At 63.4% G+C, this 47,211-nt stretch carries 42 protein-coding genes, 1 pseudogene and 1 riboswitch; of the genes and pseudogenes, 19 read left to right on the plus strand and 24 right to left on the minus strand.

The window, feature by feature from the left end:
* Positions 1-184: 184 nt before the first annotated feature.
* Entirely contained in the window at positions 185-685 is a 501-nt protein-coding gene (locus ACX80E_RS12745) for a ferritin (protein ID WP_459302361.1), read from the minus strand.
* 186 nt (positions 686-871) lie between these two features.
* On the opposite strand from ACX80E_RS12745, the gene ACX80E_RS12750 reads away from it, so the two are divergent.
* The 7 genes from ACX80E_RS12750 to ACX80E_RS12780 all read left to right on the plus strand — a co-directional run bounded on the left by ACX80E_RS12750 (position 872) and on the right by ACX80E_RS12780 (position 10,110).
* On the plus strand, positions 872-3,091 hold the full coding sequence (locus ACX80E_RS12750) for an NADP-dependent isocitrate dehydrogenase (protein WP_459302362.1): 2,220 nt from the start codon (positions 872-874) through the stop codon (positions 3,089-3,091).
* Between the two features lie 104 nt (positions 3,092-3,195).
* On the plus strand, positions 3,196-4,698 hold the full coding sequence (locus tag ACX80E_RS12755; protein ID WP_459302363.1) for an MFS transporter: 1,503 nt from the start codon (positions 3,196-3,198) through the stop codon (positions 4,696-4,698).
* Positions 4,699-4,912: 214 nt separating this feature from the next.
* Positions 4,913-6,148 carry a branched-chain amino acid ABC transporter substrate-binding protein gene (locus ACX80E_RS12760; RefSeq protein WP_459302364.1) on the plus strand — a complete coding sequence of 412 codons (1,236 nt, stop codon included), beginning with the start codon at positions 4,913-4,915 and terminating at the stop codon, positions 6,146-6,148.
* A gap of 135 nt (positions 6,149-6,283) precedes the next feature.
* Positions 6,284-7,291, plus strand: a complete 1,008-nt coding sequence (locus tag ACX80E_RS12765) for a branched-chain amino acid ABC transporter permease (protein ID WP_459302365.1) — start codon at positions 6,284-6,286, stop codon at positions 7,289-7,291.
* A complete protein-coding gene (locus ACX80E_RS12770) occupies positions 7,288-8,493 on the plus strand; it encodes a branched-chain amino acid ABC transporter permease (protein ID WP_459302366.1) in 1,206 nt (401 codons plus the stop codon). The genes ACX80E_RS12765 and ACX80E_RS12770 overlap by 4 nt, the downstream gene beginning before the upstream one ends.
* A 77-nt stretch (positions 8,494-8,570) precedes the next feature.
* Positions 8,571-9,410, plus strand: coding sequence for an ABC transporter ATP-binding protein (locus tag ACX80E_RS12775; RefSeq protein WP_459302400.1), 840 nt, complete (start codon positions 8,571-8,573; stop codon positions 9,408-9,410).
* Entirely contained in the window at positions 9,397-10,110 is a 714-nt protein-coding gene (locus tag ACX80E_RS12780; protein WP_459302367.1) for an ABC transporter ATP-binding protein, read from the plus strand. The genes ACX80E_RS12775 and ACX80E_RS12780 overlap by 14 nt, the downstream gene beginning before the upstream one ends.
* Before the next feature lie 95 nt (positions 10,111-10,205).
* Here ACX80E_RS12780 and ACX80E_RS12785 read toward each other — a convergent pair whose 3' ends face one another.
* The 6 genes from ACX80E_RS12785 to ACX80E_RS12810 form a co-directional block, all read right to left on the minus strand.
* Positions 10,206-11,291, minus strand: a complete 1,086-nt coding sequence (locus ACX80E_RS12785; RefSeq protein ID WP_459302368.1) for a Gfo/Idh/MocA family protein — start codon at positions 11,289-11,291, stop codon at positions 10,206-10,208.
* Between the two features lie 120 nt (positions 11,292-11,411).
* The gene (locus ACX80E_RS12790) at positions 11,412-12,509 is read right to left on the minus strand and encodes a substrate-binding domain-containing protein (protein WP_459302369.1); all 1,098 of its coding nucleotides are present in this window, start codon (positions 12,507-12,509) and stop codon (positions 11,412-11,414) included.
* 56 nt (positions 12,510-12,565) lie between these two features.
* Positions 12,566-13,834, minus strand: coding sequence for a multiple monosaccharide ABC transporter permease (gene mmsB / locus ACX80E_RS12795; protein WP_459302370.1), 1,269 nt, complete (start codon positions 13,832-13,834; stop codon positions 12,566-12,568).
* A 26-nt stretch (positions 13,835-13,860) separates the two neighbouring features.
* On the minus strand, positions 13,861-15,375 hold the full coding sequence (mmsA, locus tag ACX80E_RS12800; protein WP_459302401.1) for a multiple monosaccharide ABC transporter ATP-binding protein: 1,515 nt from the start codon (positions 15,373-15,375) through the stop codon (positions 13,861-13,863).
* A 220-nt stretch (positions 15,376-15,595) separates the two neighbouring features.
* Positions 15,596-16,801 (minus strand): ROK family transcriptional regulator, encoded by a 1,206-nt coding sequence (locus ACX80E_RS12805; protein ID WP_459302371.1) that lies wholly within the window; start codon positions 16,799-16,801, stop codon positions 15,596-15,598.
* A 137-nt stretch (positions 16,802-16,938) separates the two neighbouring features.
* Positions 16,939-17,457: a gamma carbonic anhydrase family protein gene (locus ACX80E_RS12810; RefSeq protein ID WP_459302372.1), complete on the minus strand. Its 519-nt coding sequence runs from the start codon at positions 17,455-17,457 to the stop codon at positions 16,939-16,941.
* Between the two features lie 210 nt (positions 17,458-17,667).
* Between ACX80E_RS12810 and ACX80E_RS12815 the strand changes: the two genes are divergently transcribed.
* Positions 17,668-18,465, plus strand: coding sequence for a nitrilase-related carbon-nitrogen hydrolase (locus ACX80E_RS12815; protein ID WP_459302373.1), 798 nt, complete (start codon positions 17,668-17,670; stop codon positions 18,463-18,465).
* Positions 18,466-18,552: 87 nt separating this feature from the next.
* Here the strand turns inward: ACX80E_RS12815 and ACX80E_RS12820 are convergent, their stop codons facing one another.
* Together ACX80E_RS12820 and ACX80E_RS12825 are read right to left on the minus strand one after the other, a co-directional pair.
* Complete coding sequence (locus tag ACX80E_RS12820; protein ID WP_459302374.1) at positions 18,553-20,160, minus strand: PucR family transcriptional regulator; 1,608 nt, start codon at positions 20,158-20,160, stop codon at positions 18,553-18,555.
* Positions 20,150-20,551, minus strand: a complete 402-nt coding sequence (locus ACX80E_RS12825; protein ID WP_459302375.1) for an alanine racemase — start codon at positions 20,549-20,551, stop codon at positions 20,150-20,152. Before ACX80E_RS12825 ends, ACX80E_RS12820 begins: the two co-directional genes overlap by 11 nt.
* 240 nt (positions 20,552-20,791) lie before the next feature.
* Here ACX80E_RS12825 and ACX80E_RS12830 point away from each other — a divergent pair, with 240 nt between their 5' ends.
* Both ACX80E_RS12830 and ACX80E_RS12835 read left to right on the plus strand, forming a co-directional pair.
* Positions 20,792-22,240, plus strand: a complete 1,449-nt coding sequence (locus ACX80E_RS12830) for an amino acid permease (protein ID WP_459302402.1) — start codon at positions 20,792-20,794, stop codon at positions 22,238-22,240.
* Positions 22,241-22,242: 2 nt separating this feature from the next.
* The gene (locus ACX80E_RS12835; RefSeq protein ID WP_459302377.1) at positions 22,243-23,892 is read left to right on the plus strand and encodes a flavin monoamine oxidase family protein; all 1,650 of its coding nucleotides are present in this window, start codon (positions 22,243-22,245) and stop codon (positions 23,890-23,892) included.
* Positions 23,893-24,141: 249 nt separating this feature from the next.
* On the opposite strand, the gene ACX80E_RS12840 is transcribed toward ACX80E_RS12835, so the two are convergent.
* The 5 genes and pseudogenes from ACX80E_RS12840 to purU form a co-directional block, all read right to left on the minus strand.
* Positions 24,142-24,822: a GntR family transcriptional regulator gene (locus ACX80E_RS12840; protein WP_459302378.1), complete on the minus strand. Its 681-nt coding sequence runs from the start codon at positions 24,820-24,822 to the stop codon at positions 24,142-24,144.
* 202 nt (positions 24,823-25,024) lie between these two features.
* A pseudogene (locus ACX80E_RS12845) lies at positions 25,025-25,195 on the minus strand (biotin carboxylase N-terminal domain-containing protein); the annotation flags it as partial.
* Positions 25,195-26,889, minus strand: a complete 1,695-nt coding sequence (locus ACX80E_RS12850; protein WP_459302380.1) for a carboxyltransferase domain-containing protein — start codon at positions 26,887-26,889, stop codon at positions 25,195-25,197. The gene ACX80E_RS12850 and the pseudogene ACX80E_RS12845, both read right to left, overlap by 1 nt.
* Positions 26,886-27,644: a LamB/YcsF family protein gene (locus tag ACX80E_RS12855; RefSeq protein WP_459302381.1), complete on the minus strand. Its 759-nt coding sequence runs from the start codon at positions 27,642-27,644 to the stop codon at positions 26,886-26,888. The genes ACX80E_RS12850 and ACX80E_RS12855 overlap by 4 nt, the downstream gene beginning before the upstream one ends.
* A 146-nt stretch (positions 27,645-27,790) precedes the next feature.
* Positions 27,791-28,651 (minus strand): formyltetrahydrofolate deformylase, encoded by an 861-nt coding sequence (gene purU, locus ACX80E_RS12860; protein WP_459302403.1) that lies wholly within the window; start codon positions 28,649-28,651, stop codon positions 27,791-27,793.
* A gap of 49 nt (positions 28,652-28,700) precedes the next feature.
* Positions 28,701-28,789: riboswitch (ZMP/ZTP riboswitch) on the plus strand.
* Positions 28,790-28,908: 119 nt separating this feature from the next.
* On the opposite strand from purU, the gene glyA reads away from it, so the two are divergent.
* Both glyA and ACX80E_RS12870 read left to right on the plus strand, forming a co-directional pair.
* On the plus strand, positions 28,909-30,195 hold the full coding sequence (gene glyA, locus ACX80E_RS12865) for a serine hydroxymethyltransferase (protein ID WP_459302382.1): 1,287 nt from the start codon (positions 28,909-28,911) through the stop codon (positions 30,193-30,195).
* Positions 30,189-31,073, plus strand: coding sequence for a bifunctional methylenetetrahydrofolate dehydrogenase/methenyltetrahydrofolate cyclohydrolase (locus ACX80E_RS12870; RefSeq protein WP_459302383.1), 885 nt, complete (start codon positions 30,189-30,191; stop codon positions 31,071-31,073). Before glyA ends, ACX80E_RS12870 begins: the two co-directional genes overlap by 7 nt.
* 94 nt (positions 31,074-31,167) lie before the next feature.
* On the opposite strand, the gene ACX80E_RS12875 is transcribed toward ACX80E_RS12870, so the two are convergent.
* From ACX80E_RS12875 to ACX80E_RS12895, 5 genes are all read right to left on the minus strand, one after another.
* Positions 31,168-31,479, minus strand: coding sequence for a protealysin inhibitor emfourin (locus ACX80E_RS12875; protein ID WP_459302384.1), 312 nt, complete (start codon positions 31,477-31,479; stop codon positions 31,168-31,170).
* Positions 31,476-32,555, minus strand: a complete 1,080-nt coding sequence (locus ACX80E_RS12880) for a M4 family metallopeptidase (protein WP_459302385.1) — start codon at positions 32,553-32,555, stop codon at positions 31,476-31,478. Before ACX80E_RS12880 ends, ACX80E_RS12875 begins: the two co-directional genes overlap by 4 nt.
* 56 nt (positions 32,556-32,611) lie before the next feature.
* Positions 32,612-33,112 carry a LysM peptidoglycan-binding domain-containing protein gene (locus ACX80E_RS12885; protein WP_459302386.1) on the minus strand — a complete coding sequence of 167 codons (501 nt, stop codon included), beginning with the start codon at positions 33,110-33,112 and terminating at the stop codon, positions 32,612-32,614.
* 76 nt (positions 33,113-33,188) lie between these two features.
* Positions 33,189-33,857 (minus strand): response regulator, encoded by a 669-nt coding sequence (locus tag ACX80E_RS12890; protein ID WP_459302387.1) that lies wholly within the window; start codon positions 33,855-33,857, stop codon positions 33,189-33,191.
* A 121-nt stretch (positions 33,858-33,978) separates the two neighbouring features.
* Positions 33,979-35,190, minus strand: a complete 1,212-nt coding sequence (locus tag ACX80E_RS12895; RefSeq protein ID WP_459302388.1) for a sensor histidine kinase — start codon at positions 35,188-35,190, stop codon at positions 33,979-33,981.
* Between the two features lie 126 nt (positions 35,191-35,316).
* On the opposite strand from ACX80E_RS12895, the gene ACX80E_RS12900 reads away from it, so the two are divergent.
* The 6 genes from ACX80E_RS12900 (at position 35,317) to ACX80E_RS12925 (ending at position 40,434) form a co-directional block, all read left to right on the plus strand.
* Complete coding sequence (locus ACX80E_RS12900) at positions 35,317-36,105, plus strand: GAP family protein (RefSeq protein ID WP_459302389.1); 789 nt, start codon at positions 35,317-35,319, stop codon at positions 36,103-36,105.
* A gap of 84 nt (positions 36,106-36,189) precedes the next feature.
* A complete protein-coding gene (locus ACX80E_RS12905; RefSeq protein WP_459302390.1) occupies positions 36,190-36,795 on the plus strand; it encodes a hypothetical protein in 606 nt (201 codons plus the stop codon).
* A 116-nt stretch (positions 36,796-36,911) separates the two neighbouring features.
* Entirely contained in the window at positions 36,912-37,763 is an 852-nt protein-coding gene (locus ACX80E_RS12910) for an exodeoxyribonuclease III (protein ID WP_459302391.1), read from the plus strand.
* Positions 37,764-37,779: 16 nt separating this feature from the next.
* Positions 37,780-38,808 (plus strand): tryptophan--tRNA ligase, encoded by a 1,029-nt coding sequence (trpS, locus tag ACX80E_RS12915; protein ID WP_459302392.1) that lies wholly within the window; start codon positions 37,780-37,782, stop codon positions 38,806-38,808.
* Positions 38,809-38,810: 2 nt separating this feature from the next.
* The gene (locus tag ACX80E_RS12920; RefSeq protein WP_459302393.1) at positions 38,811-39,368 is read left to right on the plus strand and encodes a 2'-5' RNA ligase family protein; all 558 of its coding nucleotides are present in this window, start codon (positions 38,811-38,813) and stop codon (positions 39,366-39,368) included.
* Complete coding sequence (locus tag ACX80E_RS12925) at positions 39,346-40,434, plus strand: YihY/virulence factor BrkB family protein (RefSeq protein ID WP_459302394.1); 1,089 nt, start codon at positions 39,346-39,348, stop codon at positions 40,432-40,434. Before ACX80E_RS12920 ends, ACX80E_RS12925 begins: the two co-directional genes overlap by 23 nt.
* A 220-nt stretch (positions 40,435-40,654) precedes the next feature.
* Here the strand turns inward: ACX80E_RS12925 and ACX80E_RS12930 are convergent, their stop codons facing one another.
* The 5 genes from ACX80E_RS12930 to sdhC all read right to left on the minus strand — a co-directional run bounded on the left by ACX80E_RS12930 (position 40,655) and on the right by sdhC (position 45,552).
* A complete protein-coding gene (locus ACX80E_RS12930; protein ID WP_459302395.1) occupies positions 40,655-41,752 on the minus strand; it encodes a type IV toxin-antitoxin system AbiEi family antitoxin domain-containing protein in 1,098 nt (365 codons plus the stop codon).
* A gap of 246 nt (positions 41,753-41,998) precedes the next feature.
* Entirely contained in the window at positions 41,999-42,781 is a 783-nt protein-coding gene (locus ACX80E_RS12935; protein WP_459302405.1) for a succinate dehydrogenase iron-sulfur subunit, read from the minus strand.
* An 8-nt stretch (positions 42,782-42,789) separates the two neighbouring features.
* Complete coding sequence (sdhA, locus tag ACX80E_RS12940; RefSeq protein WP_459302396.1) at positions 42,790-44,589, minus strand: succinate dehydrogenase flavoprotein subunit; 1,800 nt, start codon at positions 44,587-44,589, stop codon at positions 42,790-42,792.
* Between the two features lie 102 nt (positions 44,590-44,691).
* A complete protein-coding gene (locus ACX80E_RS12945; RefSeq protein ID WP_459302397.1) occupies positions 44,692-45,159 on the minus strand; it encodes a succinate dehydrogenase hydrophobic membrane anchor subunit in 468 nt (155 codons plus the stop codon).
* Positions 45,160-45,552: a succinate dehydrogenase, cytochrome b556 subunit gene (gene sdhC / locus ACX80E_RS12950; RefSeq protein WP_459302398.1), complete on the minus strand. Its 393-nt coding sequence runs from the start codon at positions 45,550-45,552 to the stop codon at positions 45,160-45,162.
* Positions 45,553-45,866: 314 nt separating this feature from the next.
* On the opposite strand from sdhC, the gene ACX80E_RS12955 reads away from it, so the two are divergent.
* Entirely contained in the window at positions 45,867-47,012 is a 1,146-nt protein-coding gene (locus tag ACX80E_RS12955) for a mannose-1-phosphate guanylyltransferase (protein WP_459302399.1), read from the plus strand.
* Positions 47,013-47,211 lie beyond the last annotated feature (199 nt).

Raw genomic sequence — 47,211 nt, forward strand, 5'->3', positions numbered from 1 at the left:
GTCTCCCTTCCTAAAACACCAAGACGCGGGGCCCTCACTTCCAAAAGAGAACCCACCACCCCGCCGTCGTACTTACTCAAAAACGCTATCGCAGCAATGGCTGGATTTCTCGGAACGCTATCTCAAGTGGTGCGATAGCGTTCCGAAAAAACTGACCATTGCTGCGATAGCGTCTGTGTGGGGGTTAGGCCGTTGCGTTGCGGGCACCCAACTCGGCATCCAGGCGGAGCAGGCCGTTGCCGTCGGCGCCGATGAGGCGGACTCGGCCAATGATCTCGCCCACCGAGGCTTCTTCCTCCAACTGCTCCTCGATGAACCAGTTCAGCATCGGGATCGAATCAATGTCGCCTTCCTGCTGGGCCAGGCGGTACAGGTTGCGAATGGATTCGGACACCTTCTCCTCGTGAGCCAGTGACGCCTCAAAAGCCTCAAGCACCGAGTTGATGGTGACGTTCGGGGCCGTGAGTGTGCCAATCTTGGGCGCTGCGTTCCTGTCGGTCATGTGGTCGGTGAACTTCTGGGCGTGAACCAGTTCCTCTGCCGACTGAGCCAGGAACCAGCCGGAAATTCCGGGGAGGTCCTGGACATCCATTTCGATGGCCAATTGGCGGTAGACCACTGAAGCTTGAATCTCCAGCGTAATTTGAGCGTTGATGGCGTCTGCGAGTTTTCCTTTAAGTTCCATACCCCCACGCTAGGACTATTTCGAATCTGGCGCGCAGTAATTGAGGCTTACCTCATGTGCACACAGAGTCACCACATGGACTCGATGGGGAGCAAACGGGCGCACTCGGGTAGGTTAGAAGGGATAGAAATCGAAAGCATTTGCGCAGATAACCGCTGAATATTTTTGTAGGAGACGCCTCAACCCATGGCAAAAATCATCTATACCCTCACCGACGAAGCGCCCATGTTGGCCACGTACTCACTCCTGCCCATTGTTGAGGCCTTCGCCTCGACGGCAGGTGTTGACATTGAAACTCGCGACATCTCATTGTCCGGCCGTATCATCTCTGTTTTCGGCGATTACCTCGCAGCAGACCAGCGCGGCGCTGACGCCCTTGCCGAATTGGGTGCACTGGCCAAGAGCCCGGACGCCAACATCATCAAGTTGCCCAACATCAGCGCCTCCATCCCGCAGCTCAAGGCTGCAGTGGCCGAACTTCAGGGCCAGGGCTTCGCACTGCCGGACTACCCGGACGATCCCTCCACGGATGAGGAAAAGGACGTTCGCGCCCGCTACGACAAGATCAAGGGCAGCGCCGTGAACCCGGTACTGCGTGAAGGTAACTCCGACCGCCGTGCGCCCCTGTCGGTCAAGAACTACGCCCGGGCCAACCCGCACAGCATGGGTGCTTGGTCCGCTGACTCCAAGACCAACGTGGCCACCATGAGCGACGGCGACTTCCGTCACAACGAGAAGTCGGTGGTCATCGCAGCCGATGACAAGATCAAGATTCAGTTCGTCGCCGCCGACGGTACCGTCACGCTCCTCAAGGACGCCTTCCCGGTCCTGGCCGATGAGGTTGTTGACGGCACGGTGATGCGTGCGGCAGCACTCGATGAGTTCCTGGCAGCCCAGGTCGCCCGCGCCAAGGATGAGGGCGTGTTGCTCTCGGCCCACCTCAAGGCCACCATGATGAAGGTCTCCGACCCCATCATCTTCGGTCACGTGGTCAAGGTGTACTTCCCGGAATTGTTCGCCAACTACGGCGAAGCGCTGGCGGCTGCCGGCCTGAGCCCGGCCAACGGCCTGGCCTCCATCATCGACGGTTTGGGCGCACTGCCCGCCGACGTGCGTGCCGGCGTCGAAGCAGCCATCAAGAAGGGCTACGAAGACGGCCCGGCCCTGGCCATGGTTGACTCCGACAAGGGCATCACCAACCTCCACGTCCCCTCCGACGTGATTGTTGACGCCTCCATGCCGGCCATGATCCGCACCTCCGGGCACATGTGGGGCCCGGACGGCGCAGAAGCAGACACGCTGGCCGTGCTGCCGGACAGCAGCTACGCCGGCGTTTACCAGGTCACCATTGATGACTGCCGGGTCAACGGCGCCTTCGACCCCACCACCATGGGTACTGTCCCCAACGTGGGCCTCATGGCGCAGGCCGCCGAAGAATACGGTAGCCACGACAAGACCTTTGAACTTGCCGAGGCCGGCACCGTGCAGATCGTCAACTCCGCCGGCACCGTGCTGATCCAGCACGACGTCGCCCCGGGCGACATCTGGCGTGCCTGCCAGGTCAAGGACCTCCCCGTCCGTGACTGGGTGAAGCTGGCCGTCACCCGCGCCCGCGCCTCCAACACCCCTGCCGTGTTCTGGCTGGACGCCTCACGCGCGCACGACGCCAACTTGATCGTCAAGGTCAACGAGTACTTGAAGGACCACGACACCGACGGTCTGGACATTCAGATCATGTCCCCGGAAAATGCCACGGACTTCACCCTTGGGCGCATCCGTCGCGGCGAAGACACCATCTCCGTCACCGGCAACGTCCTGCGTGACTACCTGACGGACCTGTTCCCGATTCTGGAACTGGGCACCAGCGCCAAGATGCTCTCGATCGTTCCGCTGATCGCTGGCGGCGGCTTGTTCGAGACAGGTGCCGGCGGCTCCGCCCCTAAGCACATGCAGCAACTGGTCAAGGAAAACCACTTGCGCTGGGACTCCCTGGGTGAGTTCTTGGCGCTGGCCGTGAGCTTCGAACACCTTGCAGTGAACGAGGGCAACACCCGCGCCCAGATTTTGGCTGACACCTTGGACCGGGCTACGGGTACTTTCCTGTTGGAAAACAAGTCCCCGAAGCGCAGCGTTGGCGAGATCGACAACCGTGGCAGCCACTTCCACCTGGCCAAGTTCTGGGCCAAGGAACTGGCAGCCCAGACGAAGGACGCCCAGCTCGCTGACGCCTTCGCCGCCGTGGCCAAGACACTGACCGAGAACGAGGACGTCATCATTGGCGAACTCGCAGCCGTTCAGGGCACACCGGCCGATCTGGGCGGCTACTTCCACCCGGATGCCGCCAAGGTCGCAGCCATCATGCGCCCGTCGGCAACACTGAACGACGCCGTCGCCAGCCTGGCCTAGTCCCACCCGCTAGCCCGCACGAAAAGCCCGCCTCCCACCGGAGGCGGGCTTTTTCTTGCCCCGTGGCCTGTCCAGCGGCCGGGGTACGGTTCTAGGCTGGAGTCATGCAGCACGAAGAGATGCCGGCTGTCGTTCCAAACGGCGAGGATGATGCACCCCAGACCCCGGCGGCCGACGCGCGGGGCCACCGCACATTCATGCACGTGCTGGTCAATACGGCCGTTGCCAACATCGCCACCAGCTTCCTGTGGTGGGCCCTGACGTTTTGGGTCTATTTGGAGACACGCTCTGTGCTGGCCACGGGCCTCATTGGCGGCGCGTACATGCTGCTCGTTGCGTTCTTTGGCCTGTTCTTCGGTGTCCTCGTGGACAGGTATCGCAAACGTGCCATCATGGTCGGTTCAACCCTGTGCACGCTTGGTTTCTTCACGATCGCCGGGCTGATGTTTCTGGTGCTGCCCGAGCCGGAGCTGCTCAGGCTCTCCGGACAGTGGTTTTGGATCTTTGCCCTGGTGGTGCTCATCGGCGCGGTGATAGAACAGCTGCGCAGCATTGCCCTGTCCACGACTGTGACCTTACTGGTGCCGGCGGGGCGGCGGGCCAACGCCAACGGCCTGGTGGGCGCCGTGCAGGGAATCGGGTTTTTGATCACCAGCGTGTTTAGTGGCCTGGCCATTGGCATGCTGGGCATGGGTGCCACCATTGTCATTGCCTTGGTAGCCTGCGCTGCCGTGCTGGTGCATTTGCTGACACTCTCGGTGCCCGAACCCCGGGTGGTCCGGGACGAGGAACGCGAGGGTTTCGCCGAATTGCGGGCAGGCGTCGCGGCCGTTCGTGCCACGCAGGGCCTGTTCGCGCTGATCCTGTTCACCACCTTCAACAACCTGACCGGCGGGGTGTTTATGGCGCTCATGGACCCGTACGGGCTCACGCTCTTCCCCGTGGAAGTCTGGGGTGTTGTCCTCGGGGTGACAGGCACGGGACTCATCATGGGCGGCGGGCTTGTCGCCAAGTTCGGGCTTGGGCGGAACCCCATCCGCACCATGCTCATCCTGGTGGCCTGCACGGGGGTGGTGGGGGGCCTGTTTACCGTTCGTGAGTCGTGGTGGCTGTGTGCTGTGGGCATCTGGCTCTTCCTGATGCTCATGCCCGCCGTTGAGGCCGCCGAGCAGACAGTGATCCAGCGCGTGGTTCCCTTCAAAACCCAGGGCAGGGTCTTCGGCTTCGCCATGACGTTCGAGGCGGCGGCCGCGCCCGTCACAGCCTTCATGATTGCCCCCTTGGCCGAGTTTTGGATCATCCCCTACATGGATTCCGTGCCCGGGCAGCAGCGGTGGGGCTGGCTGCTCGGGCAGGGCGAGGCCAGGGGTATTGCCCTGGTCTTTCTCATCTCGGGCCTCGTCTCCCTGATGCTGGCGTTGGGGGCGCTGTGCACTCGCTCCTACCGCAGGCTTTCACGCGCCTACGCCGCGGCGAATGACCCGGCGGATGACCCGGCGCAGGACAACCCCGCGGCGGACAAGCTGGCGGCAGACAGTCCGACGGCGGACCACCCGGCCGGCGCGTCGACGTCGTCGATCCCGGGATACCTTCGGGACAATCCGTAGGGGAAAAACGGCAGCGCCCAAGGAACCTGAAGGCGCGGACTTCGTGTCGGTGCGGGCCGCCGTCGTGCCTCAACAACATCCGTTATCAGATCTTTACGCGCAAAGTGTGTCGGACTTCACATCCTGAAGGGTAGTGTCAAGTCTCGTGAAGCCAATGGCCACGCAGGACGACGACGTCGTGCGGGTCTGGATGCTAACTATGGAAGGCGATTTTATGAACCGCAAGAAAGTAATGACTGCCCTCGCCACAGCGGCAACCCTGACACTGCTGATGACGTCCTGTGCCAATCAGGCAGCCACCCCCGGGGCCACCAGCGCTGCCGCAGGAGGTGGCCTGAACCTGGATATTCCGGTTCTGACATCGATTGAAACACCCCCGGACGCTGTACTCCCGGCAGGTGACGGCAAGGCAAAATGCCCGTCCTCAACCACGCTGGCTTACATTGGTGCAGAAACCGGTGCCAACGCCCAGCTCGGCATCAACATCTTCAACGGCATTCAGCTGGCCATCAACCAGCACAACGAGGCCAACGCCGACTGCCAGGTGGCGTTCAAGAAGTTTGATACTGAAGGTGACCCCACCAAGGCCACAGGCCCTGTCACCCAGGCCACCAAGGAAGAGAACATCATTGGTGTGGTCGGTTTGCCGTTCTCGGGCGAATCCAAGGCCACAGGCAACATCTTCGAGCAGCAGAAGTTGGTCCACATCACCCCGTCGGCCACGAACCCGGCCCTGGTTGACAACGGCTGGAGCACCTTCTTCCGTGGCCTGGGCAACGACGCTGTGCAGGGTCCGGCAGCGGCCAAGTTCATGACCGAAAAGCTCGGCGCCAAGAAGGTGTACGTGGTCCAGGATGACTCCGACTATGGCATCGGTTTGGGCACCACCACCACCACCGGTTTGGGTAGTGCCATGGTGGGCTCGGACAAGGTGACAACAGGGCAGAAGGACTTCTCGGCCACCATTTCCAAGATCATCAACGCCAAGGCTGATGCGGTGTTCTACTCCGGCTACTTCGCCGAAGGTGCACCGTTCAACCAGCAGCTGGTGGCCAAGGGCTTCAAGGGCGCATTTGTTGGCCCCGATGGTGTCAAGGATGACCAGTTCATAAAGCAGGCCGGTGACGCGTCGGCGAACGCCTTCTTCACCTGCCCGTGTATCCCCGGTGAATTGATCCCCACCTTCGCCGAAGCTTACAAGGCATTGGCGAACGCGGAGCCCGGTACGTACTCCATTGAAGGTTATGACGCCGCGACGGTTCTGCTGGCCGGCATCGACAAGGGCAACCAGGACCGTGCCAAGCTCCTGGAATGGGTCAACACCTATGACGCACCCGGTCTGAGCAAGCACTACAAGTGGGACGACAAGGGCGAACTGCAAGCCCCGGCCGTGTACGGCTACCGGGTCAAGGATGGCAAGATCGTTCCGATCGGCGCCATCGGCGAGTAGCAACACCTCATGAATGCTGTGGAGTGTGCAGGCAGGCGCTCCACAGCATTCATTTGGGTATAGCCCCAACCATCCGCTCAATGAGGCAGTTTCGGGTCAACGACGATCCGAGACTGACTGGAACTGGACCTACTTATGCTCTCAACAGTTCTCACAGCTGTTCCCGCGGACAGCGACTGGATTAACTTCGACGTCGGTGCGCTCGTCCAGAATTTCTGGAGCGCCACCTTTGACGGCCTGACCTTCGGTGCCATTTATGCACTGGTGGCATTGGGCTACACACTTGTTTACGGCGTATTGAACCTGATCAACTTTGCCCACTCCGAAGTTTTCATCATGGGCTGCTACGCAGTCTTCTTCACCCTGAGTTTCCTAGGATTTGGCCCGTCGGCACCGAACCTGAGTTTCGGCGCGATTCTAATTAACATCATCCTGGCCCTGATAGCGGCCATTGTGGCGTCGGCGGTGACGGCGTTCCTGGTGGAACGGCTGGCCTACAGGCCATTGCGGAAACGCAACGCCCCCCGACTGGTCTACTTGATCACCGCCATTGGTGCCTCCTTCGTGATCCAGTACCTGATCTTCTTGTGGCGCGGCCCGCTGCCGGAGCCGGCACTGACAATGTTCATCCCCACACCCATCTTTGAGGTGTTCGGCACCATCATTGACTCACAGCAAATCATCATTGTGGTGGCGGCAGTCATCATGATGGTCATTGTTGACCAGTTCATCCGGCGCTCCCGGACAGGGCGCGGCATTCGCGCCGTGGCCCAGGACCCGGACACGGCAACGCTGATGGGTGTGAACAAGGAAAAGATCATTGTCACCACCTTCATCATCGGCGGCATTCTGGCCGGTGCTGCTGCACTGTTTTACGTCATGAAGATTCCCTCCGGCGTCCAGTACAACGGCGGTTTCATTCTCGGCATCAAGGCCTTCGCCGCAGCAGTTCTTGGCGGCATCGGCAACGTCCGCGGCGCACTCTTGGGCGGGCTGTTGTTGGGCTTGATTGGTAACTACGGCCAGATCCTCCTCGGCAGCTCGCAATGGACAGACGTTGTGGCCTTCGTGGTTCTGGTTCTGGTGCTGCTGATTCGTCCCCAAGGAATCTTGGGCACCTCCCTGGGAAGGAGCAAGGCATGAGCACGACAGATGGACCAACACCCCTGCCCGGGGCGAAGGCCAGCCAGGCAGCGGCCAACCGGCAGGCAGAGGAAAAGAATCCCAGCATCAGCGCCGACGCCGCGCACAAGACCGGCTGGTTTGGCCGGTGGAGCGACAAGTGGCAGGCCATGCCCCGCCAGAAGCAGTGGCTGTACTTGATTGTCATTGTGGTGGTGGCGTACCTGCTGCCCATTTTGAACCCACCCGTCCTCTCCACCGAACCCGGCAACGACTTCCCACTGGCCCTGTTTTCCATGGCCGTCTATGCACTGGTTGCCGTGGGCCTGAACATTGTCATTGGCTATGCGGGGCTCCTGGATTTGGGCTACATTGCCTTCTTCGCCGTCGGTTCCTACACGGCAGCCATGCTGACCAGCCCCGATTCGCCGTTCTTCAAGGTGCCCTACCTGTGGACCATCCCCCTGGCTATTGTGGTGGCCATGTGCATCGGCGTCATCCTGGGCATCCCCACCTTGCGCCTGCGCGGGGACTACTTGGCCATTGTGACGCTCGGTTTTGGTGAGATCATCCGCATTCTGGCCACCCTCATCCCGGCCATGAAGGGCCAGGTGGGTTTCCAGAATGTTGGCCGCCCGCCCGGCATGGGTGAGGACGGGATACCCGTTTTTGCCAACTCCAACGGCACCCCCTGGTACTGGCTGACCCTGACCATTTTGATCATTGTCCTGCTCCTGGCCGGCAACCTGGAGCGGAGCCGCGTGGGCCGTTCATGGATTGCCATCCGTGAGGACGAGGACGCCGCCGAAACCATGGGCGTGCCCACTTTCAAGTACAAGGTATGGGCGTTCGCGCTCGGTGCCGGTGTGGGCGGCATGTCCGGTGCACTGTTTGCCGGTCAGGTGGGCTTCGTCAACAATCAAAAGTTCGACATCGTCACCTCCATCCTGTTCGTCGCCGCCGTCGTCCTTGGTGGCGTGGGCAACAAGGTCGGTGCCGTGTTTGGTGGGGCCCTGGTGGCTTACATCCCGCTACGTTTCACGGCCATTGCGGAGTACAAGTACCTGATCTTTGGCCTGGCCCTGATGCTGATCATGATCTACCGCTCCAAGGGCTTGTTCCCCGCACGGAACAGGCTGCTGGCCTACGGGCAGGAAGCTTATGCCCGGGTGCGAAACGCTCCGCCGAAAAAGCCAACCGTTGCCACCGAAAAGGAGGTCTAGCCTTGGGTGCACATAGTGAAGGCATTCCGGTTCCTGAATCAGCCGGCGGCGAATCACCCATTGAAGTCATCGAGCCGATGGCTGTCACAGAAGCCGTGGCCGAGGCTGCCGCGCCGGAGCGTGAAATTGACGTTGCGGTGGGCGATGACTTGGTTGAGGTGAAAAACTTGACGGTCAAATTTGGTGGTCTGGTTGCCTTGGACAACGTCAGCTTCACCATCAAGCGTGGCGAAATTTTGGGGCTCATTGGTCCCAACGGTGCCGGTAAAACGACCTGTTTCAATGCGATGACGGGTGTGTACAAGCCAACCAGCGGGCAGGTTCTGCTGGAGGGCAGCGTGCTCAACGGCATGAAGCAGCACAAGATTACCCGTGCCGGCCTGGCCAGGACGTTCCAGAACATCCGCCTTTTTGGTGAGATGACGGCGTTGGAGAATGTTGTGGTGGGCCTAGACGCCCGGCACAAAACATCCGTTGTGGGCGCGTTGCTGCGCCTGCCCCGCCACCAGAATGAAGAAAAAACGGCCATTGAGCGTGGCATGGCATTGCTGGAATTTGTGGGTATCGCCGAGCACGCCGGCTCGCTGGCCAGGAACCTGTCCTACGGCAGCCAGCGGAGGCTGGAAATTGCCCGCGCGCTGGCCACGGACCCAAAGTTGCTGTGTCTTGATGAACCGGCGGCCGGATTCAACCCGGCCGAGAAGGAAGACCTCATGGCGCTCATCCGGGCCATCCGCAACGACGGCTACACGGTGTTGTTGATTGAGCACGACATGAAACTGGTCATGGGCGTCACAGACCGAATAGTGGTTCTGGAGTTCGGCAAGAAGATCGCCGACGACGTGCCATCCGTAATTAGGGAAGACCCGAAGGTCGTTTCCGCCTACCTAGGGGAGCCCGACGATGACTTTGCTTGAGCTGAAAGACGTCTCCGTCCATTATGGCCGGATTCAGGCGATCCACAACATGTCCTTCACTGTGGAAGAAGGCGAGATTGTCTCCCTTATTGGGGCAAACGGTGCAGGCAAAACCACCACCATGCGCACCATCTCCGGAATTTTGAACCCCTCCAACGGGTCCATCACGTTCATGGGGGAGGACATCACCAAGATGAAGGCGCACGTGCGGGTGGTGCAGGGAATTTCTCAGGCACCTGAAGGACGCGGCATCTTCCCGGCCATGACTGTGCTGGAAAATCTTGACATGGGCACGTTTGGCCGCAAGGACAGGACAGGTGTCAGCGACGATCTGGAGCGCGTGTTCACCTTGTTCCCGCGCTTGAAGGAACGCGAAAAGCAGTTTGGTGGCACCATGAGCGGCGGTGAGCAGCAGATGCTCGCCATTGGCCGTGCCTTGATGTCCCGGCCCAAGCTGCTGCTGTTGGATGAACCGTCCATGGGGCTGGCCCCACAGTTCATCCGGCAGATCTTCAAGATCATCACCGAGATCAACAGCCAGGGCACCACAGTGCTGTTGGTGGAACAAAACGCCAACCAGGCCCTGGCCCGGGCGCACCGGGCGTTCGTGTTGGAGACCGGGGAGATCACGCACAGTGGGACGGGCAAGGAGCTATTGGCCAACCCGGCCATCAAGGAGGCCTACCTGGGCGTCGGCTAACCACCGGCCCCCGCAACTGACCCGCAGAAAACGCCGAAAAACGTCGAGAAATCGACTTTTTTCGGCGTTTTCTGCGGGTCAGTTGCTTAAGCGGGCTAGAGGTCCGTGCGGGTGTCGTTGGCGTAACTGACACCCATCTGGCGGCGGGCGTCGTCGAACAGTTCCATGATGGCCAGCGAATCAGCCAGCGGCATGGTGGTGCTCTCCAGCAGCCCGCCCTGGATGCAGCGGGTTACTTCACGCAATTGGTAGGTGTAGCCGCTGCCGGGGTAGTCAAACATTTCCGTGCGCTCGGAGTCCCACCCCACGCTGATCCGCAGGCCCTTGGGGTTGTTGACGGAGCCGACGGTCTCGATGCAACCCTCGGTGCCGGACACGGTGGCCACGCGCGGCCCCTGCGATGAAAGGTAGCTGATCAGCTGGGCCTGGGCGCCGTTGTCGTAGCTGAGCGTCAAGGTGTTCTGCGCGTCCACACCCAACGCCGTCAGCTCCGCGGTGGCGGCAACGGCGGCCGGCTTGCCCAGCGTCCCCCAGGCCCACAGGAGCGGGTAGACGCTGATGTCCAGGAGCGCGCCGCCGCCGTCCGCGGGCGCCCAGATACGGGCGGAATCATCCAGGGGGGCGGGGAAGCCAAGGTCGGCGCGCACCCACTTGACCTGGCCGATTTCGCCGGATTCAACAATTTCCAAAGCACGCTGGAAGCCTGGGACAAAGCGGGCCCAGACAGCCTCCATCAGGAACAGCTTCTTGGCGCGTGCCAGCGCGATCAAGGACCGCGACTCGGCCGCTGTGATGGTGAGGGCTTTCTCGCACAACACATGCTTGCCGGCCTCCAGGGCAGCCTTGACGATGTCGTAGTGCTGGGCGTGCGGGGTGGCCACATACACCACGTCAACGGCCGGGTCCGCAACCAGCTGACGGTAGCCGGGGCCGCTGCTGCCGTCAAAATAGTGGGAGGCGAAGCCAAACGTTGCGGCGAACGCTGCGGCGCTTTTCTCGCTGCGCGAGCTGACAGCCTGCAGGACAGCATCCTCCAGGAGTGCCAGATCCGCCGTGACGGTGTTGGCAATATTTCCGGTGGCAACAACACCCCACCGCAGGGGCGTGCCGGTCGCTGCGAGGGTTTCCGGGTTGAACGTGCTGTACCAATCGGGCTTGCCGACAAAACGTGAGCTGGTCATGGGCCAATTCTGCCAGCAACGCCGCCGCGGTGAGCGAACATGACAAAGGCCCCGTCCGGCGTCGTCACGATGGACGACGCCGGGCGGGGCCTTGGGCGGTGCTGCTGCCGTGGTGCCTGGTTACTTGGTCAGCGGGCCAAGAACCTTGTCCTTGGCGAACTGCTCGGCGGCGTTGGCCTTGGTGACGATCTGGGGAACCAGCAGGAACGCCGGAACAACCTTCACGCCGTTGTTGTAGGAGGTGGGGTCGTTGATCTCAGGCTTCTTGCCAGCCTGGAGATCCTTGACCATCTGGATGGCGTGCTCAACAAGTGCCGTGGTGTCCTTGTTGATGGTGGAGTACTGTACCCCGGCCATGATGGACTTCACGGACTCAACTTCTGCATCCTGGCCGGTCACCGTGGGGGTGGCCTTGCCGGCAGCCTTGACCGAGGTCAGGATGGCACGAGCCAGGGTGTCGTTCGGGGACAGAACACCGTCCAGCTCGGCGCTGCTGTAGCTTCCAACGAGGAGGGAGTCCATGCGCTTCTGCGCGTTTTCGGCCTTCCAGTCTTGCGTGACGGCCTGTTCAAACGACTTCTGACCTGAGGCAACAACTACCGTGCCGTCGTCGATCTTGGGCTGGAGAACCTTCATGGCGCCGTTGAAGAAGACCTTGGCGTTGGCGTCATCGGGGGAGCCGGCAAAGAGCTCGATGTTGTAGGGTCCGCTTGGCTTCTTGGCCTTCATGCCGTCCAGCAGGGCCTGGCCTTGAAGCTCACCAACCTTGAAGTTGTCGTAGGCCGCGTAGTAGTCCACGTCGGCGGTGTTCAGCAGCAGGCGGTCGTAGGCGATGACGGTTGCTCCGGCATCCTTGGCCTGCTTGAGCTGGGTGCCCAGCTGGGCGCCGTCGAGGGCCCCGACGATGATGACCTTGGCGCCCTTGGTGACCATGGCACTGATTTGGTTTTGCTGCTCGGAAACGCCGCCGTTGGCGAACTGAACATCGGCCTTGAAGCCGGCACCGGTCAGATTGTCATTGAACAGCTGCTCTGCAAGCACCCAGTTTTCACTGGTCTTCTTCGGGAGAGCCACACCAATGAGCGAATCGGCGGCGAAACCTGCAGTGGCGCCCTCCGATGCGGACGGCGTCTCAGCGCGGCCACAACCGGCAAGGGCCATGGACGATACGGCCAGTACGACGGCCATCGACTTGAGAGTCTTGTTGAATTTCAACATGGTGGTTCGCTTTCTGTTGGATAACTTGTGAAGTGGTGCGGAGGTGAAGAAACTTCTTAAGGTTCGAGCTTGACGGTGTCCTTGAGTGGTTTGGCCACTTCCAGATCTGGGTTGTCCCGCCCGCCGAGTTTCTTCGTCATGAAGCCAATGAAGGACGGCTTGCCCTGGCTCTTGTTGTAAACATCGAAGACGACGGCGGCCAGCAGGACCAGGCCCTTGATGATCTGGGTCCAGTCAGACCCGACGCCCAACAGCTGCAGGCCGCTGCTGAGTACAGCCATGACCAGGCCACCAATCATGGAACCCACCACGGTGCCCACACCGCCGGTGACTGCTGCTCCACCAATGAAGACGGCAGCGATGGCATCCAGCTCCCAGCCAACGCCGTCGGCAGGACCGGAAGCGTTGGAACGGGCCACGAAGATCATCCCGGCCAGTGCGGCAAGGATGGCCATGTTCATGATGACCAGGAAATCGATGCGCTTGCTCTTGACGCCGGAGAGTGCTGCGGCGTGCCTGTTGCCACCCACTGCATAGACGTGACGGCCAATGGTGGTGCGGGAGCTGATGAAGCCGTAGACCAACACCAAAACTCCCAGGATGATGCCGGGCATCGGGAAGGAGGTTCCGGGGCGTCCGGTGGCGAAGAGGTAGGTGACGTAGAGGATGACGGCACAGAGGACAACGAGCTTCACAATGGTGACCCACAGGGGTTTGACGCCGGCGCCCAGCGTCAACGCTTTCCTGCGACCGCGCAGCTCGCCCCAGATGATCGCAGCAACGGCCAAGAAGCCGATCAGCAGGGTGAGGTTGTTATAGCCGGTGTCCGGGCCGATCTCCGGCAGGTAACCGGCGCCGATGAACTGGAAATCCTCGGGCACCGGGACGGTCAGGGACTTGCCGAAGAATTGATTGGCACCGCGGAAAATCAGCATGCCCGCCAGCGTGACAATGAAGGCCGGAATGCCCACATAGGCCACGAAGAAACCTTGCCAGGCGCCAATGAGAGCGCCCAGCACCAGGCCGACCACGATGCCCAGGTACCACGGCAGGCCCCAGTCACGCATTGAAAGTGCGACGACGATCCCCACGAAGGCGGCGACGGAACCGACCGAGAGGTCAATATGGCCGGCGATGATGACCAGCACCATGCCGACGGCCAGAATCAAGATGTAGGAGTAACCGTTCATCAAGTTAATGACATTGTCCGGGGTCAGCAACAGCCCACCCGAGCGCCATTGGAAGAAGATGACCAAGGCTATCAGGGCAAAAATCATGCCGAACTGGCGGGTGTTTCCGCCGAAGAGTTGTTTGATGGCGTTCATGGGGGTGTCCTTTTTCTTCCTTTGAGCTAGGCAGTCTTGGCGGCAGCGGTCATGCGTTTCATCAACGATTCCTGGCTTGCCTCGTTTTTGTTCAGGACGCCGGTGACGGCGCCCTCAAAAATGGTGTAGATCCGGTCGGAAATGCCCAGCAGCTCTGGCAGCTCCGAGGAAATGACAATCACGCCCTTGCCCTGGTTCGCGAGAGCCTGGATGATCCCGTAGATCTCATATTTGGCACCGACGTCTATGCCACGGGTGGGCTCGTCAAGGATGAGCAGGTCCGGGTCGGTGAACATCCATTTGGCCAGCACAACTTTTTGCTGGTTTCCGCCGGAGAGTTTTGACACGCCCTCGTCCACGCTCGGTGCCTTCGTGCGCAACTGCCGGCGATAATCTTCGGCCACCGAATATTCCTTGTCACGATCAACCACCATGCGCTTGGAGATGGCATCGAGGTTGGCGGAGACGGTGGTGGTCTTGATGTCGTCCAGGAGGTTCAGGCCCAGCGTCTTACGGTCCTCGGTGACATAGCCAATGCCGTGCTTGATGGCCTGTGGGACGTTTCGGAGTGTGATCTCCTTGCCGTCCTTGAAGATCTGCCCGGAAATGTAGTTGCCATAGGAACGGCCGAAGATGGAGCGTGCGAGTTCCGTGCGTCCTGCGCCCATCAAGCCGGCAATGCCGACGATCTCGCCGCGCCGGACGTTGAGGCTGGAGTTCTTGCACACCAGCCGGTCCGCGATCTGGGGGTGCGCCACCGTCCAGTTTTTGACCTCGAAGAAAACCTCGCCGATCGACGGCGTGTGGTCGGGGAACCGGGATTCCAGGGTCCTGCCCACCATGCCCTTGATGATGCGGTCCTCGTCCACCCCGTCTGCCTTGACATCAAGGGTCTCGATTGCTTTGCCATCCCTGATGATGGTGATGGAATCGGAGACCTGCTCAATCTCGTTGAGCTTGTGGGAAATCATGATGCAGCTGATGCCCTTGCTCTTCAGGCCCCGGATCAGGTCCAACAGGTGCTGGGAGTCGGATTCATTCAGGGCCGCTGTGGGTTCATCGAGGATGAGCAGTTTGACCGACTTGTTCAGTGCCTTGGCAATTTCCACGAGCTGCTGCTTGCCGACTCCGATTTCCTTAACCGGGGTGTCTGGATTCTCGCTCAGTCCAACGCGTGCCATCAGTTCCAGAGTCCGCATGCGGGCCTCGGTCCAGTTGATGACACCAAACTTGGTGGGTTCATTGCCCAGGAAGATGTTCTCGGTGATGGACAGCTCGGGGATCAGCGCGAGTTCCTGATGGATGATGACGATTCCGGCGTTTTCGCTGGCTCGGATGTCCTTGAACTCACAGACCTCATTTTGGAACACGATGTCGCCCTCGTAGCTGCCAAAGGGGTAAACGCCCGAGAGGACTTTCATGAGAGTTGACTTGCCTGCGCCGTTCTCGCCACAAATGGAGTGGATCTCGCTGGCATGAACGGAGAGGGAGACTTCCGCAAGCGCCTTGACGCCGGGGAATTCCTTCGTAATGGATCGCATCTCGAGAATGACTGGGCTCACGGACACCATAGTGCTAACGCCTTCCACAACTGACTTCTTTGTCTGTACCCCGCTAGTGGAGAATCCAGCTGGCAGGGCCCTTACTTTTCCGCGGTGCAAAACCTGGTTCGCGGCATACCGGCAATAAAAGGTACTGAAGAAAAGTAAACTAGCTCACACTCTTGTGGTCAAGTCTTTAACGCTACGAGATGGTAACGGTTTAAGAAATAAGCGGAGTCTGCTCGTTCTGGAAGACCAGCGCGGCAGCGCCCAGCGCCTCGGCCCGTGAGGTCAGCTGGGACATGACGATCACAATGCTGTCCCCAATGACGGGCACGGCGTGACGGAGCAATCCCCGACGGATCGGGGCCAGCAGCAGTTCGCCCAGTTCCGTCAGGGGCCCGCCAATGACAATGACGTCCGGACTGATCAGATTCGCCACGTTGGCCAGGGCGCGGCCAATGGCCATGCCGGCATCCTCGATGACGCGCAAGGTTGCCGGATCGCCGGCCGCAGCCTGGCTGAGAATGGTGGCCGTGGAAATCAGCTGGTCTTGACCCCGGCTGAGCAGTTCCACCATGGTGGCGGTGGAGGCCACAGTTTCCAGGCACCCCCTGTTGCCGCAGCGGCAGATGATGCCGTGCTCGTCGATGGTGACGTGGCCAATTTCCCCCGTCACACCGAAGCTGCCGTGGAAGAGTGAGCCGTTGAGAACCAGCCCCGCTCCGATGCCACTGCCAATTTTGATGAACATCAGATTCGGGACGCCGCCTTGTTCTCCCCAAGTGAGCTGCGCCAGGGCCCCCAAGTTGGCGTCGTTGTCAACGAAGACGGGAATCTTGAGGGCTTTTTCCAGCTGGTGGTGGAGGTTGATGCCGACCCATTCGGGCAGGATGGACCCCTTGATCACCTTGCCATTGCGGCTGTCGATGGGTCCGGGAATGCCTGCGCCGGCACCGATGAGCTGCGAGCGGGAGATGCCTGCCTCGGCCAGCAGTTTCTCCAGCAGGCGGGCGGCCGTTTGAATGCCTTCCGCGGCCTGGTGGCCGCGCGGCAGGGGCGCTTCCTCTTCAGCCACCACGCGATACCCGGTGTTGGCCAGCACCACCCGGACGTGCGTACGGCCAAAATCGATGCCGGCAGCAACGGCTCCGTCTCCGTTGTAGCGCACGGACAGGGCCCTCCTGCCGGAGCTGGTCACCGGTGTGAGCGAGACGAGGTCTGCTGCTGCCATGCTCTTGACGATATTGGAGACCGTCGCGGTGGAAAGCCCGGTTCTGCGGGCCAGGTCCGCTTGCGTTGCGGGCCCGCCCTTAAGTAGCTGCTCGGTGAGGCGTTGTTGATTGCGGCGACGAAGCGCGGATTGTGAGCCGGGATTGCGGGCCCGGCTGGATGTCGTGTTGGTGGTGCTATCGTCGTCAGCCATACAAAGAACAGTGCACCAAGAACAACTTACAGTCAAGAAGTTAACTCAATAGTTATAGCTACGTTCAATCTGTGAACTATCTGCCGGGGCGTCGCGGCATTCTTGTGGGGCAGTCCGCCGGGCGCAGCCCGGTCCGGCTAGCCGTGGAGCTGCCGGTGCTTGCCAGCCAGGGCCACATAGCGTGTGGCGTTCTCACGCACCTGATCACGCTCTTCGGCAGTAAGTTCGCGCCGGACCTTGGCCGGCACCCCGGCCACGAGTGAACCCGGCGGGATGATGGCGCCCTCCAGAACCACAGCACCACCTGCCACCAGGGAGCCGGTGCCAACGACGGCGCCGTTCATGATGATGGCCCCCATGCCAATCAGGCAGTTGTCTTCCACCGTGCAGCCGTGGACAATCGCGCCGTGTCCGACGCTGACGCCGTCGCCCAGGGTGGTGGGGAAGCCTGGATCTGCATGGAGCACCACATTGTCCTGCAGGTTGGTGCCGGCACCAATGGTGATGGTGTTGGTGTCGGCACGCACCACCACGCCGTAAAAAGCGCTGGAGTCAGCGCCCAGGGTGGCCCGGCCAATCAGTACTGCTGTGGGCGCCACGAACGCGCTTTCATGCACCGAAGGGGTAAAGCTCTCAAAAGTGATCAATTGCTTCATGGTGTATCCGTTCCTCAAGGGCGGGCAGGCTGTTGCCAACACGCGCGCATTTGCGCTCTCTTGGCCGATGCTACCCAATAGCGGGTGGCTGCAACGGGCAAATCGTCCCAGGAGCGCCGTTCCATGGTGAGATTAGTCCCACACTCCCCGCCAGGGCGCCGCTACTGTGGAAGCCAAGGAATGAACCGTGGATGCGATCAAGGAGCAAAGATGTTGTTGGCGTTGTTGCAGGCTAATGCCGTACCGCTGGACATGGCGAGAAACCTGGCCGCTATTGAGGCAGCGGCCCGGGATGCTGCCGGCGCCGGCGCGGATCTCCTGCTGACGCCCGAGCTGTTCGCGCCCGGCTACGACCCCGCACGCATTCACGCCGAATTTGACCGCGACCAGCTCGGCCATCTTCGCAGGGAGCTTGCCGGGATTGCCAGGACCCATGGCATTGCGCTGGTCTACAGCCTCCCGCGACTGGACGGCCACCGCCTGAACATCAGTGCCACGCTGGTTGACGCTTCCGGCGCCGAGCTGCTGGACTACGGAAAAGTGCATCTCTTTGGCGACGCCGAGCGGAAGGCCTTCATCGGCGCAACGGAAGCTCCCGGCGTCGTGCAGTTCAAGGGCATGGTCGTCTCGATAGTGATTTGTTACGACGTCGAATTCCCTGAGACCGTTCGCGCGGCAGCACTGCGCGGCGCCGACGTGGTGTTGGTGCCCACAGCCCTAGCGCATGGATTCGAGGAGGTCCCGCAGGTCCTGGTGCGGGCCCGGGCCCTGGAAAATCATGTGGCGCTCGCCTACGCGAACCACTGCGGGGTGGAATCCTCCGTGACCTTTGGTGGCGGGAGCGTCATTATCGGGGCCGACGGCGGATTCTTGGCCACCGCGGGGCCCGACGCCACGCTGCTCTACGCACAGCTCGACGCCGATACGATCCGGGCGAGCCGCAAGGACGTCCCCTACCTGGCCGAGCGCCGCCCCGAGCTGTACGCGCGGTGGGCGCGCGAGTCCTAGGTTTTCGCCGAGTCAGACGGATCCCCGCCGAGTCAGACGTCGAGATGCCGCGTCCTGGAGGTGTTCGGTCTGACTCGGCGCGCGAGGTTAGGGTGCCGGTGGTGAATACTGCAGGGCTATCCACAGGTCCGCGCGGGTCTGGGCGTCGTTGAGGTCGCGGTCCAGCAGTTCAGCCACGACGCCGATCTGGCGGCGGACGCTGTTGCGGTGCAGCCCCAGCGCCTTGGCCGTGGCATCCCAGTTGCCGTTTTGGGCCAGCCAGCCGCGCAGCACCGCCAGAAGCGCATCCTGGCGTTCGGGCTCCAACAACGGTGCCAACAACTGTCCGGCAAGCATGGTCCCGGCTTCCCGGCCCAACAGTCCAGTCACGGACCACGTCACCGAATCCACCCGCAGCGTCTCCGCGGTGGCGCGTGCCCGGGCGCGCAAGGCACCCACCCGCTGGTAGGCCGCGGGCAGGTTGTTCAGTTCCACGGGGTCGCCAATGACCAGCCGCCAGCCGAGCCGCTCAGCCTCCGCCACGGCTGCGTCGTCGACCTTCAGGCGGGTCACGGCGGCAAAACCGTACTCCGTGATCTCCACGAGCTTGGTGTCGAAGATGCGCCGCCACTGCAACAGCTCCCGCACCGGGGAGTCGGAGTTGCGCCACTGCGGCGCGTCAACGTTGACACCCTGGACAACGCGCATGGGTGCCGACCGGGTTGAGCCAAGACTTTGCGCCAACAGGTCCTTCGCAGCCGCGACCGCCCGTGCCGTGCCCGTCGTAAGGGTCTCCGGGTGCAGCAGTAGCGCGGTGGCCAGCTGGCTCGGCGCGAGCGAACCACTCGTGCGCTGCCGGGAGAGCAGCTCCAGCAAGCCAACGGCGGAGGAGACAATGTTGTTGTAGGCCGGCGACAAGCGATCGGGCGAACCAATCACCAAGGCGCCAAGGTTAACGTCCCGGGTGCTGCGCAGGGGGTGCCCCAGCACAAACTCCGAACCCGGGGACGGGTAGCTGTCCAGTTCCACCCGCGGCCCCGAACCCGAGAAGAGCCGCTGCAGCAGCGGCCCCAGGGTTACGACGTCGGCCGGGTTGCTGCCGGCGCGAGCCCGCACCTTCCCGTCGGCCCCCACCAGGACAGCCCAGCAGGGCACGCGCTGCACCAACGTGGCCAGCGCCTCCTGATCCGGGCGGGGTGAGAGCACCGAGCGCATCAGCATCCGGTTGGTCTCGGCCAGCTCGCGGAACACCTTGGCCGAATCGGACTCCAACAGTTGCGCGAACTGCAGCCCGATGGCGGCAAACGGCACTGTTGGCGGCACCTCCACCAGTGTCAGCCCGTGGCGCCGGCATGACGCAGCCAGGGCGGGCGGCACCTCATCGTGGTACGGGGTCAGCCCGAACCCAAGAGCGCAGACCTTGGCGGCCGCCAGTCGCGCAACGTAGGCTTCGATCGCATCCGCCGTCCCGCCCTCGCCCAGCAGGGGAAGACCGGCGGTCAGGACAAACTCGCCGTCCATCAGGTACGGGCTGGGATCCGCCAGCTCGCTCGGCTCCACCCAGCGCAGGCGTGCCTGAAGATCGGCACCATGCAAAATGGTCAGCTCATCCGGCAGCTCCGCCAGAAATTGGGCCAAGGTGACGGAGCGGAACCGGGATTCGACCTCCTCATTGGACAAGGGCAGGGCCCGCTGGCCCCTGGTATCAGTGGCCATGGGTGTACGCCCGCTGCAGCGCCGGCGCAATGCGGTTGATGATCTCCTCGCCGTGGGCGCCGCCGTGGGCGCCGCCGTGGGCGCCGCCGCGGCTCAGTCCGCTGTCGAGCTTCAGGTGGAGCCACGCTAGAATGGGCGATGCTATGCCATGACGGCGCAGGGCCAGGGTCCCGGCGAACGGGGCGGTCCCCAACCAGTCGGCGACGGCGGACCGTGCCGTTTCCAGCGGGCCGTGGCCGGAGGCATTTCCCTTGACGACTGCCATGAAACGCGGCGCGCTGGTGTGGCCGCGCACGATGTGCACATGGTGTTCCACGGCACCGAGGTCCGCGCTGACAGTGCACGTGGTGACCTCCGGCAGCCCAGGAACTGTTGGTGCATTTTGTCTCATGGACATAGCGTACAGGACGTTTTGCACTACAAAGAGATGCGCGTCACAGGATTAGTGTTGAGGAACTTGCACAGCACTGCCTGCACCCGCAGGACAACACAGAATTGGATTTAGAGAATGTCACTACGTGATCAGCTCGGCCCGCAGTCAGCGTCGACTGTAACCGCCGGGGGTCCGCGACGCAGCGGACCCGCCGTTGGCTTGGGCCGGCAACTGCTGCGCCGCAAGCCCCTGGGGCAGATGCTCCATGAGGCCCAGAACGGCTCCGGCGGGCGCAAGCTGGTCCGCAGCTTTGGCGTCTTCCAGCTGACCATGATCAGCGTGGGCGCCACACTGGGCACCGGCATCTTGGTGATCCTTGGCGATTCCGTGCCGCTGGCCGGGCCAGCCGTCTTCATCGCCTTCCTGATTGCCGGCATCGCCGCACTGTTGTCCGCCGTGTCGTACGCGGAAATGGCGGGCATGGTGCCGGCGGCAGGCTCCAGCTACTCCTACACCTACGTCACGCTGGGTGAGGGCATGGCCTGGATTTGTGGCTGGTGCCTCGTGCTCGAATACGCCGTCTCGGTGGCCGCCGTGTCCGTTGGGGCCGGCCAGTACATCAACGAATCCTTGGCCGCCTTTGGCTGGGCGCTGCCGGACTCCATCTCGCAGCCGCCCGGAGCCGGTGGTTTGCTGAACCTGCCAGCCATGGCCATTGTGTTGCTGTCCATGGTTTTGCTGATTCGCGGTGCCAAGGAAAGTGCCTGGGTCAACACGGCCATTGTGATCGTCAAGATCGCGATCCTGCTGTTCTTCTGCGCCATTGCTTTCAGCGCCTTCACCATAGGTAACTTGAGCCCGCTCATGCCCATGGGTGCCGCCGGTGTCTCCGCCGCAGCGTCCCGGGTGTTCTTCTCCTATATAGGGTTCGACGCCGCTTCCACCGCCGGCGAGGAGGCCAAAAACCCGCAGCGCGACCTGCCCCGGGCCATCATGCTGTCAATGGTCATCGTGACCACCCTGTACGTCCTGGTGGCTGTGGCCGCCGTCGGTGCCCGCGAATGGACCTGGTTCGACGGAACCCAGGCCGCCCTGGTCCAGATCCTGCTGGAAGTCACACACCAGCCCTGGATTGCCCTGGTATTCTCCGTGGGCGCCGTCCTGGCCATCGCCAGCATTGTCCTGACGGTGCTGTACGGCCAGACACGCATCCTGATGGCCATGTCCCGCGACGGACTGGTGCCTGAGATTTTTGGGCGGATCTCCAAAAAACGCGGCACCCCGGTGGCAGGCACCTTGATTGTGGGCATCGTGGTGGCAGTGACCGCCGGGCTGGTCCCGCTCGGTGCCCTGGCCGACGCCACCAGCATCGGCACCCTGTTTGCCTTTGCCCTGGTCAACGTTGCGGTGATCTACCTGCGCCGCAACCGCCCCGAGCTCAAGCGCAGTTACAAGGTGGCCTTCTACCCCGTCACCCCCATCTTGGGTGCGCTCATGTGCGTCTACCTGATGGTCAACCTTGGCGGCCACACCTGGGTGGTGTTCCTGGTCTGGATGATGGTCGGGTTGCTGGCTTACTTTGGCTATGGTCGCCGCCACTCCCGTGTGGCCGCCCTGACCGAGGACGAATACCAGGAACTCTCCACCGGCAGCTTTGAGCCGGCCGACGCTCCCGCTGATGACACCACTACCGTGAAGGCACAGTAGCCATGACTGACACAATCACCATGCTCAACCCGGATTTCCCGTTCAGCTACGACCACTACTTAGCGCACCCCGCCGGTTTGGGCAGTGTTCCGCAGCCGGCTCATGGCACCGAGGTCGCCGTCATCGGGGCAGGGCTTTCGGGGCTGGTGGCCGCCTACGAGCTCATGAAAATGGGGCTCAAGCCCGTCATCTTTGAACCCGAACAAATTGGCGGGCGGCTGCGCACGGCCAGTTTCCCCGGGGCGCCGGATGTTACGGCGGACCTGGGCGGGATGCGCTTCCCGGTCTCGGGGCGCGCCTTCTACCACTACGTCGACGAGCTGGGATTGGCGAGCGCGGAGTTCCCCAACCCGCTCTCCGGGGCAACGTCCAGCACCGTCATTGAACTGACTGGCGAATCCCATTACGCCGTCACCGAGGCGGACCTCCCGGAGTTCTTCCACGAGGTGGCCCGGGCTTGGCGTGCATCCGTGAACGACGGCGCCGCATTTGCCCAGATGCAAGAAGCCATCCGGGCGCGGGACACCAAGACCATCAAGGAACTGTGGAACGCGCTGGTTCCGGCATTGGATGAGCAAACCTTTTACGGTTTCATTGCCGCGAGCGAGGCGTTCAAGAAGGCCGGATTCGGCCACCGCGAGGCTTTTGGTCAGGTGGGCTTCGGCACGGGTGGCTGGGACACCGACTTCCCCAACTCGATCCTGGAAATCCTCCGCGTGGTCTACACCGACGCCGACGACGGCCACCGCAGTATCGTCGGCGGAGCGCAAAAGCTCCCCGAGGCACTGTGGGAGGATGCGCCGTCGGGCATGGCACACTGGCCCGCAGGGACCTCGCTGAAGTCACTGCACGCCGGATCCCCGCGCGGGGGTGTCGCCAAGATTGCCCGCGCCGCGGACGGCTCGCTGGAAATCACTGAGCGCTGGGGCAAGAAGCACCGTTTCCCCGTGGTCATCAGCACCTGCCAGTCATGGCTGCTCTCCACCCGCATCAATACGGAGGAATCGCTGTTTGCCGCGCCCATGTGGACGGCCATTGAACGGTCGCACTACATGCAGTCCTCCAAGACGTTCGTCATGGTGGACCGGCCGTTCTGGAAGGACATTGACCCGGAGACGGGCCGTGAGGTCATGTCCATGACGCTGACCGACCGGCTCAACCGTGCCACCTACCTGTTGGACAACGGCCCCGACGCGCCCGCCGTCATCCTGCTCTCCTACACCTGGAACGACGACGCGCTGAAGTGGCTTTCGCTGTCGGCGGAGGAGCGGGTGGAGCTCATGCTGCACTCGCTGGCCCAGATCTACCCGAACGTGGACATTGCCTCACACATTGTGGGGTCGCCCATCACGGTGTCATGGGAGGCCGACCCCAACTTCATGGGGGCGTTCAAGGCCAACCTGCCCGGCCACTACCGCTACCAGCAGCGGCTGTTCACGCACTTTGACCAGGCGGAGCTGCCCGAAAGCCAGCGGGGCATCTTCCTGGCCGGCGACGACGTGTCCTGGACGGCCGGCTGGGCCGACGGCGCCGTCACCACGGCGTTGAACGCCGTGTGGGGTGTGGTCAAGCACCTGGGCGGCATCTCGGCGCCGGAGAATCCCGGCCCGGGGGAGCTGCTGGCCGAGATCGGGCCGATGTCCCTGGACTAGGCGTGGCCCGACCTTTGCGACAACCGACGGCGTAGCTCATCTAGATGCCCGGCTCAAGCACCCACACGAGCTGCGCCGGCACTGTTGTCCCGACCGTCAATGACAGAACTCCGTGGAATTGTTCAACAACCTGTCGTGTTCCTTGGGGCACTTCCTGTGGCTCCTGTCACCCAATCTGGATGGATGGAACCATGGCCACCGGCGCCAGGGGCATCGACTACCAGCTGCCGTAGCGGGCGGCCCCGTGAACTAGGGGGAGTCGGGAAGGTGGCCCAGCAGTTCCGCCTCGGCCCGATCCAAGTATCTGCGCAGGGTCTCGGCAGCCTCGGCCCGGTCCCCGGCGGCCAGCAGCCGGACAAGCTCCGCGTTGAGCTCAACGTAGTTGCTGTGAAAGTCCGGCGCCCCGCTCATGGCATGGAACACCAGACGCATCTGGGCCAGCACCCGCGTCATGATCTCCGCCAAGCCGCGGCTTCCGGTGCTACGGATCAATTCCTCATGGAAGCGCTGGTTGGCGCTTGCCATCTCCGCCACGGAGCCGCGGGCCAGGGCCTGACGGGCGTCGGCAACAACCTCACCCAGGGCGTCGACGTCGAGCTCAGGCCCCCACAGGACGGCGGCGGGTTCGAGCATGCGCCGCACCCGGTAAATCTCGCGAATCTCCTCCCTGCCGGGCGCGGCGACAAAGACGCCGCGATTGGGGAAGCGGGTGATGATCATTTCACCGGCCAGGACCGTGAACGCCTCGCGCAGGGTGTTTCGGGAGACGCCGAGTTGGGCCGCCAGGGCCAGTTCGGAGAGCTTGCTGCCCGGCAGCAGCTTCCCGTCGGCAATCCGGGCTCGCAAGACCGCCGCCACCCACTCGCCGGTGTGCGCGTGGGTGGCCGGATCAAGCCGGGACAGGTCATCGAGGGCAGCATTCATGGGCATGGCTACAATCTACCCAATGGGCCGGGGTGGTCGTTTCAGGATCGCGGCCGCGCAGCTGCGACAGACGATCCGGCCGGCTGTGTCGCCACGGACAATCACGGCTCCGGGGGTGAAAGTGCCGTGCGTCAGCGTGCCGCCGCGGTGCGGAGATAATGGTTTCCATCTTCAGGGCTTCCAGAACCACCGCGGGGTCGCCGGCGGTGGCCTCCCGGACGGCCTGGGCAAAGTCCGCGTTCTCGGGCAGGAAGCCGTAGCCCGGGTGGTCGGCGTCCGGTTCGGAATAAACAGCCACGGAGGCCAAGCCGGCATCGGCACAAGCGCGCGCCACACGCACGGCGATCTCGCCGCGGTGGGCAATCAGAACTTTTTTCATCAGTGGATTCCTTGCGTGTGGCCCGCCAGGTTGTCGCCAAGGCGGGCAAGCATGATCGGGGGTGTGGGCTGCGGGGCCAGGGTGTCGGGGTCGACCCGAACGAAACGCACGCGCGACCCTGGAGCCAGCTGCGCGGCGGCCGGCAGGTCTTCCGGGACCACCACGCCAATGACCGGGTAGCCGCCGGTGACCGGGTGGTCGGCCAGGAACAGCACCGGCAGGCCCGACGGCGGGACCTGCAACGCCCCCCAGACGACCCCCTCACTGGCCAGCTCGCCCTCGCGGATCCGTGTCAGGGCTGTGCCGCCGTCGTCGAGCCCCAGCCGGACGCCGATCCTGTTCGACTCGGAGCTGACTAGCCAGGATTGCGACGCGAGCGTGGCCAGCCCGGCCGGACCAAACCAGTCCTCCCGGGGGCCGGTGGTGAAGCGCAGCCTGATGACGCCGTCGTCGGGGAGCTCGGGCAGGGTGCTCGGTTCCGGGGCGCCGACGACGTGCACGCCGGTTATGGTCCCGACCGGGATGGTGTCCCCGGCGGCCAAGGGGGCGGGCCCGATCCCCGACATGAGGTCGCTGGAACGGCTGCCCAGGACCAGCGGCGCGGCGATGCCGCCGCGCACGCCCACGTAGCAGCGCAGCCCGGCCAGTGCGGGGGAGAGTATCAGGGTTTCCCCCGCCAGCAGGGCAAAGGGGGCGTTCTGGGCGGGGTGCCGTGTCGGGTGTTCGGGGGAGCTGACGCTCAATTCCACAGCGGCGCCCGTGACGGCCAAAACCTGGTCGGTGATGGCCCGCAGAGACAGCGAACCCATGAGGTTTTCAACGACGGCGTCGCCGCGCCCGTTGCCGACCAGCCGGTTGGCCGCACGGGCCGCGGCCGGGTCGACGGCGCCTGCCGCGGACACGCCGAGCCCGCCCAGGCCGGGACGGCCCAGGTCCTGGATCAGTGATTGCAGCCCCGGGGAGACCACTGCCAGCCCGCCGGCCGGGTGGGTGCTTGCCGCGGCCGGGGCAACGGCTGCCGGCTCCTGCGCGGCATCCCCGGCAGTGGAACCGGCGTCGTGGCCAAGGTTCAGGCTGGGCCGGGCCGGGACAAAACGGACCCGGTCCATGGGGCGGATAAGCGCCGGGCTCTCGCGCTCGAGGGACCACAGGAGAGCGTCGCTGTGCCCGATCAGCTGCCAGCCGCCGGGTGACTTGCGCGGGTAGATGGCGGAGTAGTCGCCGGCCAGGGCGACGGCGCCGGCCGGCACGTTGGTGCGCGGGGTTCCTCGGCGCGGCACGGACAGGGTCCGGTTCTCGCCGGTGAGGTAGGCGAAGCCCGGGGCGAAGCCGCCAAACGCGGCCCGCCAGAGCTGGCCCGTGTGCGCGGCGATGACGGCTTCGGTGCTCAGGCCCGTGAGTTCGGCGACGTCGGCGAGGTCGGCGCCGTCGTAGTGGACGGGAATCTCAACAAGCTTTCCGGCATCGGCGGGGGCGCTGCCCAGCGGCAAGGAGGGGATGGCTGCCGCGGCGGCCTTGGCTGCGGGCCGGGAGTCGAACTTGATCAGGACTGTGCAGGCCGCGGCAAGGACGTCAAGCTGGCCCGGCAGGGGTGCTGCCGCCAACCGGGCGGCCAATGCGAGCACCGCCTGAAGGTCGGACAGTTCCACCAGAAGGGCGCGGGTGCCGGCAAAATGGGTGGCGGTGACGCTCATACAAAGCTCGTGATCTGCACGCCGGCGGCCTCGAGACCGGCGCGGACGGCTGCGGCCATGGCCACGGCGCCTGCCGTGTCGCCGTGGACGCAGATACTTTCGGCCGGCATGGCGATGACGCTCCCGTCAATGGCCGTGATGGTCCCCTCCGTCGCCAGCCGGACCATGTTGGCTGTGACCTGCACCGGATCGTGGAGTACGGCGTTGGCCTCGCGGCGGGAGACCAGGGTCCCCTCCGGGGTGTAGTTGCGGTCGGCGAAGGCCTCGGCCACGGCACGCAGCCCCGCAGCCTCGGCACGGGCCAGGGCGAGCGAGCCCGGCAGCAGGACCAGCGGAAGGTCGGTGCCGAACGCCTTCACGGCGTCGACCACGGCCCGAGCGTGCCCCTCATGGTGGACGATCGTGTTGTAGAGGGCGCCGTGCGGCTTCACATACTTGATGGTGGTCCCGGCCGCCCGGGCCATAGCGGAGAGCGCGCCCAGCTGGTAGAGCACGTCGTCGGCCAGTTCGGTGGGGGAGCAGTCCAGGAAGCGGCGGCCGAATCCGGCCAGGTCCCGGTAGCCCACGTGGGCGCCGACGGTGACACCTGCGGCGACGGCAGCGCGGCAAGTCGCGGCGATGGTGCTGGGGTCCCCGGCATGGAAGCCGCAGGCGACATTGGCGCTGGAGACGGAGGCGAAGATTGCCGCATCGTCGCCCATGGTCCAGTTGCCGAAGGACTCGCCAACGTCTGAATTTAGGTCAATGAAAGGCATGTGTGATCCCCGTCTCGTAAGGTGTTCCTCCAAGGATGCCCTACTTAACAAGATTGTTCAACAATCTGCCGTGCCAGTGCCGGTGCGTGGCCGTGCCTGCGTGCCGCGCTCGTGCGTGGCCCCAGGCCGGGCACCATAAATCCGGCTTAGTCGAAGACGACTGTCCTGTGCCCGTCCAGCAGCACCCGGTGCTCGGCATGCCACTGCACCGCCTGGGCCAGGGTGCGCGCCTCAACGGCCCGGCCCACGGAGACAAAATTCTCCACCGAGTGGCCGTGAGCCACCCGGATCACTTCCTGCTCAATGATGGGGCCCTCATCCAGCGCGGCTGTGACGTAGTGGGCCGTGGCGCCAATGATCTTCACGCCGCGGGCATGTGCCTGGTGGTACGGTTTGGCACCCTTGAAGGACGGCAGGAAGGAGTGGTGGATGTTGATGGCCTTGCCGGCCAGGTGCTTGCACAGGTCATCGGAAAGGACCTGCATGTAACGGGCCAGGACCACCAGTTCCACGTTGTGCTGGGCAACGAGCTCCAACAGGGCCGCCTCGGCGTCGGCCTTCGTCTCAGGGGTGACCGGGATGTAGTAGAACGGGATGCCATAAAACTTGGCCAACGGTTCAAGGTCCCTGTGGTTGGAGACAATCGCCGGAATCTCGATGGGCAGGGTCCCCGAACGCTGCAGGAACAGCAGGTCGTTGATGCAGTGCGCGGCCTTGGACGCCAGAATCAAGGTGCGCACGGGCGCGCCGGCGCGGTGCAACTGCCAGTTCAGGCTGAACGGCTCTGCCACCGCTTCGAGGTGTTCGCGGAGGCGGCTGAAGGAGGTGGTGGTTTCCACGGCGACGCGCATGAAGAACGTGCCGGTGTCGGGGTTGCCGTACTGCTGGGAATCGGTGATGTTGCACCCGGCTTCCAGCAAGGATCCCGACACGGCGTGGACAATGCCTGGCTGGTCGGCGCAGGAAAGCGTCAGGACATATCCGGTGGGGGAGTGGGGAGAGTTCAGTTCAGTCACCCGTTCAACGTTACCGCTCAAATGTGCCCCTGTACTACAATTAGGGTGTTGCGACTGGCGATGAGGTGGGACACCACCGGGGAGCAGCACGAAGCGAAGACCTTAAGATCGTACGCCTGGGACGCGAGGTCAAGTAAAGCTCATGCGCGCCATTGGCCGTTAGATGAAGTTCAACGACGGCCGGTAAACGCAGGAGCGATATTCTTTCCTAGAAGAGTTTTTTCGTGCTGCCTACTCAGGAGTCTGTAGTGACTTTTAGCCCCACCCAGTCCGTGACCAATGCCCCGCTCTCCGAGCTGGACCCGGAAATCGCAGCCGTCCTCAGGGACGAGCTTGGCCGCCAGCGCGACACGCTGGAAATGATCGCCTCCGAAAACTTCGCCCCCCGTGCGGTGCTTGAAGCCCAGGGCTCGGTGCTGACCAACAAGTACGCCGAAGGGTACCCGGGTCGTCGCTACTACGGTGGCTGTGAGTACGTGGACGTGGCTGAAACCCTGGCCATCGAGCGGGTGAAGGACCTTTTCGGTGCCGAGTACGCCAACGTTCAGCCGCACTCAGGTGCCCAGGCCAACGCTGCCGCCCTCGCCGCCATGATCAAGCCCGGCGAGAAGATCCTTGGCCTGTCCCTGGCCCACGGCGGTCACTTGACCCACGGCATGAAGCTGAACTTCTCCGGCAAACTGTACGACGTCGCCGCCTACCAGGTTGAGCCGGACACCTTCCGCATCGACATGGACAAGCTGCGCGAACAGGCCATCGCCGAGAAGCCCCAGGTCATCATTGCCGGCTGGTCCGCCTACCCGCGCCAGCTGGACTTTGCCGCGTTCCGCTCCATCGCCGATGAAGTGGGTGCCCTGCTCTGGACGGACATGGCCCACTTTGCCGGTTTGGTTGCAGCAGGCCTGCACCCGAGCCCGGTGCCCTACTCCGACGTCGTCACCTCCACGGTGCACAAGACCCTTTCCGGCCCGCGTTCCGGTGTGATCCTGGCCAAGAAGGAGTGGGCCAAGAAGCTCAACTCCGCCGTGTTCCCGGGACAGCAGGGCGGCCCGCTCATGCACGTCATCGCCGCCAAGGCCGTGGCCTTCAAGGTTGCCGCCGGTGAAGAGTTCAAGGAGCGCCAGGCCCGCGTGCTCGAAGGCGCCAAGATCATCGCCGAGCGTTTGAACGCCCCCGACGTTGCCGCGGCCGGCGTGTCAGTGCTCACCGGTGGTACTGATGTCCACCTGGTTTTGGTTGACCTGCGCAACTCCGTCCTTGACGGCCAGCAGGCCGAGGACCTCCTGCACAGCGTTGGCATCACGGTGAACCGCAACGCCGTCCCGTTCGACCCTCGCCCGCCGATGGTCACCTCGGGTCTGCGCATCGGCACCCCGGCACTGGCCACGCGTGGCTTCGGTGCGCCGGAGTTCACCGAGGTTGCCGAGATCATCGCCGCAGCGCTGAAGGGCGGGGCAGATGTTGACGCCCTCAGCGCCCGCGTGAAGGCACTTGCCGCGAACTTCCCGCTCTACCCCGGTCAGGAAGAATGGTAACAATGGCTGTAGCTCAAATCCTTGATGGCAAGGCCACCGCCGCGGCCATCAAAGCCGAGCTGACCGAACGTGTGGCGGCCCTGGCCGCCCGCGGCGTCACCCCCGGCCTTGGCACCATTCTGGTTGGCTCGGATCCGGGCTCGCAGTGGTACGTGGGCGGTAAGCACAAGGACTGTGCCGAGGTTGGCATCACCTCCATCCGCGTTGACCTGCCCGAGACGGCGACCCAGGCCGAAGTTTTGGCCGCCGTCCGTGCGCTCAACGAGGACCCTGCCTGCACCGGTTACATTGTGCAGCTGCCCTTGCCTGCGCACATTGACCAGGACGTGGTGCTTGAAGCCATTGACCCGGACAAGGACGCTGACGGCCTGCACCCCATGAACTTGGGCCGCCTGGTGGCCAATGTGAACAGGCCCATGACGTCCCCGCTGCCGTGCACCCCCAAGGGTTGCATTGTGCTGTTGGAACGCCACGGCATCACCCTGGCGGGCAAGCGCGTGGTGGTCGTTGGCCGTGGCGTGACCATTGGCCGGCCCATGGGCTTGTTGCTGACCCGCCGTGACGTCAACGCCACAGTGGTGTTGGCGCACACCGGCACCAAGGACCTGGCGGCTGAACTGCGCCGGGCCGACGTCGTGGTGGCCGCCGCCGGCGTGCCGCACATGATCAAGGCAGCGGACCTCAAGCCCGGCGTCATTGTCCTGGATGTTGGCGTGAGCCGCGTCGATGATGGCAACGGTAAGGCCGTTGTCACCGGCGATGTGGAGCCCGCGGTGGCAGAGGTTGCCAGTTGGATCTCCCCGAACCCGGGAGGAGTGGGCCCCATGACCCGCGCGATGCTGTTGGCCAACGTGGTTGAGGCGGCAGAGCGCGCCTAGCGCTTGCTTTTCCAGCTCCCCGACGCGAGCGTTGGGAGGACGACGGCGGAACTTGTGTTCCGCCGTCGTCCTCCCTTTTGCTGGGGGCCACGTTTTACGGGTTGAGCGACTCGACCCGTTCGGGGCGCCCATCCACCCAGGCCATGAGGGTGCGCACGGTCTCGGGCAGGTTTTCATCCGTATAGAAGACGCTGACGGGCGCCTCGGTATCCTCCAAGGAAATTTCATAGAGTTGGGCGTCGGGCCAGTTGCGAGCAGGGGCCGACACCGGCTGAGCCGCCAGATTGGCGCGGGCAACCGCCCCGGCAAAGGCCTCCGCAGCAGTGTGCGGCAGGGTTTCGGCGTCGAGCTCAGTTTGGGACACCAGGCCCGCCAGCCCGCCGCCCCGGCGAATCGTCAGCTTCATGTCCGGACACCGACCTCTTTCCATGCGTTGTGGACTATGTCCTGCTCGGTGGAACTGAACAAGGATCCGGCGATGTCCACAGTGGCTCGGGCGGCCTCGTCGAATTGCGAGTTGGGGCGCAGGCGGGTGGTCAGCACGTCGTACCAAATCTTGCCCGCCTTCTCCCAGGAGTTGCCGCCCATGGCCGTGGCCGCCAGCGCGAAGGCACGGTTGGGGATGCCGGAATTGATGTGCACACCGCCGTTGTCGTTGCGGGGGTCATTGTCATCGGGCAGATCCACATAGTCGTCCATGTGGCCGGGTTGCCGGTCGCCGGAGTAGGCGGTGCCGGGATTCATCATGGAGCGCAGCGCCGCCCCCAGGGTGGGAACCAGGATTCCCGCCCCAATCAGCCAGTCGGCGTCGGCCGCGGACTGCTTCACGCTGTATTGCTTGACGAGCGAACCAAACACGTCGGAGAAAGATTCATTCAGGGCGCCGGACTGTTTGCTGTAGATCAGGCCGGCCGTCAGTTCGGTGACGCCGTGGGTCAGTTCATGGGCGATGACATCCAGCGACCGGGTCAGTCCGCCAAGCTGGAAGATCCGCCCGCTGCCGTCGCCGTACACCATTTGGGAACCGTCCCAGAAAGCGTTGTCGAACCCAACACCGTAGTGCACGGAGGAAACCAGCTCCAGCCCAACCCCGTCAAGGGAGTTGCGCTTGTACACGTCGCGGTAGAACTCGTAGGTTGCGCTGCTGCCGTCGTAGGCTTGGTTGACGGCCACATCTTCCACCGGCGGCTGGCCCCAGTCCCTGACCCGCACCCCCGGCAGGAAGGTCCGGCCATTGGTCTTGTTGTCGTAGATGGTCAGGCGCCGCTGCGGGGTGACGGCGAAGCCCACCATTTGCCCGATGTTCAGATTGAGCTGGCGGTTGAGCCGTCCCATCACGGCGCGTTGTGAACGGATGGCGGCCGAGGTGGCCAGGGCCCGCACAGCAGCCTCGCGCTGTTTTGGGGTGCCGTCAACGGCCAAGCGGCCCAGCATATCCGGCGGAGCAATGCTGCAGTTGGCTCGCCCATGAATTCTCGACATGTCCTTGCCTCTTCTTCCTGTGGGGGCGGAAATTTCAGTGATGACCAGGACGCTGCTCAGCTGAGCAGCGGGATGCGGAAAATCTGGCCGGGGAAGATCAAGTTGGGATTGACGATGGTGTCCCTATTGGCATCGTAGATGTCGGTGGCCGTGGTGTTCTGCCCCTGCTGCAGGGCGATTTTGGTGAGGTTGTCACCGCTCTTGACCTCATAGAGCTTGAAGCCGGCCAGTGCCGTGAACAAGGTGACGCGGACAAGATTCAGATCGGGGCCCGGCGGATGGATGCCTGAGGGATCGTCACCAAATACCTGCAGCGTCACGTGGGCGCCTCTGGCCGGGGTGTTACCCAGCGTCACCACATTGCCAAAGTCGTGGATGACGCCCATGGATCCGGCGCCGTGGATATTGCCGCTGCCCAAGGTGTGCCCGGCATTGTCCAAAACTTTCCACAGGACCACTGCCTCAAAACCGGTGCCGAAACCGGCAATCACAAACGCCTTGCCAATCACGTCATTGTGGCGCGGCTGACGGATCTCTATCAAACGTGGAACAACCATGGTGTCCTCCTGAGTCATTTTCCACCATGATGCGCCTGTTCCGTGCCCGGGGCAAGGGAAGCTTTTTGGGGCCGCGCTATCCGTGCCGGAACAGGGCGGCCTGCACGCGCGAGGCCAACCCAAGCTTGCCGAGCACCCGCGAGACGTGGGTCTTGACAGTCGTCTCGGAAATGCCCAGCTGCCGGCCGATCGAATAGTTACTCAGACCCTCGCCAAGGCAGTCAAACACCTCCAGCTCCCGGTCCGTCAAGACCTCAAGCTCCGGGCGTTGCGCCGGCGCCTGGCCGGGGCCGCTCCCGGGGGACAGCGCTGCCGCCACAATCCGGGCCGTCACCTCCGGCGCCACAACCTGGTCGCCGCCGTACACACGCCGCACCGCCTCGGTGATGGCCGCCGGTTCCGCGCTCTTGAGCAGGAATCCCTGCGCCCCGGCCGCCAGCGCGCCAAAAAGGTAGGAGTCATGGTCAAAGGTGGTGAGCACCAGGACCTTCGCCAGGTCCTCGGCGCAGACGGCCATGGTGGCGCCCACCCCGTCCATGACCGGCATGCGCAGATCCATCAGGACGACGTCGGGCCGCAAAGACCGGGCCATGCTCACCGCGAGTGCACCGTCACCGGCTTCACCAACCACCTCCAGGTCGGCTGCGGTGTCAATGACCATGCGCATACCCAGTCGGATGGCTGTGTGATCATCCGCCAGCAGGACTGAGATGCAGTGGGGCGCCGTGTCCCCGGGCGCGCTCATGCCCCGTGCCGTTCCGGTGTGCCGGGCGCGGTGGCGCTCGCTGTAGTGGCGCCGGCCTCCCCACGCGCGGGGACGGGCAGGGTGAGCGACACTTGCCACTGCCCCTCACTGGGGCCGGCCGTCAGTGTTCCGCCGGCGTGGGCCGCCCGGAAGGACATGCTGGGTATGCCGGTGCCGGTGCCGTTGCGCCGGACGGGCCGTCGTTGGAGATCTCGGGCAGCGGGTTGGTGACGCACAAGTGGACGGCGTGGGGCGAACCCTGCGTGAGCGTGAGCACTATCGCCTGGCCGGGCGCGTGCCGGGTGGCGTTGAGCAGGGCCTCGGCGGCCACGCGATAGAGGGGGGTCGGCGACGGCAGGTGCGCGCCGGCGTCGGGCAAGTTATTTGAAAACAACACCCTGGTCCCGGCGCGTTGATACTGCTCCACCAGGCCCGGCAGATCGCTGAGCCGGCCCGCCGTTTCGCTCGCTTCCCCGGCATGCAGGAGCCTGATCATGCTGTTGAGTTCGGCCAGGCCCGCGGTGCTTTCGGTGCGGATCTGGCGGAGGAGCTCACCGTGTGCGTCCGCAGCCGCGATGCCCGCGCTGGCGCCCGACTGCAAAGCAGCCCCGGACTGTAAGGCGATGGCCGACAGCCGGGCGGAGATGACGTCATGGAGTTCGCGTGCCATGTGCGCCCGTTCCTGCTCCAACGCCAGGTCATGGGCGTTTCGTTCAGCCAGCAGGCGTTGCTCGGCGGCATCGTGGACGGCGTCGGCCCGGGCGGTTTCACTCTCGGTGAGGAGGTGTGCCTTGCGCAGGTTCCCCGCCCATTCCACAGGTGTCAGCAGCGTGACCACAGCAATAACGGCTGCCGCGACGGTTTCCTCGACGCTTCCGGAGACGGCGAACACCGTCAGGACCAGCATGGCCGTGAGGACCCACGAGCCTCGGGCGGCGAGTTGGGAGACGCGCGGGGAAGCGAACAGCACCAGTGAAAAGAAAAGCTCGAAGGCCAGCACAAAAGCACCCGCATGACCTGCCAGTACGAAGCCGATGACGGCCAGGGCACACAGCCACGCCATGGCTGTCGGTGCCGCCCGCCGCAGCAGGACCCCTGCACAGCCCAGCACGGCGATGGCGGGCCACGCCGCGGCGAACGCTGGCACACGGAGGTTGCCGGTCGAGGAAAAATTGACGGCCGCAAGGAGCCAGAACACGGCGAAATATCCCCCGGCCAGGGCCAGATCTTCAACCCTGATGGCCGCCAGGCGGTGAACAGTCAAACCGCTGTAGCCACTGCGCAGGCGCGTGAACACTGCTGCGGGTTCGGCCGTGGCTGTGGGTTCTTCCATGTGCCCATCTTCCGTTGCCGGGTTGCCGACAAGCAAGCGACGTGCCGCGCCGTCCGACTAAGGGATGACCCCCAGGTGGGCCGGATGGCCGATGTACGGCAGGGACAGTTTTGGCACGCTGGGTCCATGACTCCCGCACTATATGCACAATTGGCAGTCCTGGCGCTGATCGACAGCACCAGCATCGGCACGCTGTTGATCCCGCTGTGGCTGCTGCTGCGCCTAGATACCAAACTGCTGGTGCCACGGATTCTGCTCTACCTGGGGGTGTTGGCCTGCTTTTACTTGTTGCTGGGTGTGGTGGTGCTCAGCGGGGCCAGCTGGCTGATCGGCGGCCTGTCCGTTGACTCGGTGGCACAGCTGCCAGCTGTCCAGTGGAGCATGAGCATTGGCGGAGGTCTCCTGCTCGCTTATGCGTTGTTTGCCGGTTCCGGCAAGAAGCCAGTGACAGTTGGCGCGGGCGCTGCCGGGCCGGCGTCGAACGACCACCCGGGGAAGCTCGCAGCGAAGACCCCGGCAGCGCAACGGCGCTGGCAGGGCAGGATAGCGTCGGCACTCACGAGCCGCGCCGGCATCGTCTCGTTGGCTCTCGTGGCCGGCGTCCTGGAGCTGCCCACCATGCTGCCGTACCTGGCCGCCATAGGGTTCCTGGCCAATTCATCACTGCCGTTGCCCGGTGAGCTGGCCGTCCTGGCCAGCTATTGCCTGGTGATGCTCATCCCGGCCCTGGTGCTGCTGGGTCTGCGGGTCAGCCTGGGCGCAACGCTGGACCCCTTCCTGAACCGTGTCAGCAACAAGCTGGGACAGATCTCCGCCGAAACCATGATGTGGGTGGTGGGGATAGTCGGCTTCCTGCTCCTGCGATCGGGTTTGTCATACCTGGCCCCGCTGGCGGCTTGGAACCCGTTCAAATAGTCCGGCGGCCGCTTGGCGGGCCCTCCCGTTCGCCACTGGTGGAAGCAGGTCCCGCCACACGCTGCCATTTGAGAGAATGGAGGCATGACTTCTCTTGGAACAGGCAAAATATCCAAACCCAGCAAGTACACAGGCGTGGGCACCATCGTGTTGGCGGTTGTTTTCCTGGTGGCACTGGTGTTCGCGGCCAACAGCAGCACGGTGCTGGGCTGGATCATCGCCGCCATTGCCTTTGGCTGGCTGGTGCTGTCCACGGTGGTGTACATCGGCGTCCACAAGGCAGCAGCGTTTGGTGCGCGCCAGGTTGCCCTGGCCCAGGCCCAGCTGGCGCAGCAGAACAGTGTCAAGGCCCCGGCCGACGGCGGCACCCACCTTGTCGCCGACGATGCCGGCTCCCGGCAGAGCGCCAAAGCGCGCGAACTGAAACTGGATCACTCCTTCAAGATCATCAGCGTCCAGATCGGCGTGGTCAACGAGTTCCTGGGCAAGGACCCGCAAATGGTGGCCCGCGCCCTGGAAACCATTGACATCACAGCCGTCAACGGCCGCGGCATGATCAACCCGAACTGGGAGGCTCAGGAAGCCAAAATGGATGCTGCCATGGCGAAAAAGGACGCCGAACGCCAGCGCGCGGCGAACACCACGGCAGGCCAGGACGACGAACCCGTCTCCGGTGTCATCATCGACTAGGACAGGTTCGGTCTGTTCAGAGGTGACACACATTCGCCGCGGGCCTGCGAGGGCAGGCAATGCGCGGCTGGACATGCAGCGCACGGACCTGCGAATCGTGGGTACCTGCGGGTAAGGTGGTGCAAGTGAGTAACGGTAATGAAAACGGTCAGTTGCGGATCGCAAGCGTCAACGTCAATGGCATCCGTGCCGCCTACAAGAACGGCATGGGCCCCTGGCTGGCCGAGCGCGACGTTGACATCCTGTGTCTGCAGGAAGTGCGCGCACCCGATGCCATAGTGGAGGGTTTCCTCGGCGAGGACTGGCACCTGCTCCATGCCGAGGCCGAAGCGAAGGGCCGGGCGGGCGTTCTGATCGCCACCCGCAAGGATGTTCTGGCACCGGTGGCCACCCGTGTGGGTATCGGTGAGGACTATTTCGCCACCACAGGACGCTGGGTTGAGGCCGACTATGTCATCACCGGCTCCGACGGTTCACCCACCACGTTGACTGTTGTCAGCGCCTACGTGCACTCCGGCGAGGTGGGCACCCCCAGACAAGAGGACAAGTTCCGTTTCCTGGACACCATGATCGCCCGGCTGCCCCAACTGGCAGCCACCAGCGACCATGTGCTGGTGGTTGGTGACCTCAACGTCGGCCACACCACGCTGGACATTAAGAATTGGAAGGGCAATGTGAAGCGTGCCGGCTTCCTGCCCGAGGAACGCGCCTACTTTGACAGGTTCTTTGGCGAGGAAATCGGGTTCAAGGACGTAGCCCGCGAACTTGCCGGCGACGTCGAAGGCCCCTACACCTGGTGGTCCAACCGTGGGCAGGCGTTCACGAATGACACGGGCTGGCGCATTGACTACCACATGGCCACGCCGGGCCTTGCCGCCAAGGCTGCCCGGGCAGTGGTTGACAGGGCAGAATCCTATGAGGCCCGCTTCTCCGACCACGCGCCGCTGGTCGTCGACTACAAGTTCTGAAGGACTCCTAGCTTTCATGAGTGAAATCACCGCCCGCCCCCGCGTTCTTTCGGGCATGCAGCCCTCCGGCGACTCCCTGCATCTGGGCAACTATCTGGGAGCGCTGGTCAACTGGGTCAAAACCCAGGAGGACTACCAAACCCTGTTCTTCATCCCCGACATGCACGCCATCACCGTCACTCAGGATCCGGCGGAGCTGCGCGAGCGGACCCGCAAGACGGCCGCCCAGTATATTGCCGGCGGCATTGACGTTGAAAAGTCAACGTTGTTTGTGCAGTCGCACGTGCCCGAACACGCCCAACTGGCCTGGGTGCTGAACTGCATCACCGGCTTCGGTGAGGCGTCGCGGATGACCCAGTTCAAGGACAAGTCAGCCAAGGGAGGTTCCGACGCCGCCAGTGTAGGGCTGTTCACCTACCCGGTGTTGATGGCGGCGGACATCTTGTTGTACCGCCCCCAGGGTGTGCCCGTGGGGGATGACCAGCGCCAGCATGTGGAGTTGGCGCGGGATTTGGCGCAACGGTTCAACCGCCGCTTCGGTGACACCTTTGTGGTGCCGGAGGCTTTCATTCAAAAAGAAGGCGCCCGCATCTATGACTTGCAAAATCCGACGTCGAAAATGTCCAAGTCCGCGTCCGGACCCAACGGGCTGATCAACCTGCTGGACGATCCTTCGGTCACGGCCAAGCGGATCAAGTCAGCAGTCACCGATACCGAAACTGTCATTGCCCACGACCGGGCGCTGAAACCCGGTGTCACCAACTTGCTGGAGATCCTCTCGACGTTGACGGCGACCCCTGTGGGGGACTTGGTGGCAGCGTACGACGGCAAGATGTACGGACACCTGAAGGTTGATGTGGCCGAGGCTGTGGTGGCCCGCCTTGAACCCATCCGGGCACGCACCCTGGAACTGCTCGATGACCCGGCCGAGCTGGACACGCTGCTGGCCCACGGGGCCGCGAAGGCACGCGAAATTGCGTCCGTGACACTTGCCGACGTCTACGCCAAGGTGGGGTTCTTGCCCCCACGCCCGGCGGTTGGATAAGCGTGCCAGGCATTGGTCAGAGCGGGACCTCGCCGGTTCCGCACGTCGACGGTCTTGGCGTCATTGTCTCCCTGCCCCCGGCTCTTGCCGCCGTGCTCAGCGCTCGGCGAGAGTTCTACGCGGGCCCGGATGCCGCCGTCGTGCCTCCGCACATCACGCTCGTCTCAGGAAGGACCAGTGACACGTGGGAGAAGGCTGCCGAGCATGTGCGCAAGGTGGCCGCAACCGCTACGCCGTTTGTGATTTCGTTGCGCGGGACGGGGACGTTTGAGCCGGTCTCCCCGGTGGTGTACGTCGATGTTGCCGACGGTGGCGCCGAATGCACGACGCTCCACGAGCAGTTGTTGGCGGGTCCGCTGGAGCACCTGCTGGAGTTTGATTTTTATCCCCACCTGACTGTTGCCCACGACCTTGACGAGGCAACCATGGCGCTGGCAAAGTCTGAGCTGGCTGGCTTTAGTGCCGACTTTGAAGTAGCCAGCATAGGACTGTTTGACCATCTGGCCGGTGGCTGGGAACTACGCGAGGAGATCAGCCTTGGGGGAGTCGCAACATCGTGAGAAGGCCGACGGTGGCCACTTTCCAGGGACGACAGCTCCCGGCGTGCGAGCCAAGCGTCCCCTGGCGGCACCCAGCCAGGCGCCGCCCAGCCCCCTGGACCGCAGGGCGCTAGCCGCCTGGGCCAGGTCCAAGCAGGAGGCGTTCCAGAGCGCCAAGGCCGGCGGCAAAGCCCTGAGCAAGGCGGCGGCGCTGCTGCACTGGCTCAACGCCAGGGCCGGGCACATGTTCCCGGTGCGTGTGTGGAACCTGTACACGCGCCGGCGCGGGCCGTTGCTGGCGGCCGGCAACGCCTACCTCATGTTTTTCTCCGTGGGTGCCATGCTGGTGGCCGGGTTTGCCATCTTCGGCATGATCGCCTCGGACAACGAGGTGCTCAGTGCCGCCGTGATTGATCTGGTGGCTAAGAGCACCCCGGGGCTGATCAACACCGGCTCCGGCGGCCTGGCCACGCCCGAACAGCTTCTTGGCACCGGCGGATTCGGCTTGACGCTGGTGATCTCCCTGATCGCGCTCACCATCACGGCCCTTGGCTGGATTAACGGGTTGCGTGAAGGCATCCGTTCCGTGCTGGGACTATCCCGGGACCGGACCAATTTTCTGCTCTCGAAGGCACGCGACGTCCTCACCCTGTTGGTGCTGGCCGTGGCCCTGGTGCTGACCAGTGCGCTCGGTGTCCTGAGCACAACGGCCGTGGGCAACATCAGCGAGTTCCTTGGCTGGGGCAGCTTCCTGCCGGGCCTGTCCGCCCGGCTTGGCTCAGTGGCGCTGATGTTCGTGCTGGATGTGGCCGTGGCGATGGTCATGTTCAGCATGGCCTCCCGGGTGAGCATGCCGCGCCGGGTGTTGTTGCTGGCCTCGGTGTTTTCCGGTGCCGGCGCCACCCTGTTGCGATTCTTTAGCGCCCTGCTCCTGAACGGTGTCACCAACAACCCCTTGCTGGCCCCCTTTGCCGTGATCTTGGGCTTGTTCGTCTGGTTCTTCCTGCTTAGCCAGGTGTATTTGATTGCCGCGGCGATCGCAGCCGTCCGATCCGCGGATCTGCGCCCGCGCCGCGCCAAGGCGTAGACCCGCGGCTGCCACCGCCCCGCCCCGCCCCGCCCCGCCGCCCCGCCCCGCTGCCCCGCCGCCCCGCCGCCGCCCCGCCGCCCCGCTCCGCCGCCCTCCGCCCCGCCCCCGCCGCCGCCCCGCCGCCGCCCCGCCGCGAGTCAGACGGAGGCCCGCAAACAAGCTGCAAGTCAGCGTCTGTCTCGGCGGCGATCCGTCTGTCTCGGCACGGTGGGCCGGGTTAGCGCGCCAGGGCCGCCAGGATACGGGCCTTGAAGGATTGCTCGTTGAAGAGGTCCTTCCACTGCACACGGATCACCCGCCAACCGTCCTCGATCAGCGCATTCTCGCGCTGACGCTCCTCGAGGAGTACTTGCTCGGTGGGAGCGTAGTCAAAGTACTTGCTCTGGCCGTCAAACTCCAGAATCAGTCGTTTTCCCGGCCAGGCAAAATCGGCACGGAATACCCCCAGACGGGTGGCAATCCACAACTGTGGCACCGGAGCGGGGATCAGTAGCTCCCTCATGAGATCACGAGCCAGCGTCTCACCCGGTGATTCCGAACGTTTGTCGGCGTGCCTCAGAACCTTGCGCAAGGTCCGGATACCGCGGTGGGCGCCCAGCGTTTCGGCGGTGGCACGCAGCCTGGCGATGTTAGCGCCCAGGTGCAGGGCATGGTCTGCCACGATCAGTGCCTGTTTGTAACGCATTGTCAGGCAACAATCGATCACTGTGCGTTCCAGCGACGTCACCTGCAGGCCGTCGATCGTCACCACATCTTGTTCGGGAAGCGCCCGCGCATGAACAACGCTGTCCTTGCCGTGGCCGATGCTCGAAGGCTTGCCGGGCTGGGTGAGATGGATCAGGGTGTCCGCCTCCCATAGGCACAGTCCGTGCAATCGCGCTGCCGAGACATGGCTGTACACAAAGCCGGACGCGGAGGTGTTCAAGGTGGCAAAGCTGTGCAACACCACCCTGAGCCGCTCCCGGCCGGTGGACGATTGCCGATACCAGTAAGCCGCGCGGACATAGCAGCCCTGACGGACCCGAAGAATCGCACCTCCCTCGAGCAAACGCCTGATGGCACGGTCGTCGAAACCGGCCTCCCTCAGCTGGCTCGTCCGCCACACAACGCGCCGGTCGGGGAAGGCTGTGCGGAAGCGGCCCAGCGTCGCTTCCACGGGGACACGGTGGAAGCTGGCACCCCGTCCCGGGCCAGAACCGGGTTGGGCGGACGTGGGCCATGGTTCGCCGGCGGAGCGGGGGACGGCACTGAGTCTGGCCGGGGAGCCGGAGCGGGGGACGGCGTCGTGCTTGGGGGAGGGTACCTGGGAGTCCATACTTCAAGCGTGCGGCACAAAACGGGCCAGAAACGGGCTCGCCAGAATCTGTGGATAACTCCGAAATCGCCGAGTCAGATGGAGAACCGCGAACAGGCCGTTGCGCAGCGTCTGACTCGGCGGGGGTTCGTCTGACTCGGCGAATGGAGAGGTGGGGGACCGTCTGACTCGGCGAACTGAGGGCGCCCGCGAACGCGAAAGCGCCGCCCCCACGGAACGGGGACGGCGCTTAGGGCGAAGCCGGTGTTAGATGCTGCGACCCAGGATGGCCTGCTTGACCTCGGCGATGGCCTGCGTGATCTGAATCCCGCGGGGGCATGCTTCGGTGCAGTTGAAGGTGGTGCGGCAACGCCACACGCCCTCTTTGTCGTTGAGGATCTCCAGGCGCATGTCGCCGGCGTCATCACGGGAATCGAAGATGAAGCGGTGTGCGTTGACAATGGCGGCCGGGCCGAAGTACTGCCCGTCGGTCCAAAACACGGGGCAGGAGGACGTGCACGCGGCGCACAGGATGCACTTGGTGGTGTCGTCGAAACGCTCGCGGTCCTCGGCGGACTGCAGGCGCTCCTTGGCCGGGTCGTGGCCACGGTTCACCAGGAACGGCATGACCTCGCGGAAGGACTGGAAGAACGGCTCCATGTCCACAATGAGGTCCTTCTCCACGGGCAGACCCTTGATGGGCTCAACCGTGATGGGCTTGGACGTGTCCAGGTCCTTCAACAGCGTCTTGCACGCCAAACGGTTGCGGCCGTTGATGCGCATGGCATCGGACCCACAAACACCATGGGCACAGGAACGGCGGAAGGTCAGTGAACCGTCCTGCTCCCACTTGACCTTGTGCAGGGCATCCAACACGCGGTCGGTGCCGTACATGGTCATGGTGAAGTCTTCCCACGTGGACTCTTCCGAGACCTCAGGGTTGTAACGGCGCACCCGCAAGGTGACGTCGAAGGTGGGGATTTCCCCGCCGCCACCGAGGTGGGCCGGGATTTCAATCTTGGATGCCGGTTCCGGCAGTTCAGTTTCCACGGTGCTCATTAGTACTTCCTCACCATCGGCTGGTAGCGCGTAAAGACGACGGGCTTGGTGCCCAGGCGGATCCCGGCAATGCTTTCAGCGGAGTTCTCTTCCGTGACGCCCGAGTCCAGGTATGCCATGGAGTGCTTCATGAAGTTCTCATCGTCGCGCTCCGGGAAGTCCTCGCGGTAGTGTCCGCCACGGGATTCCTGGCGGTGCAGGGCAGCCACCGTCATGACCTTCGCCAATTCCAGCAGGAAGCCCAGCTCCACTGCCTCGAGCAGGTCAAGGTTGAAACGCTTGCCCTTGTCCTGCACAGTGATGCGCGAGTAGCGCTCCTCAAAGGATGCAATGTCGGCCAGAACCTTGTTCAAGGAATCAGCCGTACGGAACACCTGCATGTTCGCGTCCATGGTGTCCTGCAGATCCTTGCGGATCAGCGCAACCTTTTCGCCGCCGTCGGAGGTGCGGACATGCTCCAACAAGGCGACAGTCTCAGCTTCCGGGTTCTCCGGCAGTTCCACAAAGTCGGCCGTGAGGGCGTACTTGGCCGCGGCAATACCGGCGCGCTTGCCGAACACGTTGATGTCCAGCAGCGAGTTGGTGCCCAAACGGTTGGAACCGTGGACCGACACGCAGGCAACTTCACCGGCGGCGTAGAGGCCCGGGATGACTGTGTCGTTGTCCTGGAGGACCTCGGTGGTGATGTTCGTGGGAACACCGCCCATGGCGTAGTGGGCGGTGGGGAACACCGGGACGGGCTCCGTGTACGGCTCCACACCCAGGTAGGTGCGCGCGAACTCGGTGATGTCCGGGAGCTTGGCGTCAATGTGCGCCGGCTCCAGGTGGGTCAAGTCCAAAAGGACGTAGTCCTTGTTCGGGCCACAACCGCGGCCTTCACGAACCTCGTTGGCCATGGAGCGGGCAACAATGTCACGCGGCGCCAAGTCCTTGATCGTGGGGGCGTAACGCTCCATGAAGCGCTCACCCTCGGAGTTGCGCAAGATTGCACCCTCGCCGCGGGCCGCCTCGGAGAGCAGAATGCCCAAACCGGCCAGGCCTGTCGGATGGAACTGGAAGAACTCCATGTCTTCTAGCGGGATGCCCTTGCGGAACGCGATGCCCATGCCGTCGCCGGTCAGCGTGTGTGCGTTGGAGGTGGTCTTGAAGACCTTGCCGGCGCCACCTGTTGCCAGGATGACACTCTTGGCCTGGAACACGTGCAGTTCGCCCGTGGCCAGGTCGTAGGAGACGACGCCGGCCGTCTTCTTCTGCAGGTAGATGGAGCCATCCGCGCGGGTGGCCTCCTCTTCGACAGTGAGAAGATCCAAAACGTAGTACTCGTTGTAGAACTCAACGTTGTGCTTGACGCAGTTTTGGTACAGGGTCTGCAAAATCATGTGACCGGTACGGTCCGCGGCGTAGCAGGCACGGCGCACGGGCGCCTTGCCGTGGTCACGGGTGTGGCCACCAAAGCGGCGCTGGTCAATGCGGCCCTCGGGTGTGCGGTTGAACGGCAAACCCATCTTTTCTAGGTCGATGACGGCCTCGATGGCTTCCTTGGCCATGACCTCAGCGGCGTCCTGGTCTACCAGGTAGTCGCCGCCCTTGACGGTGTCAAAGGTGTGCCATTCCCAGTTGTCCTCTTCGACGTTGGCGAGGGCTGCACACATGCCGCCCTGTGCTGCGCCGGTGTGGGAGCGGGTGGGGTAGAGCTTGGTCAGAACAGCGGTGTGGGCACGCTGGCCGGATTCAATGGCGGCACGCATTCCTGCGCCACCGGCCCCGACGATTACGACGTCGTATTTGTGGACCTGCATACTGGATGCTCTTTCTCTCATTTACTGCGCAAAATACTGGTGTTCACTTCGTGCTGATCCGCCCGCCGATGCTGCCGGGAGCGGTGAGTTCCTCAAAAAGTATTAAGGAACCGTGCAGAAGGACGGGAGGTCGATGACGGCGCCGGGAGGGCACGGGTCAAAGGTGAAGATCACCAAGGTGCCCAACACAATGATGACTGTGGAGGCGATGAACAGCACAGTCTTGAGCGTCAGGCGGGTGCCGGCGCGTTCTGCGTAGTCATTGATGATGGTGCGCACACCGTTGGTGCCGTGCAGCATGGCCAACCACAGCATGGCCAGATCCCAGATCTGCCAGAACGGGTCGGCCCACTTGCCAGCCACAAAGCCAAAGTCGATGGCGTGGATGCCTTCGCCGACCATGAGGTTGACAAACAAGTGGCCGAAGATCAGCACAATCAAGATGACCCCGGAGAGGCGCATGAACAGCCAGGCAAACATCTCAAAGCTGGAGCCGGAACTCGTGGACCGCTTGTATTTAGGTGACCGTGCGCTGTCCGAGCGCGGTGACGCAATGGCGTTGGTGCTCATTTAGTGCCCCCCGAAGAAATTAGAGAAGACAATGGTGAGGTGACGGATCAGGAACGGGATCATGGTCACGGCCCACAGCCCCAGGACGCCCCAGAGCAGCTGACGCTGGTACTTGGGGCCCTTCTTCCAGAAGTCGATGGCGATGATGCGCAAGCCGTTGAAGGCGTGGAAGACGATTGCTGCCACTAGTGCCGCTTCACCCAAGCCCATGATGGGGTTCTTATACGCCCCAATAACTGCTGTGTACGCCTCTGGGGACACGCGCACCAATGAGGTGTCCAGGACGTGCACCAACAAGAAAATAAAAATTACTACACCGGTAATTCGGTGTCCCACCCAGGACCACATGCCTTCTCGGCCGCGGTACAGAGTGCCAGCTGGTTTTGTCGGCACTGAATAAACCTTCCCTGCATCACCGTTGCGCTGGCGTGGTTCCACGCGGGGAAACGCACACGGCGTGAGCACTCATAACTTTGCCTAAATTTAGGCTTAGCTAACAGCATATTCAACTTAGGCACTCCTTGCTCTATGCGACAAATCACAGGCGTGTCACATTTTCGTGCTGTAGGGGCCCGATTTTCCCCGTCCTGGAGCGTTCGCGGCGGTGTCCTGGGGTGCGCCGGCGGCGCCCCCGGCTCTCCTACCGTGGGTGGAAATTTCGTGGCGGACCCCCGGCCCACGCACCGGCATACCTTAGGGTGGGGGTGATGAATACGCAAAATTTGGTTGAACCCGAGCAGCCCACAACGGATCCGTTGGGCAGGTTTTATGCAGTGATTCCCGCCGGTGGTGTTGGCACCAGACTGTGGCCGTTGTCCCGGGCCGCCGCCCCCAAGTTCCTGCACGACCTCACCGGCAGTGGCAGCACGCTGCTGCGCGCCACCTATGACAGGTTGGAACCGCTCAGCGGCGAGAAGGTCCTGGTGGTGACGGGGGACGCGCACCGCGACGCCGTGTGCCTGCAGCTGCCCGAAATTGCTGACGCGAACCTGGTGCTGGAAACTGAGCCGAAGGATTCAGGGGCCGCCATTGGTTTGGCCGCAGCCATCTTGTATCTCCGTGACCCCTCCACCATCATGGGATCGTTCGCCGCTGACCAGGTCATCAGTCCGGTGACGGAATTCCAGGCCGCCGTGCGTGAAGCCATCTACACGGCAGCCACCGGCAAAATTGTGACCATCGGCATTAAGCCGACTCACGCATCCACCGGGTTCGGTTATATAAGGACCGGTTCACCGCTGCACATTCAGGGCGCCCCGAGCGCCCAGACGGTGGCGAAGTTCGTGGAGAAGCCCAGCGAGGCAGTCGCCGAAGAGTACCTGGCCAGTGGCGACTACAACTGGAACGCCGGCATGTTTGTGGCCCCGGTGGAATTGATGCTGCACCATTTGAAGATCAACGAGCCCGAACTCTATGAGGGCCTGATGGAAATCGCCATGGCCTGGGACACTCCCGAACGGGTCGCTGTGAAGAACCGCATCTGGCCCACCCTGCCGAAAATCGCCATTGACTACGCTGTTGCCGAACCCGCGGCCGACGCCGGCGACGTGGCAGTGATACCGGCGTCCTTTAGCTGGGATGACGTGGGCGACTTCGCTGCCATTGCGCGGCTGAACAACGCCAAGGAGGTGGATGCCGTCACCGTCCTGGGTGAGGGTGCCCGGGTGTTCACGGAGAACAGCAGCGGCATTGTGGTCACCGACACCAAGCGAGTCATCGCCTTGATTGGTATCCAGGATGTGGTGGTCGTTGACACCCCCGACGCCCTGTTGGTCACCACACGCGCTCATTCACAATTGGTGAAAAACGCTGTTGACGGCCTCAAGGCCAAGGGCGACACCGACGTCCTCTAGCCTTTTCTTGAATCTGTGTGGCAGTTATTGGATCGGAAAGCGCTTTCCCAGCCAAAATGGCGAGTTACAGGGATGGCGAGTTACAGGGATCTTGAATTTTAGGGGTGGTTGCAACACTGGGTGGTTAGCTTGGTATCAGTAGATCACGGAATACTTCGGCTGGTGTTTTCCAGCCGAGTGACTTGCGGGGGCGTGCGTT

This window comes from Arthrobacter sp. TMN-49 (genome assembly GCF_054511095.1).

Excerpts from the sequence above, each read along its gene's own strand:
- ACX80E_RS12745 (WP_459302361.1), bottom strand. The coding sequence starts at position 685 with ATGGAACTTAAAGGAAAACTCGCAGACGCCATCAACGCTCAAATTACG.
- ACX80E_RS12750 (WP_459302362.1), top strand. The coding sequence starts at position 872 with ATGGCAAAAATCATCTATACCCTCACCGACGAAGCGCCCATGTTGGCC.
- ACX80E_RS12755 (WP_459302363.1), top strand. The coding sequence starts at position 3,196 with ATGCAGCACGAAGAGATGCCGGCTGTCGTTCCAAACGGCGAGGATGAT.
- ACX80E_RS12760 (WP_459302364.1), top strand. The coding sequence starts at position 4,913 with ATGAACCGCAAGAAAGTAATGACTGCCCTCGCCACAGCGGCAACCCTG.
- ACX80E_RS12765 (WP_459302365.1), top strand. The coding sequence starts at position 6,284 with ATGCTCTCAACAGTTCTCACAGCTGTTCCCGCGGACAGCGACTGGATT.
- ACX80E_RS12770 (WP_459302366.1), top strand. The coding sequence starts at position 7,288 with ATGAGCACGACAGATGGACCAACACCCCTGCCCGGGGCGAAGGCCAGC.
- ACX80E_RS12775 (WP_459302400.1), top strand. The coding sequence starts at position 8,571 with ATGGCTGTCACAGAAGCCGTGGCCGAGGCTGCCGCGCCGGAGCGTGAA.
- ACX80E_RS12780 (WP_459302367.1), top strand. The coding sequence starts at position 9,397 with ATGACTTTGCTTGAGCTGAAAGACGTCTCCGTCCATTATGGCCGGATT.
- ACX80E_RS12785 (WP_459302368.1), bottom strand. The coding sequence starts at position 11,291 with ATGACCAGCTCACGTTTTGTCGGCAAGCCCGATTGGTACAGCACGTTC.
- ACX80E_RS12790 (WP_459302369.1), bottom strand. The coding sequence starts at position 12,509 with ATGTTGAAATTCAACAAGACTCTCAAGTCGATGGCCGTCGTACTGGCC.
- mmsB (WP_459302370.1), bottom strand. The coding sequence starts at position 13,834 with ATGAACGCCATCAAACAACTCTTCGGCGGAAACACCCGCCAGTTCGGC.
- mmsA (WP_459302401.1), bottom strand. The coding sequence starts at position 15,375 with ATGCGATCCATTACGAAGGAATTCCCCGGCGTCAAGGCGCTTGCGGAA.
- ACX80E_RS12805 (WP_459302371.1), bottom strand. The coding sequence starts at position 16,801 with ATGGCTGACGACGATAGCACCACCAACACGACATCCAGCCGGGCCCGC.
- ACX80E_RS12810 (WP_459302372.1), bottom strand. The coding sequence starts at position 17,457 with ATGAAGCAATTGATCACTTTTGAGAGCTTTACCCCTTCGGTGCATGAA.
- ACX80E_RS12815 (WP_459302373.1), top strand. The coding sequence starts at position 17,668 with ATGTTGTTGGCGTTGTTGCAGGCTAATGCCGTACCGCTGGACATGGCG.
- ACX80E_RS12820 (WP_459302374.1), bottom strand. The coding sequence starts at position 20,160 with ATGGCCACTGATACCAGGGGCCAGCGGGCCCTGCCCTTGTCCAATGAG.
- ACX80E_RS12825 (WP_459302375.1), bottom strand. The coding sequence starts at position 20,551 with ATGAGACAAAATGCACCAACAGTTCCTGGGCTGCCGGAGGTCACCACG.
- ACX80E_RS12830 (WP_459302402.1), top strand. The coding sequence starts at position 20,792 with ATGCTCCATGAGGCCCAGAACGGCTCCGGCGGGCGCAAGCTGGTCCGC.
- ACX80E_RS12835 (WP_459302377.1), top strand. The coding sequence starts at position 22,243 with ATGACTGACACAATCACCATGCTCAACCCGGATTTCCCGTTCAGCTAC.
- ACX80E_RS12840 (WP_459302378.1), bottom strand. The coding sequence starts at position 24,822 with ATGCCCATGAATGCTGCCCTCGATGACCTGTCCCGGCTTGATCCGGCC.
- ACX80E_RS12850 (WP_459302380.1), bottom strand. The coding sequence starts at position 26,889 with ATGAGCGTCACCGCCACCCATTTTGCCGGCACCCGCGCCCTTCTGGTG.
- ACX80E_RS12855 (WP_459302381.1), bottom strand. The coding sequence starts at position 27,644 with ATGCCTTTCATTGACCTAAATTCAGACGTTGGCGAGTCCTTCGGCAAC.
- ACX80E_RS12870 (WP_459302383.1), top strand. The coding sequence starts at position 30,189 with ATGGTAACAATGGCTGTAGCTCAAATCCTTGATGGCAAGGCCACCGCC.
- ACX80E_RS12875 (WP_459302384.1), bottom strand. The coding sequence starts at position 31,479 with ATGAAGCTGACGATTCGCCGGGGCGGCGGGCTGGCGGGCCTGGTGTCC.
- ACX80E_RS12880 (WP_459302385.1), bottom strand. The coding sequence starts at position 32,555 with ATGTCGAGAATTCATGGGCGAGCCAACTGCAGCATTGCTCCGCCGGAT.
- ACX80E_RS12885 (WP_459302386.1), bottom strand. The coding sequence starts at position 33,112 with ATGGTTGTTCCACGTTTGATAGAGATCCGTCAGCCGCGCCACAATGAC.
- ACX80E_RS12890 (WP_459302387.1), bottom strand. The coding sequence starts at position 33,857 with ATGAGCGCGCCCGGGGACACGGCGCCCCACTGCATCTCAGTCCTGCTG.
- ACX80E_RS12895 (WP_459302388.1), bottom strand. The coding sequence starts at position 35,190 with ATGGAAGAACCCACAGCCACGGCCGAACCCGCAGCAGTGTTCACGCGC.
- ACX80E_RS12900 (WP_459302389.1), top strand. The coding sequence starts at position 35,317 with ATGACTCCCGCACTATATGCACAATTGGCAGTCCTGGCGCTGATCGAC.
- ACX80E_RS12905 (WP_459302390.1), top strand. The coding sequence starts at position 36,190 with ATGACTTCTCTTGGAACAGGCAAAATATCCAAACCCAGCAAGTACACA.
- trpS (WP_459302392.1), top strand. The coding sequence starts at position 37,780 with ATGAGTGAAATCACCGCCCGCCCCCGCGTTCTTTCGGGCATGCAGCCC.
- ACX80E_RS12930 (WP_459302395.1), bottom strand. The coding sequence starts at position 41,752 with ATGGACTCCCAGGTACCCTCCCCCAAGCACGACGCCGTCCCCCGCTCC.
- sdhA (WP_459302396.1), bottom strand. The coding sequence starts at position 44,589 with ATGCAGGTCCACAAATACGACGTCGTAATCGTCGGGGCCGGTGGCGCA.
- ACX80E_RS12945 (WP_459302397.1), bottom strand. The coding sequence starts at position 45,159 with ATGAGCACCAACGCCATTGCGTCACCGCGCTCGGACAGCGCACGGTCA.
- ACX80E_RS12955 (WP_459302399.1), top strand. The coding sequence starts at position 45,867 with ATGAATACGCAAAATTTGGTTGAACCCGAGCAGCCCACAACGGATCCG.